Here is a 57,671-nt window from a genome sequence, read left to right as displayed (position 1 = left end):
TACTACTGGATCAATTATCCATTATGGTTAGCCTCTCTAGCCGTAGTCTGTCCTGACTTGTTGACGACTATCACAGGTCGTGAATTTTCCACGGTGGCTGCTATCGTGATCGAACTGATTTTTATATGGGTCATCGTTTGGATCAGTTTTTATCCGGTCAGTGACAGTGTGTGGATTTTGAATGGGGCAGCAGTGATCAAGATGCTGTTAGCAATCTTGATTGGTGGCTTAGGTCTCTATACGGCCCTTACCAAAGGTGTTGCGAATGAGTTCACTCTTTCTTCGATGGTGCCAAGCTTCAATTTGAATAGTTTGTCTTTTATCTCGGTAATCATTTTTAACTTATTAGGATTCGAAGTGATTTGTACATTTGCAAGTGACATGGAAAACCCTAAGAAGCAAATTCCTCAATCGATCATTGCCGGTGGACTGGTGATTGCCGCCATTTACATTTTTTCTGCTTTCGGGATCGGTGTAGCGATTCCTACGGATCAAATCAGTACCGGCAGTGGATTGATGGATAGTTTTAAATTATTGACAGGATCAACAGGCGGCTGGTTCATTATTTCGATGGCCTTTTTGTTCTTGCTGACATTGTTTGGCAACATGATTTCTTGGTCGTTAGGGGTCAATAATACTGCTTGCTATGCGGCCGAAAATGGCGATATGCCGAAAGTATTTGCCAAACGCAGCAAAAAAAATGGCATGCCTACTGGTGCGGCAATTATGAATGGTATCGTTGCTTCTATCGTCGTCGTCATCGCCCCAATTTTACCAAATCAAGATTTATTCTGGGCATTTTTCTCACTGAACCTAGTAATGTTCCTACTATCGTATGTCCCTGTGTTTCCTGCGTTTTATAAATTACGTAAAATTGATCCAGACACACCTCGACCTTTCAAGGTGAGCGGCAGCGATTTGTTCTTGAAGGTATTAGTCGCACTACCGATGATCATGATCGTGATCTCATTGATTTTCACAGCGCTTCCTTTGCAATTTGACGCTGAATCACTGAGTCAGCAATTACCAATCACGATTGGAGCAATTGTATTTGCCCTCGTTGGTGAAGCCATTATCTGGATCAAAAAAATCAAAAAAGAAGGAGTGCTGTATCATGGCGAAACGAATCGAAAAGACCACACCGAAACAAGACGGGTTTAGAATGCCCGGAGAGTTTGAACCACAAGAGAAAGTATGGATGATTTGGCCAGAGCGCCCGGATAACTGGCGTGATGGGGGCAAACCAGCTCAAGTAGCATTTGCTGAAGTCGCAAAAGCGATCAGCAAATTCACGCCAATGAATGTGGTCGTGTCGCAACAACAATATCAAAACTGCCGTCGTCAATTGCCTGCAGACATCACTGTCTATGAAATGTCCAATAACGATGCATGGATTCGTGACTGTGGTCCTAGCTTTGTCATCAACGACAAAGGCGAATTACGAGGCAATGACTGGGGATTTAATGCTTGGGGCGGATTAGTCGATGGCTTGTATTTTCCTTGGGATCAAGATGATTTAGTTGCTCAAAAGATCTGTGAGATCGAGCAAGTGGATTCTTATCGGACGGAAGGGTTTATTTTAGAAGGGGGATCCTTCCATGTCGATGGGGAAGGCACTGTGTTAACGACGGAGATGTGTTTGTTGAGTGATGGCCGGAACCCCCATATGACAAAAGCAGAAATCGAACAAAAATTATGCGACTACTTGAACTGTGAGAAGGTCCTTTGGTTAGCTGACGGGATCGATCCGGAAGAAACCAATGGACATGTGGATGACGTGGCATGTTTTGTACGTCCTGGAGAAGTGGCTTGTATCTATACTGAAGATAAAAACAGCCCATTTTATGAAGCGGCTCAAGCTGCATACAAGCGTTTGAATGAAATGACCGATGCCAAAGGCCGCAAATTAAAAGTTCATAAGCTTTGCTGCCCAGTAGAAAATGTCACGATCAATGGGGATTTCAAGATTGATTACGTAGAAGGAACCATGCCGCGAGAAGATGGCGACATTTGTATTGCTTCTTATATGAACTTTCTAATTACAAACAACGGTGTGATCGCTCCTCAATACGGAGACGAAAATGATGCGCGGGCACTTGAAGAAATAGCAGAGATTTTCCCAGATAAAGAAGTTGTGGGCGTAAATACAGTTGAGATCGTATACGGTGGCGGGAATATTCACTGTATCACGCAACAACAACCGCAAAGATAGGAGGAGACGTATGTCAAAAATTGTCATCGCTTTAGGCGGAAATGCTTTAGGCGACTCTGCGCACGAACAATTGACCAAAGCCCAAGTGGCAGCAAAATCGATTGCTGATCTAATCAGTGACGGCCATCACGTGGTGATTGCTCACGGGAATGGTCCTCAAGTTGGCAAAATTCGCTTAGCATTTGAGGAAACCAGCAAAACGCAAGAAGACGTCATGCCATTTCCTGAATGCACAGCTATGAGTCAAGGGTACATCGGTTACCATTTGCAACAAGCGATTGATGAAGAGCTTGTTTCTCGCGGATTGGCACATATTCCGGTCGTTTCCATGTTGACGCAAGTGGTGGTCGATCCAGCTGATCCAGCTTTTACGAATCCAACGAAACCAATCGGTGGCTACTATAGTGAAGCTAAGGCTCAGCAATTAATGACTGAAAGCGGCGACACTTATATAGAAGATGCAGGCCGAGGTTGGCGTCGGGTCGTTCCTTCTCCTAAACCAGTGGACATTTATGAAAAAATCAGTCTAAAAACATTAGTAGATGCAGGTCAAGTGGTGATTGCATGTGGCGGAGGCGGCATACCAGTGGTTTATGAAGGCACTCGCTATAAAGGAGTTGACGCGGTGATTGACAAAGACTTTGCTGCAGCCAAGATGGCGGTACTGATCGATGCGGATATCTTTATTATCTTAACCGCTGTTGACCAAGTCTTTGTCAACTATGGTCAACCAGATCAACGAGGATTGACAACAGCCACTGTCGCTGAAATGCAAACGTACATTGACCGAAATCAATTTGCACCTGGTAGTATGTTGCCAAAAGTGGAAGCAGCGATCGCATTTGCTGCTTCCAAGGATGGGCGTCAAGCAGTGATCGCTTCATTGGAAAAAGCGGCGGAAACTTTAGCTGGCAATAGTGGTACGACAATTCAGCTTTAAGTGAAGGAAAGACATTTGGTGAACACACCAAATGTCTTTTTTTTGCCTTAAAAACGAACATTAGATTCTTTTTGTCAGGATTAATGTACGGTTTTTATTGAAAAAAATCCGAATGAATGTAAAATAAAACCATTGATGCTTATTTTAATGAAAACTGCTAATGTCAAAGCAGCAGTCTGATGCAGTTTGTTAAAGGAGAAAACTTATGTCAATAACAAAATATTTTAAAGGTTCTATATTTCATACACCCACAGATGGCGTGCTGGAATACTTAGAGGATGTCCTCATTTGCGTGGATGCTGAAGGGATGATCAAAAGGGTGGTCACAACAGAACAATCAGACTATCCAGAAATGCTGGCAGCTGCCAAACAAGGAATGCTAGTTGAATTGCAGAAGGGACAGTATTTTTTACCGGGATTCGTCGACTTGCACGTTCATGCACCCCAATGGCCGCAAGCAGGAGTTGCATTGGATGAGCCGTTGAATGTATGGCTAGATGAGTGTACCTTCCCGTTGGAAGCAAAATACGCGGACTCAAGTTTTGCTTCAGAAGTGTACCAAGATTTAGTTGCGCAACTACTGGCTCGAGGAACAACGACGGTTCTTTATTTTGCGACCGTTCATTTGGAAGCAAGTTTACAATTAGCCAAGATTTGTGCTGAGAAGGGTCAACGAGGGCTAGTGGGGAAAGTAGTCATGGATGATCCCGACGCGAACCCAGATTTTTATCGAGATACCTCAACTGCTACGGCACTAGCAGAGACCGAAACCTTCATTAAAGAAGTCCAAAAGTTGGCAAAAACGACACGTCAAGGAGTCTATCCAGTAGTGACACCACGATTCGTCCCAAGCTGCACGGATGAAGGTCTGGCTGGGTTAGGACAACTCGCACAAAAATACGACGTCCATGTACAATCCCATTGCAGTGAAGGCCAATGGGAACACGATCACGTCTTGGAACGATTTGGTAAAACCGACACAGAAGTCTTGCGGGATTTTGGCTTACTGGGAGAAAAAGCTGTGATGGCTCATTGTAATTTTATCGATGAAAAAGATGGTGAGATCTTTGTGGAAACAGGGACTGCTGTTGCTCACTGCCCGATTTCCAATGCGTACTTTGCCAATGGTGTGATCCCTATCAATCGGCTTAAAGAACAAGGCGTAACGATTGGACTAGGCACAGATATCTCCGGCGGCTTTTCTCCAAGTTTGTATGACAATATCAAGCAAGCTGTTATGTCTTCCCGCATGTTAGAAGACGGTGTGGATGTTACATTGCCCCAAACGAATCGAGGTGTTGCGAATGCGCGTATCTCAGTCATCGACGCTTTTTCATTGGCGACAAAAGGAGGGGGCGAAGCGCTACGACTACCGATTGGTCTTATCAAGGAAGGCTACGCTTGCGACCTTCAAGTGATCGATACTTGTTATTCTGGTAATCCATTGCCAGCTTTTGGTGTACTGAACCAACCGAAAGAACAATTACAAAAGATTTTGTATCTAGCAACGGCTGAAAACATTCGTCAGGTCTGGGTGCAAGGAAAAAAAGTACATGAAAAATGAGGAGATTGATACTGTGGAAACCAGAAGTAATCGTTTAACGATCGGAATGAATGAAGATATACCTTTAGGACAAGCCATTGTTCTTGGCTTACAACACGTGTTGGCAATGGATGTGTATGTCCCACCCTTTATTATTGCAACTGCTGTTGCCATGAGCTCGTCGGATGCAGCCGGGCTGATCCAATCCACCTTTTTAGGTGCTGGGATTGCTTCGCTGATCCAAGTTCTCTTTTTCTTGAAATTGCCCGTCTGTCAAGGGCCGTCCTTTGTACCAGTAGGCGCAATCATTGGTATCTATTTTGGAGCGCAAGGTATGGATACTGTCTTAGGAGCTAGTATTGTCGGGGCATTGGCTGTTATTCTTTTAGGGATGACAGGGATCTATAAGTATATTGTCCGCAACTTTATTCCCACGATCGTCAGTGGCACGATTATCATGATCGTTGGACTGACATTGTTACCTACAGCTTTTACCAGCAACATTTATCCAGCTACTGAGACATTATCGGCTAATCAGAACATGTTTTTGGCTGCAGTGACAGCAGCAATTTTGATTTTATTCTCGATGTTAGGTGATTACTTCCCTCGTTTAGGTAAATATTTCCGGATTAGCTCGGTGATTATTGCCTTAATGATCGGGACGCTGATTGCTTGGTTCATGGGCGGCGTAGGCTTCCAGTCTGTTGCGGATGCTTCATTTTTCAGTTTGCCAAAACTTATTTTCGTCAATTATGGTCTTCATTTTGATGTTTCAGCTATTTTGACGATGCTGGTGATTTATATGGTATTACTAGCAGAAACAACAGGAACTTGGTATGCCGTCAGCTCTGTCACTGAGGAAGCTGTGACAGATGAACAAATCAATAAAGGTGTCATTGGTGAAGGAATCGGTTGCCTGGTGGCTGCTTTAGTAGGAACGACACCAGTGACGGGGTATTCAACAAATGCCGGTATCATTTCCATTACTGGGGTTGCCAGTAAAAAAGTCTTTGTGATGGCTTCCTGCTGGTTCATCCTCTTGTCATTTGTCGGCAAGTTATCAGCGTTGATCCATGCCGTACCTTCAGCGGTAATCGGTGGTGTCTTCGCAGTTGTCTGTGTGATCATTTTGCTTAGCGGCTTTCGAGTGATCAAGAATGAAGAGTTTTCTGAACGTGAACTCTATATTATTGGTGTTCCGCTAATCTTAGCGATCGGTCTTTTGTTCATGCCGGCTGAGATCAAACAAGAAACTCCGCAATTTCTACAATACTTATTGGATTCACCGATTGCGTTAAGTGCGATTGCTGCTATTGTGATGAATAAGTTGATTCCAGTGAAAAAAACGGTTTGATAAAGTGTCAGCGAAAGATGCTGCAGCAAGTGAACGCCTGCTCCAATCGATGCAACAAGCATTCATGGAAACGCGCTGTTCAGCTGCAGCTTTTTTTGTTACGACTGTGTGTAAATTCATCCAATTTGTAACAATTCACAAATAAAAAAGAGGGGATTCACTTTTATTGAAATAAAATAACTAATTTATATTTTTATGTTGATAATCGTTGTTGATTCAAAAGGAATTACGCGACGCTTACGAAACGTAAGGAACTCGACGCATTCGTAATCATCTGTAACGAGATTTTCACCTATGAAATATTCTCTGGTGTTAGACTAGTCTATGCGTTGGAGATTTCTCCTGCGATAGACTATAAACGCTACAAGATGAGGAGAATTATTTTATGAAGTCATTGAAAACTGTTTTGCTTAGTACAGCTGTCCTTGCAGGTCTGGGTGTGTTTCTAGGTGGACAAGATGCGTTTGCTGATGAAGAATACACGGTGCAATCTGGGGATACACTATCTACGATTGCCTATAACTATTTTGGCACCTCAGAAGCCGTTGATAAAATTGTTGAAGCAAACGGCATTACGAACAAAAACTTGATCTATGTTGGTGAAACACTGGTCTTACCAACAGACGATGCCAGCTATACAATTGAACGTTCTTCAGCAGCTGCAGAATCATCAGTCACTTATGAAGAACCAGCTTCACAACCTGCCAGCAGCCAACAAACAAGCCCAAGCTCATCTGCATCAAGCAGTTCTGCAGCAACAGGCTCAGAAGCTTCAGCTAAAGAATGGATCGCGAACAAAGAATCTGGCGGTTCTTATACAGCAACAAATGGCCAATACTATGGACGTTATCAGTTGACTAACTCTTACTTGAATGGGGACTATTCAGCGGCCAATCAAGAAAAAGTAGCCGATAATTATGTTGCTTCACGTTATGGTTCATGGTCTGCAGCAAAAGCATTCTGGGAAGCTAACGGTTGGTATTAATCAAGCCAAACATTCATACGTATCACAGACTCGCTTAGCGGGTCTGTTTTTTTATCTAAATCAACAGTTTGCTTATGAAAGAAACCCTCTAAGATATGGTACACTAAAGAAAAAATCAGTTTCAAACCGGAGGGATGGCAATGAATAATCAGATCCAACAACGAATCGATCGCCTGAAAAGTTACGGTCAGTCATTGGCAGGTGCTAATGTGGCCTATCGTGAGGATTGGGGGACGATTTATTTTGGTCTAATCGGCAAACAGTTTGGTATGATGAGTCCTGAAGCGAATGATGATGCGATCATTACGTTGAAAAATAAACCGGAAGTCAATGAAGAATTACGTGAACAATACCCTGAGGCGATTATTCCCGGATACTATGCCAATAAAACCCACTGGAATTCTATTCGTCTAGCAGCGGATGAGGTAACAGACGAACAAATTGAACAGTTGATTTTGACCTCTTATGAACTGGTTTATCAGAAATTGACGAAAAAACAAAAAGAAGAACTAACAACGCTTTAAAAAAAGCAACAAAAACACCAACGAGCCTCGTGCCTTGAAATCGGAAAGCGATTTAAGGAAACTTAGTGAGATTTGTTGGCGTTTTTTTATTTTAGAGAGGTATTTCGCTTGTTTAAGCCAGCCAGATAAATCGCGATACTCTCCAGAAAAACTTGACGTTCGTCGATTTGTTTGCGTTGTTGGATGCCTTCTGCCATCCCATTTAAATGATTCTCAACAACATAGCTGCGCATAGCAGAGACATGTGCCCGCAATTTTTCATCGCCAGTTACAATTTTTGCTCGTAATTGTTCTTCTTTTTGACGATCGAGTAAGTGTCCCAATAAGAGATGATGCAATGCCTGAACGGTTTGACGGCTTTGGGCAGGAGTGAAGCCGGCTTCGATCAATATAGTGATCATTTGCTCTAAATGCAGCAGTCGGCTAGGATAGGAAGGAATCGTATGAATCTCTAGTTCTGCACCACAGGGATATTGGAGATAGAGATCGTAGTAATTGGCCATAAAGGTTTGCAACTGTTCTTGCCAGCTACCCGCAGGGACATCCGGCAGATCATTTTCCATCGTTTCAGCCATCGCTTGCAACAGCTCTTGTTTATTCGTGAAATACCAATACAATGCCGGTGCTTGAACAGAAAGTACTTTTGCCAATTTGCGCATGGTTAACTGAGAAAGGTCAGATGTTTCCTTTAGGTAGGCAAAAGCCGCATGAATAATTGATTCTTTTGATAACTTTTGTTCCATAAAAAAATCATCCTTTGTTCGCTTGCAACATTTTTCTAAAAATGGTAAATTATTGTCCGGCTTTATTTTACAGTGTTAAATAATGCCTGTCAAACTGTAAAGGAGTGTGTTTTAAGATGGATCTTGTTTTACGCCATGTAAAGAAATACAAAGGCGCTGTCTTCATTGCGCTGGTTTCTGTAGCTGTCATGGTACTGGCTACGTTATGGCAGCCGAAGCTGCTGCAACAAGTATTGGAAGCAATCATTAAAGAAGACGACAATGAAATGAAATCGATTGGGGTCCAATTGATCGGTCTAGCCGTGTTTGGGCTGGTGGCTGGGGTCATCAATACTATTTTCTCTGCCAAAGTAGCGCAAGGAGTCAGTGCGGATATTCGTGAAGAAGCCTTTCGTAAAATCCAAACTTTCTCGTTTGGTAATATCGAGAAATTCTCAGCAGGAAATCTGGTGGTTCGACTGACCAATGACATCACCCAAATCCAAAATTTAGTGATGATCTCCTTGCAGTCGTTGTTTCGGATTCCTTTCTTATTTATTGGTGCCTTTATCTTAGCCATGACCACGATGCCTCAACTTTGGTGGGTAATCGTCGCATTGATCGTTGCAGTAGTGATCATTACTGGTCTTTCTTTTACACAGATGGGCAAACATTTCATGATCATTCAAAATTTGATCGACAAAATCAATAGTGCAGCAAAAGAAAACCTTTTAGGGATTCGTGTGGTGAAATCATTTGTTCAAGAAAAAAATCAATTGAACAGTTTCACGAAAGTCAGCGACGAACTAACAAAACACAACATCATCGTTGGTACGCTTTTCTCTGTGATGATTCCGTCCTTTATGCTGGCAGCCAACTTAGCGGTCGTAGGCGCGATCTTCTTTGTCAGCGACCTTGCAAAAGACGATCCGACATTGATCGGGGGAATCGCTTCTTTCATGAATTATTTGATGCAGATCATGATGGCGATCATTATCGGCGGTATGATGATGATGATGACTTCTCGGGCAGCGGTCTCTCTCAAACGATTGAAAGAAATTCTGGTTACCGAACCAGACTTGTCCTACAAAGATGTTCCACAGCAAGAATTAGCAGGCAGTGTGGCATTCGAGCACGTTTCTTTCCGTTATCCTGGGGATGAGAAAAATGCTTTGACAGACATCAGTTTTTCAATCGCTCCTGGAGAAATGATTGGGATCGTCGGGGCAACTGGTGCAGGGAAATCGACATTAGCTCAATTGATTCCGCGCTTGTTTGATCCAACAGAAGGAACCGTGCGAGTTGGAGGCGTCGATTTACGAGAAGTAAATGAGCAAAGCTTACGTCAAACCGTTTCCTTTGTTCTACAAAAAGCGATTCTTTTCTCCGGAACCATTGCCCAAAATCTGCGCCACGGCAAAAAGAACGCCACTGTCCCTGAAATGACCCATGCAACAGAAATCGCGCAGGCAAGTGAATTCATTCAAAAATTGACGAACCGTTTTGAAGCACCCGTAGCGGAACGAAGCAGTAATTTTTCTGGTGGTCAAAAGCAACGGCTGTCTATTTCACGAGGTGTCATCGGGGAACCAAAAATCTTGATTCTAGATGATAGTACGAGTGCATTGGATGCTCGTTCGGAAAAACTGGTTCGTGAAGCCTTTGAAAAAGAACTGCAAGCTACCACCACGATCATCATTGCACAGAAAATTGCTTCTGTTGTGAATGCGGACCGCATCCTGGTGTTGGATAAAGGTCGTCTGGTTGGAGTAGGTACCCATCAAGAGTTAGCTGCCAACAATCCAATTTATCAGGAAATTTTTGAGACTCAGAAAGGAGCTGAATAACCATGACGGATTTGATCAAAGCAAGCAAGTTTTTTTATCACTATTTAAAACGATACAAACTCTCTTTCTTTTTCATTTTCATTACCGTGATTGCAGCCACTTATCTGCAAGTCCAAGCACCGGTCTATGTGGGGCAAGCCTTTCAGGAATTAGCGAATTATGTTGGTGGATTGATGCAAGGCGTAGATGACAAGTCAAAATTCGTATCTGTCATCTGGAAGTTACTGCTGTTTTACGTATTGGCAAGTGGAGCAAACTTTATTTATAGTATCTTGTTCACGCAAGTGGTGGGGAAATCCACCAATCGAATGCGAATCGGGTTATTCAATAAATTGGAAAAATTGACGATCAAATTTTTTGATTCCCATCAAGATGGTGAAATTTTGAGTCGTTTTACCAGCGATTTGGATAACATTCAAAACAGCTTGAATCAAGCATTGCTGCAAGTATTGACCAATGTGGTATTGATGATCGGGATTTTGATCATGATGTTCCGACAAAATGTCACATTAGCTTGGGCGACGATTGCGTCTACACCAATTGCCATCCTGATTGCAGTCATTGTGATCCAAAAAGCTCGCAAATATGTCGATCTGCAGCAAGATGAAGTAGGAAAACTAAACGGGTACATTGATGAAAAAATCAGCGGCCAACGGATCATCATCACCAACGGTCTTCAAGAAGAAACGATTGATGGATTTTTGCAGCACAACCAAAGTGTTCGGGAAGCCACTTACAAAGGACAAGTTTACTCAGGATTGCTTTTCCCAATGATGCAAGGAATGTCGCTGGTCAACACGGCGATCGTGATTTTCTTTGGCGGTTGGTTAGCATTGAATGGGGATTTGGAACGTTCAGTTGCTCTAGGCCTTGTGGTGACTTTCGTTCAATATTCTCAACAATACTATCAACCGTTGATGCAGATTTCTTCTGGTTACAGCATGATTCAATTGGCAATCACTGGCGCCCGTCGTTTGAATGAGATGTTTGATGAACCGGATGAAGAAAAACCGGCAAATGGTGAAAAAATCACTGGTATCAAGCAAGAAGTGGCATTGAATCATGTTGATTTCGGTTATGATAGTGATCGTTTAATCCTTAAAGATGTCACCATCCATGTCAAAAAGGGTGAAATGGTGGCATTGGTAGGACCAACTGGTTCTGGAAAGACAACCATCATGAATCTTTTGAATCGCTTCTATGATGTGACGAATGGCTCAGTAACATTTGATGGTCAGGACATTCGACAGTTAGATTTAGATGCATTGCGGGAGCATGTGGGGATCGTGTTGCAAGATTCGGTACTGTTTTCTGGGACGATTCGGGAAAATATTGCTTTTGGTAAGCCGGATGCCAGTGAGGAAGCGATTATTGCAGCAGCAAAACAGGCCAACATCCATGAATTTATCATGACGTTAGAACAAGGGTATGATACACCAATCACGGAAGAAAACAATCTATTCAGTACCGGGCAAAAGCAGTTGATGAGTATCGCTCGCACGATTTTGACCAATCCATCTTTATTGATTTTGGATGAAGCTACCAGTAATGTTGATACGGTGACGGAAGCGAAGATTCAGCAAGCAATGGATGAAGCCATCAAAGGGCGGACCAGTTTTGTCATCGCCCATCGTCTAAAGACGATTTTGAATGCCGATCGAATCGTTGTCTTGCGGGAGGGGCAAGTCATCGAAGAAGGTAGCCATCAAGAATTATTGGCAGAAAACGGGTTTTATGCCGAACTTTACCACAATCAATTTGTTTTTGAATAGTTAACTGACGAGTTTAAACCAAAACCCAATGACTGCTACTTGGATCAAAGTAGCGGTCATTGGGTTTTATTTGGTGTAACGTGTTTTAAACGAGTTCACCTGGCCAAGCAGAAGTGCCGCCTAATACATTGATCGCCTTGAACCCTTGCTGGTCCATATAGTGACAGGCTTGCTCTGACCGAGCACCTGAGTGACAAATCACGTAGTAGTCAAGGTCTTTCTCCAAATTGGCAGTAGTGAAGTGAGATAACGGATTATTTTGCGCATTTGGTACATGGCCGCTGATAAATTCATCGACTTCTCTGACATCAATCAGGTGGAACTTCTGTTGTTTGCTTGCTTGATAAAATTCAGGCATTGTGATCGAGCGATACATGAATGATTTCCTCCGGTCTGACGGTTTGATAAAGCGCAAAAGCCCCGTCTAGATTTTTTGCCTCGTAGCCAGATTGTTTGAGAATCCGTTCGGCTAAATAGCTTCGCAGTCCGCTATGACAGCTGACGATATAAGAAGCAGTCGGATCAAGTTCAGTCAGTCGGTCTCGTAATTCATTCAGCGGAATATGCAGGGCGTTTTTGAAGCGGCCAGTCATTTCCGCTGTATTGCGGACATCTAGTAATTGTTTGCCGGCAGCTAATTCTGCAGAAAGTTCATGCCACTGGATTGATTCACTGATCCCTTCGATTAGATTCAATGCCGCATAGCCGATCAGGTTCACTGGATCTTTGGCGGAACCAAAAGGCGGTGCATAACTCAGTTCCAGTTCTGTTAAATCTGCCACCGTCAATCCACTTTTGATGGCTGTGGCTAATACATCCATTCGTTTATCGACGCCACTCTGTCCAACGGCCTGAGCACCATAGAGAGTACCTGTCTCTTTATTAAAAATCAATTTCAATAGCAGATCTTTAGCACCAGGGTAATAGCCAGCATGATCTTTTCCGCTGACATGAATCACAGCTGGCTGCAAGCCCGCAGATACTGCTGCTTTCTCGCTTAATCCGGTCATGGCTGCTGTAAGCCCAAAGACTCGCAGGATAGCAGTTCCAATATTGCCACGGTTTTTCCTTGGCAGACCAGCGATCACGTCTGCGACTTGCCGACCTTGCCGGTTAGCTGGTGAGGCTAAAGAAATCAACGCATCTTCTCCAGTTAGTTGTTGTTTCGTGACGATAGCATCTCCGACAGCGTAAATGTCTTTTTGCGACGTTTGGTAGTTTTCGTCTACAAGGATTCCTCCTCGAATACCAGTAGTGATCCCAGCTTCCGCTGCTAATCTTGATTCTGGTTGGACCCCGATAGACAATAATGTCAGGTCTGAGTCCAGTACAGTGTCATCTTCTAACCGAATTTTTTTCCCTTCTTCTTCAAAAGAAACTGCGGATTGGCCCGTAATGACCTTGATTCCCTTCGCTATCAATTCATTTTTGACATAGGCAGCCATTTCTTCATCCATCAAAGGTAAAACCTGCGATGCTTTCTCAACGACGGTGACCTCTAAGCCACGGTTTTTCAGACTTTCTGCCATTTCCAATCCAATAAAGCCGGCACCGACTACGACGGCTTGGCGGGTATGTTGATCGATTTTCTGCAAAATAGCATCCATATCCGGCACGTTTCGTAACTGACGGCAGTTTGTGGCACGGTCTAATCCTGGGATTTTTGGTATGATTGCTTTTGCTCCCGGAGCAAGAATCAACTTGTCATATGATTCTTCATAAGTCTCAGAATCTCGATGGATAGTCACCGTCTTTTGTTCTGGGTGAATAGCCAGTACTTCTTGATTTGGACGAACATCCAAACCAAAACGTGCCTTTAAGGACTCTGGTGTTTGCAGTAGTAATTGATCGCGAGTAGTAATTTCACCTGCGATAAAGTAAGGAAGGCCGCAGTTCGCAAAGGACACATAAGGACCTTTCTCTAGAACAATGATTTCAGCATCTTCCATTAAGCGACGTAATCGAGTTGCAGCAGACATGCCTCCGGCGACCCCACCGACAATCAGTACTTTCATTTTATTTTCCTCCTTGAATTGGTCCTTGCCATTGATTCATGCCACCGCGAATCGTTGTGGCATCATAGCCCATTTTAATCAATAATTTGGCAGCTTGTTTGCTGCGGACGCCTGATTGACAGATCACATATAACGGTTCTTTTTTTCCTGAATAGTGGGCGATTTTATTTAATGGGACATTGGCGGCATTTCGAATATGCCCACCCCGGTATTCAGAGGGCGTCCGGACATCAATAACTTTCGTTTTTGCAGTCAGTGCTGCGGAAAAATCACGAATAGAGATGGAAGGGACAGAACGAAACAATGAAAACATAGACATTCTCCTTTATATACGGTATGGGGGATATTAAACCCCGTTTTTCTATATTTGTCAATGATTTGATTTGATTAACATTGCGGATACGAAAAGAATGTTTGACCGTTATACCATTGTAGGGTATATTCTAATGGGAAAGGAGTGAGACGATGGATAAGACAAGAAGTGAACAAAAAAATGTGCTGAATCGTTTAAAACGTGCCGAAGGGCAGATTCGTGGGGTTCAAAAAATGATCGAAGAAGAGAAGGAATGTATCGATATCATCACTCAGTTAAGTGCGGTACGTTCAAGTATCGATCGTGTGATGGGCATGATTGTTGCAGAGAACTTGAAAGATTGTTTCGAGAATCCAGAAAAAGATCCTCAAGAACAAGCACAGAAGCTGGAACAAGCGATTCAGATGATCATCAAGAAATAGTAGCTCTATTCTTTAGGAAGAGACTGTTTTCATAGGGGACTGGCTGATGTAACCAGTAAGCTGAATCAGTAAATCTGGAACGCTATCATGACGATCAAAGAAATGATTTGATCTGTGAAGAGTAGTATTGAAAGGAAAATGCTGTTGTATGCAAGAATTACCCTCAAAAAATTAGGACATCAGCTGTAAGCAGTTCGATCTAAAGTCTCAGCTACGGTCGAAGAGTCGTAGCTAAGGTTAGTTGAATGCTTGGACTGATGTCCTAATCTATGAATTGCTTAGTAGTATTCACCGTGGCGATAGTCCCAGGAATTGAAGTGATCGGACAAAAACAGTTGGATTTTATCTACAGCTAAACCCTTCCGAATCAATACAGGCGCCGGGGTGATCGATCGCTGAGAGCCTTGATGAGGAATCAATTTGCCAGCAGAATCTACGAAAGAAACCATGACTCCTTGTTCGTAGCGGGTCTCTATCGTTTTATCTGGTTGGATCGAAGCGACATAGTCATTGCTTTCAATGATGAGGTCTGCTTCGTTAGCGATTTGTTCACCAATTCCTTCCACCAGACCACGATTGCCTTTACCAGAAGGATTTGCTGAGCTGGCAAACAATAGCTGTTGCTTTTCCTCCCAAAGAGCTTTAGCGATTTGTTCTCCAGGAACGCCGAATTTGATGACGAAACAACTCGTTTCCCTGGTATCCATCATCAATTCTTGCGATCCGTCAGGAATATATGCTTTTCCAGACTCTTTCCATGGTAAGATCGCGCCAAAAAGAACATCGTTGTCCCAACATTTTTGGTAAACTGCCGCAATTTCATCGTTCCATTCCGCTAATTCTTGTAATTGTTCCAATGAGCTGCATAATACAACTCCTGGCTTATTACGTTTGCGATTTTTGGCAGAAAACTTGCGTTCTAGTCCTTTCTTGTCAGAGACGGCAATAATATAGCCTACTTTAGTGGGGCAAACGATGACTTTGCCTTCTTGCTGGAGCAGTTGGATTGCTGCTTCGTTGGGTTCGCCAGACCAAGTGGTTTGTTTGTTTGTCTTCAAATGGTTCATCCTTCCTCATTTTGTTTATTTCGCCTAAAAATTCAGAAAATTCTGATTTAAAATCGTTAACCTTGATAATAAGGGAATCTCTAAAGAGAGTCAAGGGCAAAAAGATGGAAATGCAGCAGCATTCTGGATGATCATTTTCAGAGAAGGCTGAAAAAAATGCTTCTCTTTTCCAACGATTCTGTGAGAAAATGAACGTCAGAACGCAAGTCAAAAGGTTCCTGAACAACCAAGTTTTGAGCAAATTTTTCTTACCTGTACTTGATCTTATAAGAAAAAAAAGTTTCAGTCTTCTGAACAGAAATTTTGTCTCAACTCAGAGATGAGGGTATAGTAAAAGCACAAGTTCTCGGAAAAAATGACAGCTTCTATTCGGATGATCAAAGAAAAGAGGAAGACAATGAAGCAATTGATAACTTATAGTAAAATACTCTCTGCACTGGTGATTCTAGCGGTGAGCATCAACATGTTTTTAGGTCCTCATCATATTGCAGCTGGAGGGGTCAGTGGCATTGGAATCTTGATGGAATCTGCTTTGGGCTGGGACCGTGCGCTTGTGATCATGGTTCTGAACAGTGTGATGTTGGTTCTGGCCTATGTTATTTTGGGGAAAGCGCCTTTCTTCAAGGTGCTGTTCGGCAGCATAGTTTTTCCGTTAGCAATTGCCGTAGTGCCTGAATATATGTTGGCCAGTGATCGTCTGCTGTCTGTTATTTTTGGGAGTGCGATTTTTGCTGCTGGGGTTGCTATTTTATATAAAAATAATTCTTCTAGTGGCGGAACTACGATTCCGCCGCTGATCTTCCAGAAATATTTCCATATCAATCCTTCCATCGGGCTTTTAGCCACAGATGCGGTTGTGGTAACAATGAGTTTACTGGTTTTTGGGTTTGAAGAATTTTTGTTTGCGATTCTTTCGATTGTGATTACTTCGATCGTGATGAATTATATCGAAACCGGGATGGACCGCAAGAAGTCTGTGATGATCATGAGTGAGGAATATCTTGACGAGATTCAAGCGGCCATTGCAACGGCAATTTCTAGAGGGGCAACCTTGTTAGAAGCACAAGGTGTTCATCGAAGAAGTGAGAAACAAGTTTTATTGATCGTTGTCAACGATCAAGAATTTGCTGATATCAAACAATTGATTGAAAGCATTGATCCGCAGGCATTTGTAATTGCCAGCAATGTAGCTGAAGTTTTAGGACGAGGGTTTAGTTACCACCCGATTGAATGAGGCCTGTCCGCATCCGTTTGAAGCGCTGCACGATGTTGTAGGCTGGTTCTACTCTTTCATTTTTAACTGGCTTTTTAGTTACAAAGGCGTTAAACTGCTAATGGATCATTTTATCAAGAGTTTTTTAAGAGACGCTGAAACGAAATCTGCTGTTAACTTGTTTTGTCACTGCTGATTAAAATCACGTTTTAGAAGCAGCTTTGGTAAAATGAACTGGAAATTGTGCCTGAGAGATTTTTCGACGGCTTAGTAAGGATAGAAATAATGAAAGAAAGATACCCTAAAAGAACCATTGGTATGTTTGTGAGTGCTGTGCTGTTATTCATCGTTAGTGCCAGCCTATCACATAACGTAGCCGCTGGTCAGACGAACCAGTCTACAGAACAGACCAAACAGACCATTCCTAAAAAAGCAACGATCCCTACGAAAAAAAATGCAATTACTAAAAAGGAGAGATCAGGAACGTCTAAATCCTCAGAGGATTCTTCTTCGACAGAAGTAGCCGTCGCAGATTGGCGTCATCCATCTGAGAAGAAAGCCTATCCTGTTTTACAAGAAGGTGATTGGGTCGATGTCTCATTGGCAAACCAGCGGGTGAAGATCATGCGGAAGAATCGAGTGCTTTATACGATGGTTTGCTCTACCGGATCAGGAGGAGACCGAAGAACGCCTACAGGAACTTATTCCATTCAAGCTGAAAGAGGAGAAACTTTTTTTAATGAATCTTCTGGCGAGGGAGCGAACTATTGGGTATCTTGGAAAGATCATGGCGTCTACTTGTTTCATTCGGTGCCGATTGACGCTTCGGGAGATTACATTGAAGAAGAAGCAGAAGAACTAGGACAAAAAGCCAATTCTCATGGGTGTATCCGTTTGACTGTTGCAGATGCAAAATGGTTTTATGAACATGCCCTTTATGGCATGCAAGTTATCGTGCATTGAGCGAACAAGCAAATTCGTTAACGATTGAAAGGAGCTGCTTGATAGGTATGAATCCATTTTATGAAGAGGTGTATCGTTTCGTAAAGAAGATTCCGTATGGCAAAGTGGCTTCTTACAGCCAAATAGCTTGGGCTTTAGGTCGCTTGAATGGTGCACGAGCTGTAGGACGCGCCATGAAATATTGCCCAGAGTCATTACCAGCCCATCGGGTAGTACGAGCAGACGGCGAGATCGTGGGCTTTACCGCCGTAGAACGAAAGCAGCGGCTGCTAGCAGAAGGGATCGTCTTTAAAACAAACGGAAAAATCGATATGAAACAATGCAGCTGGCATGGAGAAAAGGAGTCATCCTGAAAAATGCCGCTGCATTTTTTGTGAAAATAGCTTCAAATTGATTGTTTTGTATATCTGGATCGGCCCTTTATAATAAAGGAGCAATGACATGTCGCTCGGGTTTGTCAAAGGAGGAAACAGCATGGGAAAGATGGTTTTTATCAATTTGCCTGTTCAAGATATCAAGCGAGCTACTAGTTTTTATGAAGCGTTGGGCTTTAGCAAGAATGAAGAATTTTCGAATGAAACATCAAGTGGAATGATGTGGAATGAGACGATTTGGGTGATGCTGTCAGAATATGCGTTTTATGAACAGTTTTTAAATGGTAGAAAGATTGCGGATACGCAAAAGACGAATGCTGCCTTGATCGCATTTAGCTTTGATACACCTGAAGGAGCTCGAGACTTTGCTAAAGCGGCTGAAGCCAATGGGGGACAGTCGTTTCAAGTAGAGATGGGGATTCCAGAGGAAGAAATGCTTGGTTTTGAAGTGCTTGATCCGGACGGAAATCAATTAGAATCTGTCTGGATGAAAGGGTACTAAAAAGCAAGATTCGTGGGTGTTCAAAAAAATGGACTTGCCTGATAACTTTTGAAATTGTTGTTAGCGGTTTTCTTTTTAGGAAGTCGAATTAAAAGAATAGGATCACAAGGAAACTGGCGCAAGCTAGTTTCTTTTTCTTTCGAATCGATTCAACTAAAATGTAGGTATACTCGCTTAGACCTAGTCCTACAAGAGGTCAAATATAGCTTTTATTGATTAAGTGTTTTTGTGACCGCTACCAGGGTTGATGCTTCTTTTTAGGAATAAGCGATGTATAGATGGAGAAGAGAGTTACAGCCAAAAGGAGGATGTGGGATGAAAAAAAGAATCACCAGAGAAGAAGTCAGTCAACAGCTGGTTTCAGATTTGTTTTTTGAAAAAGGACATTTAAAGTTAACGTTGTGGCAATCATTTTTGACACTGCTTGCGTGGATTGCTGTGATCGTACCATTCGTTTGGGTCGCTTTCCCGGTTTTCTTTCCGCAAACAGCCGCTCAAATACGATTTAGGACCTATGTGGAGGAAGCCACTATTTTTAGATTGTTAGCATTGTTTTTAGGAATTTCCTTCGTTCTTTTAGTTATTCTTTTTGTTCTGTTGACCGTGAGGAACAATCGGCGTTTTCGCCATACATTGCGGAAAGAAGTCTTGCATGATGAAAGAAAACTTGAACAGCGCAAAGAAGTGTTGGAAGAATTTTTTGATGACCGTTTTGGTCCTGAAGAGATGCGGCATTCTGTTTGTTATTATGAAGTGAAACCGGAACAAAATCTAACGGAAACAGAAATAGTAAAGTTGTATAAAGATAAGGGGGTCTCTCTATGATTGAACAAATCGATACGGGATACCCGATAGTGGATTTCTTCCTTTTTCTATTAGTGGCCATTTTATTTACTTATCCAATCTTAGGCGGCTTTGCTTGGTTCATTGGCGTCCTTTGTCATACGTATTTGTTTAAGCATCAACAGATTGAATGGATCCCCATTCCCGAAGAAGTAGAGCCAATGATCACGACCATGGTCCCTGCCCATAATGAAGAAGTGGTCATTAAAGATACCATTCATTACTTAATGAATAAACTGAATTATACCCGTTACGAAGTGTTAGTCACAGATGATGGCTCAACGGATCAAACACCAGAAATCCTTAAGCGTTTGCAGCAAACCTACCCTAATCTACGAGTGGTACGCATCCAAAAAAACCAAGGAAAAGCCCATGCCTTTAATATCGGGATCGGTTTTGCTAATGGAGAACTGATTTTGAGTAACGATGCAGATACTGTACCGGAACCCGATGCACTCTGGAAATATGTCAATTACTTTATTCGCCAAGATGCGGTAAATATTTCAGCGATCACTGCAAACATGGACGTTCAGAATCGGACGACGATTGTCAGTAAGTCACAAACTGTTGAATTTTCAAGTATCGTAGGTATTATCAAGCGGACGCAACAAGGCGTGCTAGGTGTTATCTATGCATACAGCGGTGCCAACACGATGTATCGAAAAAATGCTTTGATCGATGTGGGACTCTTCCGCCAAAATCGTGCCACCGAGGATATCAGTATTGCCTGGGATCACCAATTCCAAGGCTGGTTGTCCTTGTTTGCTCCGCGGATCATGTTTTTCATGGAAGTTCCTGAGACCATGAAGATGCTTTATCGCCAACGGAAACGTTGGGCAAAAGGCGGTACAGAAGTCTGGCTGACAAATTTCAAAAAAGTATTCACTCATCCATTTCAAAATATTGGTCGGTCCGTCATGTTTGTGGATCAAACATTGAGTATTATTTGGTCGATCTTCTTTTGGATCTCTTCAGCACTGTTCATCTTTTCTTTTCTTCGTTTTGCATTCGAAGGAAACATTGAACGAATGTATCATATGGTGACAATGGCCTTCCTATTCGTTTGTTTTGAAATGGTTGCTGGGATCATGCAGTTGTTGACTAGTTTATTGGTGGACGATGCTGGCAGAAAAATCAAGTATTTCATTTTTGCACCATTTTATATGCTGATTTATTGGATGGTCAATGCTTTAACGATCGTAACGACCTTCATACCAGCGGTCAAAACAATTTTGGGACACGGCAGCGGTGTTTGGGTCAGTCCCGAAAGACAAGGCAAAAAGAATTAGAAAAAGGCTGTGCCAAGAACTAAGAGAGTTCTTGGCACAGCCTTCCTGTTTTTAGTGAAAGATAGCCGTCAGTTTCTTAGCTGCGTAGACCGCGGCCTTTTTCAATTAATTTCCAACAGATACCGTACAAAACAATTATGAATAAAACTAGAATCAGAACAGAGACTAAAATCGGCACATCAGTTGTGCCCAAAAAGCCATAACGGAATCCAGAGATCATATAGACGATTGGATTCACTTTAGAAATAGCTTGCCAAATTGGTGGCAGCATCGAAATGGAATAGAAGACGCCTCCTAAATAAGTCAGTGGCTGTAGGACAAACGTTGGCACGATCGATACATCGTCAAATGATTGGGCAAAGATACCATTTAGCAAACCAGCTAGTGAGAAAAGAATTGCGGTCATCACTAATGTCAGAATAACCATTACCCAAGAAAAAACATGCAAAGGAACAAAAAAGAGAGAAATCACTGTGACCAGCATACCAACTAAAATACTTCTGCCCAAACCACCGAAAACAAATCCCCAAATAATCACATGAGTAGGTACGGGTGCAACTAAAAGTTCCTCAATATTCTTTTGAAACTTCTGAGAAAAGAAAGAAGACGAAACGTTCGCGTAAGAACTGGTGATCGTTGACATCATGATCAGCCCGGGAACGATAAATTCCATGTAGGAGAAGCCGCCCATTTCGCCAATACGGCCGCCAATCATTTTCCCAAAAATAATAAAGTACAACGAAGTCGTTATCACTGGTGGTACGAGTGTTTGGACCCAAATCCGTAAATAGCGGTTGGTTTCTTTGACCGCTAGACTTTTTAATGCTGTAAAATAAAGACTAAACATTTTTTTCCCCCGCTTCATGCTTTTCTTCGGTTAATTTCAAAAAGAGTTCCTCTAAACGATTCGATTTGTTGCGCATGGAAAGAACTTTGATTCCTTGCTTAGTAAATTGCTCAAACAAATCATTAACGCCTTGATTGCGCTCAATCTCGACTGCTAACGTTTGATCATCTTCAAAAGCACTTTTATAGCCGGAGATCACAGGTGGTTTCACATAGGTATCTAAGTCAAAGAGGAATGTCTCAAACTGTAATTTGGACAAAAGGGTCTTCATGCTGGTATCTTCGATCAATTCACCGGATTGAATGATTCCGATGTTGCGGCAGAGCATTTCTGCTTCCTCTAAATAGTGAGTGGTTAGAATAATCGTCGTACCATTTTTATTTAATTTTTGCAAGAAGGCCCACATTTCTCGGCGCAGTTCGATATCTACGCCAGCTGTTGGTTCATCGAGGATTAAGAGTCGCGGCTCGTGCATCAGAGCCCGTGCAATCATCAAACGGCGCTTCATTCCTCCCGAAAGCATTCTGGCCCGAACATCGCGTTTCTCCCATAAATTGGATTGCTTTAGGTATTTTTCGCTACGAGCGATCGCTTCTTTGCGAGGAACGCCGTAGTAGCCCGCTTGATTGACGACGATTTGCTGTACTGTTTCGAAAGGATTGAAATTGAATTCTTGTGGAACTAAGCCGATTTGTTGCTTGACTTGAACCAATTCTTTGTCCAAATCATAACCGAAAACTTTGACACTGCCAGAAGATTTGTTTACTAGTGAAGTAATGATCCCGATGGTTGTTGATTTGCCAGCACCGTTCGGCCCTAAAAGCGCATAGAAGTCACCTTCTTCAACTGTCAAGTTGATACCGCGTAATGCTTCGACGCCGGTCGCATAGACTTTTTTTAGATCTTTTATTTCAAGTGCATAGGTCATTGATTTGTTTTCTCCTTATCAATTGATGATTTGTTGTGGGGATTGGCAGCAGCTGCTGCCTATATGAATAAAACACGCTCGATTAGACACGCTTCTCTGAATAGAGGTTATGACACTTTCATAATACCCAAGAAACAAGTAGTCATTATACCACGGGAGAGACTCTCGTTTAAAGGGGGTATCGTTGGATCGGTCATGTGAGCTTTTTTGTTAGAAAGAAGTTGATTTCTTGTGCTTCCGTTAAGAATTATAACACCTGGAGCGCGGCTTTAGGTGATTTTTGTTTGTTAGTGTATGATGAAAATAAGAGGTTGAGAAAGCAACTAAATCTATGACAACTAATCATTAAAGGTGGTTTTTATGAAATTAAAGAGAAACACTCCCAAAAATAAAAAATCTCAAAAAGAGATTTTGCTGCAACAAGTGGATGAACCAGTGAAAGAATCGGCAGAACAAGAAGAGTTTCAGTCATTCTTTGCAGAAGTTTTAACCAAACTACCAAACAAAACGGCAGGGATCATTCGTCGATCTTTTGAGAAGTCAAAACATACGGCAGAAAAGATCCAAGCAAAAAGCCGTACCCAATTTGATGCCGTCTTCTCTGAATTTTTAATGGGTGTGGATGATGCTACGAAGAAGAAAGCGCATCGAATCATCCATGCCGCTTCTCTGACGGCGGCCATCATTGGTTGTTCACCTATTCCGTTTTCAGATGCGATACTCCTTGTACCTGTTCAAATGACGATGATGGCTAGACTACACAAGTTGTTTGGTCAATCGTGGGTCGAGGGAATCGCAAAAAGCATTTCTAAAGAATTAGTTGTTGTTAGTTTAGGTAGAAGCGCTGTGGGGAATATTATCAAGTTCGTACCGGGGGTCGGTACGATCGCCGGCGCGTCCATTAACGCGGGGGTAGCCAGTGCTATTACTGAATCTTTAGGTTGGGTTACTGTTAAGATGCTGAATGACGGCGAAGATATTTTTGAACAAGCCATGTCCTTTAAAGGCCAATATCACACCTTATTTAAAGCATTAAAAAAAACACGAAGCAAATCATCTTAAAATATATACCGCTCGCAAGAACGTTCGTATAGGATGAGTCCAGAAACATCAACAATAATTTTCTCAAGAGACCTTTGGCTATTCTCGAAGGTCTCTTTTGCTTGTGTAAGATAAAATAGGGGGATTTGTTTTTCCTGAAAAAGTATAAAAGCATCACATGGATAATTATCGTCAGTAAATGGCTAACCGAAAGCAGCGATAAAAAGGTCTTTATTAACAATAATTTTCCTGCATTTATAGGAGTTCCTGCCAAAACATTTCTAGTGACAATGTAAAAAAAAGTGAGTTCATTTTCCCGAATTGGGTTTCTCAAGATACAGATTAACTTTATAATTTTTAGTTAGTGGAGTTAAATTCTCATTAAAAATTGATGGCTGAAAGGAAGCACTTAAGTAGTAGGGAGGATCAATTACAGAATTAAGGTCAGAGAAGGCAGTCAGATGCCTTTTTTTATAACAGTAAAAAGTTGAGCGTTCTTCCTTTGTTGAGTCGCACTACATAGAACAGATGAAGAATGAGCGACTTATTCGACAAATGTTTAAAAATAGATTAAAAATTAATATATATATTTAATCGTTTTGTCAGTTTATATGAGTATGAAAGAAAGCAACTTATGAACGAACTTCTATTTAATGCAGGAGGAAGACATGATTATTCAGGATCTTTTTGAAAAGCGAACCCAATTAATGGTCAATTGCTTGCGTTATATTTATCAGTCAAATAGTTTTGTAACAATCGTTAATTTATCAGAAAGACTGAATGTGAATCGAAAAACAACGGATAGTATTCTTAATGAATTGCAAAAAATCAATCCGCAAGCAATCAAAATCAAAAAAGCATTAGGGTGCTCTTTTAGTGGCAATAAAAACATTTATTTTGATATACAACATGAAATTTATAATCAGTCAGTCATATATCAAGTGATCGAGAACTGTCTATTGTCAAAAAGAATTAAGATTGAAGAGTTTTGTGAATTGAATTACATAAGCCTTTCAAACCTAAGAAAAAAATTTCTTTGCATCAACCGTAGTCTGCAACGCTTTGAATTAAAGATAGGCACCAAAAATAGACGAATCGTGATTGAAGGGTCCGAAAGCCAAATTCGTTACTTTGGTCATTCCTTTTTTTGGACGATTTGTAAAGGCGGTCAGTGGCCCTACCCCGAATTGAATTATGCTCATATCAGAGAATTATTCGTTCAGCGAATCTTACCTAATTTTGATTTTCAACTGAAGCAATCGATCGTGGATAAATGGTGCTACTTGATTGCGATCAACATCCTCAGAGATAAAAAAGGCAACCGCTTGAAAATGGAGGAAATGCCTCAATGGTCGATCAATATGACTCAAGATCTATTTGAAAAAGAGTTTCAAAATATCAAAGATTCTTTCTTTCAGTATAGCTTTTTTAGAGATGAAAGCATTTATTTTCTATTTTTGATGATGCAAACTTCCACGCAGTTTTACGCTAAAAAGGCGACCTATAAGCAAATCATCGATTTTTGGGAAAGAGAAAAAGCAGAGGTGTATTTAGAAGCAGTCAGTCTCTCAGAAAAATTGACATTGCCGTTAAATGGCGGAAATGAGAAAAATGTCTTCGGCATTTTATTGGCGGTGCATTCTTTTTATGACGCTTTTGAAGGATTCCTGGAAGTAGGTTCCGATTCAGATATCATCCGCTATTACAGACACTACTACCCAGTGCTTGTGAATAAAATACGTACCATTTGTTTTGGCAGCACAACAGGGCAACTTACAGAAAAACAGGAGTTTCTGCTCTTACGATATGTTCTTGCCTACACGGCTCTGATCACACCTACTTTATTTGAGAAAAAGATCATTGTTTCTGTAGAAACAGATTTTCCTTTCTCATTTGAACAGTTCTTCATTATGCAGCTGAAAAAGATCTTCTCCGCTCTTTATAATATTGATTTTATTGCTGCGGAATCACTAGTTGAAGAGCCAGACATCATTATCTCAAACACCTACCAGAATCGTTCGGCAATCTACATGAGTGGAGCGATCGACAGTTTAGAGATTGAACGTCTGACAAAGAAAATCGAATCCATCAGAAGAGAACACATCTTGCAGGAGAATGTGATTGTTTTTTCGCAACAAGTAGTCAGTGCCGTTTTCGAAAATCATGAAAGCGCTAAGGATATTTCTGTGTAATAAAGATGTAGAAAATTATCGTTCCAAAAAAGCAACTAGCAGTTGGCAAGTAAAGAATAGAAGCAATCAAATAAATTTTGACCAGAAGCAATCAAAGAAAAATTCCTAAGGTTTTGCCTGCGGTGTGTATATATTTCTATGTATGCACCGCTGATCAATGGGGACATATACACAGTAAATGAAATTTCGATTAGAACAACTAATGAAAAATTACACAAAATATAAGCGTGATTTTATTATTTTCTATTTTTATTATGTTTATATAAATATGTTGGGTTTGTTTCTTAGATGATAACGCTGATTTTAAAGCAATTGAAATTGTTAATAGTCAAAATATTTTTTTATTCTTGTTTGTTAATAAAGTAACAATCAATAGTGCTAGAGCGCTGCTTTTTCAGTGGAAGAATCAAAGAACAATCAAACAAAAGAAAGAAAGTTGGGGGAAAAAAGTGAAAACAAGTGGATTAAAGAAATTGGTCATTGGCGCTGCAAGTTTATTATTGCTCAGTGCTTGTGGTAGTAACGGGGCGACAAAAGATAGTGAAACAGCAAAAAGTTCAGCATCATCAAGCGAAACAGAAGTGGCTTCAGGTGCATCTGAACAAGAATATACCGATCCTTCTGAACTAAAAGATCAATATGACATTGTCATTGTTGGTGCTGGTGGTGCCGGAATGGCAGCTGCTTTATCTGCCAAAGAAGCTGGGATGAATCCAGTCATCTTGGAAAAAATGCCGATCGCAGGCGGAAACACATTGAAATCTTCTGGTGGGATGAATGCTTCTGAAACAAAATTCCAAAAAGAACAAGGAATCGAAGACAGCAACCAACAGTTCTTTGATGACACACTAAAAGGTGGTAAAGGTACGAATGACCAAGAACTTTTACACTACTTAGTCGATAACTCAGCTTCAGCCATTGACTGGTTAGACGGCATGGGAATCACATTAGACAACATCAGCTACAGTGGTGGTGCAAGTGTCAAACGTATCCACCGTCCACATGACGGCTCTGCTGTCGGAACCTACTTGGTAGATGGACTATTGAGAAATATCCATGAAAAGGAAATTCCTTTGTTTGTGAATGCTGATGTGAAGAAAATCAACGAAAGAGACGGAAAAGTCACTGGCGTTTCTGTAAAAATCGGTGATGAAGAAAAAACGATCAATGGGAATGCAGTTGTCGTTACCACTGGTGGCTTTGGCTCAAACAAAGAAATGATTGAAAAATATCGTCCGGATTTAAAAGGCTATGTCAGCACAACATCTGAAGGCAGTACAGGTGACGGCATCAAGATGATTGAATCTCTTGGCGGTGCAACAGTCGATATGGATCAAATTCAAGTTCACCCAACAGTTGTTCAAGATACAGGGATGTTAGTCAGTGAAACAGTCCGTGGAGAAGGTGCGATTTTAGTCAACCAACAAGGTGAACGTTTCTACAACGAATTAGAAACCCGCGACAATGTTTCTGCGGCGATTACCGCTCTTCCAGAAAGCTATGCTTACTTGATCTTTGACGATGCATTAGCAGGTCGAGCAAAACAAGTTGATTTCTACAAAGAACAAGGTGTAGTCGTTGAAGCAGATACGATCGAAGCCTTAGCGAAGAAAATCGACATGGACGCTGATACATTGGCAAAAACACTAGATACATGGAATCAATCTGTTAAAGATAAAAAAGACGAAGCATTTGGTCGAGAAACAGCAATGGATTATGACTTAACAACTGGTCCTTACTATGCAATCAAAATCGCACCAGGAATCCACCACACAATGGGTGGTGTAAAAATCAATACCAATACACAAGTCTTGAAAAAAGACGGTTCTGTTATTGATGGTTTATACGCTGCTGGAGAAGTAACTGGTGGTATTCACGGACAAAACCGTATCGGCGGAAATGCAGTTGCTGATATCATGGTCTTTGGTCGTCAAGCAGGGGTCCAAGCTTCAGAATACGCTAAAAAATAAATAAACATTACTATTCATAATAGATAGTACGCAAAAAACGTCCAGCTCTTATTACAGCTGGACGTTTTTTTGATACTCTTGTTGCTAAAATTTAGCTGGATTGATGAGAAACAGTGAAAAAGCCTTTTGGATTCGGTTCGTAATAAGTGCTGCGCCAGACAATCAGTGTTTCCTCTATAGATGAAAACAAAGCGAGCAGGAATGTCACGACCCAAATATATCCTGATACGTCACCAAAAGTAAATGCCACGAAACACAGGAGAAACAAGGCAAGACCTGTTATCTTGTTGCTCAATGTGTGCAGCATCCCCCACTGAGCAAACTTAACTTTAGTCAAAATCAAATTAAGAAATCGAATGCTAGCGACTAAGACAATGCCATAAATGATCCAATCTGGATAGATCTTAGTTTTAATGTAAAGAAATAGGACAATGGACCAAAAAACAAAATCACCTAAACTATCTAGTTTTGAGCCCAAGGTCGTTTGCAATCGATAGTTTCGTGCAATAAATCCGTCTAAAACATCCGTCAATCCGCAAATGAGGTAGCAGACTGAAAACAAAGGCTGCTGATTGATCAATAGAAGACCAGCTAACGCGATCCGTGCAATGGACAAGAGATTGGGCAGGTAGTTGATGGTGATCCCTTCTTTCTTTTTTTGGCCCAAGAATAATCAAAAAACGACAAGCTAGCCCACTCATACCTTACGACAGGTTTTCACTGATTGGTTTACATTACCTGTTTTTTTCTGCCCCCGATAGCTTGAGAAACACTTGCTTATGATTGCGTATCAGCTTGTTAACCTACCACTGGAAACAAGCCAATGATGATTCCCATAATGACTAACTCGATTGCACCATTCAATAAATGCAGACCAATCAGTTTTTTGCTTTGTCCAGCATAGGCTGCATTTACGAAAGTTGCCACAGCAAATACGCCCAGCCATAGCAAAAAGGCCACTTGCAAGCTCGTCATCATCCAACCGTCATGGTCAAACTTATTGAACCAATAGGTGACTTGTCCTAGTGTAAATGCCAATAATAGTCCGCCAACAGCTGTCCCGCCAAAAGTAAAAACGACATCGCCGGCAGACATATGATGACTTTCTTTATTTAGCATGCCAGATTCTTTTGCCCAAAAGCGCCCCCAAGCATGGATTGGATTATAAAGTAAGCTCCCGCTGATCATAAAAGCAAGTGTTGCCAAAAGAATAGCAATAAGATTGAAATGTGTAAGCATATAGGTACTCCTTTTTTTAATTATTGTAATCTTCTTTGCCTTTGTTGCCTAGCTGGATAAGCAGTATTAAGCAAATATCAATAAGTTGTAGAAGTTTTCTTACGGCAACCTTTCAATTTTGTTATTTTGGATTGGGACCTAAGGCCGATTTCCCCTGTTTTTATTTTGCTAAGATAGAAAGAGAGACGAAAGGAGAATATGATGAAAAAAATCGTACGAGCAATCTTATCCATTGGTTTGTTTTTCTTACTTCTGTGCGGGGGAATCATGTTGTACACTAACCGAGCATCGGGAGAGGTGGCAGGAATTTTAGATCAATTGAATCCACTTGTTCCAAAAAGCGAAATGTATGTAAAAACGCAAGCGCCTGAATCGGTCAACGGCTATGGCACTGCTCATTACAAACAAGTAGCTGCCACGGCAGATGGCCAGACTCGAATGATAGAATTTGAAGGCTTACAAGTGTTGAAGACAGAGCGCTTTTTGAAATTGACGAATAAAGGGGCACATGTTGAGACGTATGAAGAAATTGCCAAAGAAGACGTGCCGTCAGCAGCACTGAAAGAGATCGATGGATAGCACGAGAATGACGAATAACAGAAATAAGTTTAGCAGCAAGGCAAAAAATTTTTTGCGAAGGTCTGCTGGAAAATGAGGATGAGTTAAGATACCAGCCCAACATTTATCTGTGAAAAGGATACTTGTTGGGCCGTTTTATTCGTAAAACAGCGTGTCAAAGACCGAGTTATGCACATATTAACAGTTTTATCCACAATATATAGGGGGAACTTGTTTTCGCCTACGACATCTTGAGGTCGTATTGTCTTTGTGGATTGAGAAAGGGTTTATCCTCTTAACGAAAACATTCCTTTTATTTATAATAGTCCGCTTTGCACATGCTTATGCAGCCATTGTGAGAGTTGCTCGAACAAAAATCGGGAAACGAGATAAGTCAGCAGCACTGCAAGAAAGTAGCCAAGTAAATCAACTTGCAAGTGAGCGATCTTTTCAAAGGAAAAGAGTGCCCAATGACTTTCAAGAGGTTCATTGATACTCCTATACCAGATGAATCTTAGCGGGAAGCCAAAAGCATATTCGTACAAGGGACCAAATTGTTGGCTAGATACTGGACCGAAAAAAACACTAAAAAGCGGCAGACTAAAACTGAATAATAGGATTTTATTTTGCCTTTTCATTCTGACACCTCCCCACAGATCGTACTTTTCCATTATTACAGTAATTGTTATAGAAAAGAAGCAACCTTTTGTTTACAATGAAAGGGAAATGAAGGATGTAAACCAATGGTTTCCCCCTGTAAACCTATAGTTTCTCCTTATATTTCAAGAAAAGCGATAAAGTGAAAACAAATAAGAGAGGAGTGTTTTTATGAAGAAATTAGTTATTTTAGTAGCCTGTTTTTTAGGTTTTTTGGGGGTGTCTGTCACAGCTGCAGCGGATGAAAAGAATACAGATGAGCTTGTTTATGAAATGACCGCTGGCGTCGGTTCTCAAGAGATATCTTATATTGATGAAGCGGGTGATGAAGTCGTACTATCTGTTGAATATATTCAACCCTTTGCACGAATTGCTCAAGGAACTTATAAAGTGTCTAAGACAGTCAAAGGAAGTTGGACTGCTTCTTATAATGTAAAGATCAACTCAAAAGAACAGATCACAGCGGCGACAAATTTGAGCATCAAAGCATTGAAAGGAAGTATTCTTTCGAGTTCATTAACCCATACGACTACTAAGGCTACTTGCAGCTTTAAACAAAAAGCTGGAACGATTACAACAAATGCAAGCGTGACCGCAACCATTTCTAATGGTAAACTAGTTGTAAAGTAATAGGTGTAGGAGATGAAATTAGTGGCCTTAGCGGAACAACTAAAATTATATCGTGAGAAAAGCGGATTGTCGCAAGCTTCCGTAGCAGAAGAATTAAAGATTTCTCGTCAGTCGATCTCTAAGTGGGAGAATGGGCGTGGCTATCCAGATATTGATAATTTAGTTTTACTAAGCAAACTTTATCAAGTATCGATTGATGAATTGCTGCAGGAAAATGAACAATTGAAAGAACAAATTCAAAAGAATAATGTGGAAATTGAAGATAAAAAGAAGAAGTTGAGTTTTATCACCCAACAAATGTCTTCTGATAAAGATGAAGGATTGATTTTGCTGCTTTTAGCCGGCGTATCCTCATTCATCTTTCCTTTAGGCATCCTCCTAAGCGGTTTTGCCATTTGGCGCAACAAGAAGACAAATTCTTTTTATCGACTTGTTTATATTGTCTGTGCAATCGCTTTGCTGTTAAATCTTTATGATGGGTATGTCCATGTTGCAAATGTCATGAACTGGGGGACAACGACTATCGAACAAGTGGACTAGTTGCCTGCAATTATAGCAATAGCTAAGGCCCTAGTGAAAAAATTGAGTTCTGCTTTGTATAAGAAGATTCAAGCGAAAAAAGATATCCCGCCTAAGAGTAGCTAGCCAATACTCGCGATAAAATCGTGAAGACGGGCTAACTATTTCTCATTGTTGGGATATCTTTTATTTGAGTGAGTATTCGTTCACTTATTTAATCTTAGTAAAAATAAAAAACATCTGATTGATCGTTGAATCATCGCTCTTTTGTTACAAGATTCGACTGGAGTACAACGGGACATCGTCACCGATGGGATATCCGTTTGTCGAAGATCTTATGGCATAGACTCTATTTCTTTTTGCTTTGAAAAAGCAAATAAAAGATGATAGCAATCGTTGAAAGAGCTAGTCCTAAAAGATTGTACATCAAATCAGACATGGGTTCATAATGATGATGATCAAAAACATTTAGTAAAAAAAACAAAAATGGTATCAAAAGAAAGAGTAGTACAACGACATTCTTTCGCCATGTAATAAATATCGATCCGATAATAAGAAACAATAAAACAGGAATCCAAAAAATCAATCCACCAATTACCTCTATATCCCTTCACCTCCATCTAATTCAGTAGAATACTTCTTTCATCTGAAAAAATTCCAAGAAAACAAAGAAATCTCTATGAAGAGGCAGTGAGGAAAAAATAACGTTTTTAAAGTAAGTCTTTTTTGCTCATGCTGATTGCTAAGTGATTACTCGTCGAAAATAGTTGTTTGATGGATGGTATCTTCCTGATGGCATCTTCCTAAAGAGGAAAAGTATCTTAAAATCGAATGATTGTTTTAGCCATCGATTCGGTAGCGAGCCTGGATCGTCTCTGCCTTGGTGATGATATAAAACCCATTGTCTTGGGACCACTCTACATAAATAAGATTTTTGAAAGAAGAATAGCCTTGTTTCTGTAATTCTTCTCGTAGCCAAGTTTCGCTCAAATGATGGGATTGCAGTACAGGATATTGAATATTTCCTTGGTCAACCAGCATGATTGCCAATGTTTGCTCATCCTCTGAATGTGTTAAAACACTGATTTGCCCCGCGTTTTCCAGTACAACATACTTGGCATTTGCAAGGGAGAAACATTGTTGTTGCCGTAACATGGTTCGCAACTGCTCCATTTCGATATGATTGCGGGTAATCTCTTGTATATTGAGCTGACCATTGTGAATCAAGACTGCCGGTTCGCCTTTCAACCAGCGATTGATTGTCTCATTTTTTTTAACAAATTCTTCAATAAAGTAAATCAACAGTGCCCACAAAGCGATAGCGAAAAGGACATGGAAGACCGAAACGTTGTCATCGTAGATCGACTCTTCTAAAATTCCGCCTAAAACGAGAGTATAAATCAAGTCGAAAGGTGTGATTTCCGACAGTGTCTTTTTCCCTAACAGTCTTGCCACCAACAATAAGCCAAATAACCCAAAGAATAATTTTAGAATAATCGTAAAAACCATCTGCTCACCTCCTGTATGTTAGCACTACTATATCATTTTCTCATTTTAATCTCATTGTTCTGCACTTCTTTCATATTTTGTTTCCATTCATCATGGCTCAAATTTATTCATTTTTATCAACAGAAATTCAATTATTTGGTTTTTTTCATCTGATATCTATAATAAAAGCAAGGTGCAATCGCTTTCTATTGCACCTTTGCTGGGATTTTAGGAAAAAGCAAATAGGAGGAGAGAAAAATGAAAAAAAGGTTGATTTTTCTATATAGTATATTGAGCTTTGCGTTGCTTGTTGGTTGTTCCAGTAATAATGAGAGTAGTGAATCAGGAGATTTTGCTAGTTCAGATGAGCAGACATTGACTGTCTGGGCTTGGGATACGAATTTCAATATTCCAATTATGGAAAAAGCAGGGGAGTACTACCGTAAGGATGGGCATGATGAGATTAAAGTGAATGTCATCGAAATGTCGAATGAGGACACAAAGCAAAAAATGGTTTCTGGATTCACGTCGGGGGTATCAGAAGGATTGCCTGATATCGTTTTGATGGATGATTATGATGTACAAAGTTATCTTACGAATTATGAAGGGAAATTTGCGGAGTTATCTGATACCATCGACTTTGCTGATTTTGCCGAATACAAAGTAGAGAATGCTACCTATAAGGAGGGAATCTATGCAGTCCCATTTGATTCTGGTTCTGCCGGATTATATTATCGCACCGATTATTTAAGTGAGGCAGGCTACAGTGAAGAAGATATGAAAGATTTGACTTGGTCCCAATTTGTCACTATCGGTGAAGATGTGAAAGAAAAGACCGGTAAATGGTTTGTCGCATTCATTCCCAACCGTGGGACCCATTATCTGCAGATGGCGATGCAGTCTGCCGGACTGTGGTATTTCGATGAAGAGGGCAAAATTTTCTTGAAAGACAATCCAGCGATCCGCGAAATGATGCCGATCCTAAAAGAGATTGACCAGAAAGAGTTAGCAAAACCGGTAGATTATTTTGCTCCTGAGGGAATCGGAGCAGTTACGAGTGGTGAAGTCGCGGCGGTTAATTCTGCCATTTGGTTTTCAGCAACGATTCGTTCCGCGGAGGATCAAAAAGGCAAGTGGGCTTATACACATCTGCCACAATTAGAGACAGTTGATGGGGCGACCCCCTATTCAAACCTAGGCGGATCAAGCTGGTTAGTTTTGAACGATTCGCCAAATAAAGAACTGGCAATGGATTTCTTGAAGACAGAATTTGCAGGCAATGATGAATTTTATCAAGAGATATTGGTCGAGAATGGGGCAGTGGGAACGTATTTACCATCTCAAAAAGGGGATGCGTATCAATACAAAGACCCATTTTTCAATGATGCGCCCATCTATAAAGATTTTTCGAGTTGGATGGCTGAAATCCCTGGTGTCGACTATGGCAACAATACGCAAGCAGCGGTTGATGCTCTTCGAGGAGTTATGCAGAGTTATTTTGATGATGCATTGAGTTTGGACGAAATGCTAGAAGAAGCCGAAAATAATTATACAATGCAAGTCGGCGAGTAGCCGATTTGCATTAGCAGGGAGTGAATAAGATGGATCCTTCGAGAAAAAGGCGAGAAGTATGGAAATTTATTAGTTTTGCAATGATCTTAAGCAGTATTTTCATGATCTATCCAATTCTTTATTCAATTTATTTATCTCTTCATACGATGCAAGGATTGCAATCCGTTTTTGTTGGTTTAGGCAATTACGTTCGGATGTTTCAAGATACCATTTTCCACAAAGCATTATTCAACAATTTTGTTTTCTTGATTTTTCAAGTGCCAATCATGGTGTTTTTAGGACTTTTACTAGCTTTTGTGTTGAATACACCAAAACTAGTTGGACGAACTTTTTTTAAGCTTGCCTTATTTCTGCCAAGTGTCACCTCTCTGGTTTCTTATGCGGTTTTGTTTAAGATGATGTTCCAGATCGGTGGGATCATTAATCGGGGCTTGCTGGCAATTGGAATTATCCAACAACCGTTAGACTGGTTAAATAGCCCTTTTTGGGCGAAAGTGACGGTGATCATTGCCTTATGCTGGCGCTGGACAGGGTATAACATGATTTTTTATTTAGCAGGATTACAAAATATTTCAGATGATACGTTGGAGGCTGCGGATATAGATGGCGCAAACAGCTTTCAGAAGTTCTTTAGGATCATTATTCCTCAATTGAAGCCAGTGATTGTTTTTACCACAATCACATCGACGATCGGAACGATTCAGCTCTTTGATGAAGTGGTGAATTTAACAGGCGGTGGCCCTTCAAATGCGACATTGACTGCAGCACAACTGATCTACAATCATTCATTTGTCTATACCTCAAATTTTGGTTATTCAGCAACATTGTCGTGGGCGTTGGTAGTGCTCATTGCGGTCTTATCCTATGCGCAGTTCAAATTAGCAAAAGACGACCGACAATAAGCAGAAAGGAGCAGCGATGAAGCGAAATGTGAATACACTGATAAAATATCTTTTTTTGATCGTAGCGGCATTCGTCTCTATCTTTCCTTTCTATTGGATGATCGCGGGAGCGACGAATACATCGAATCAGATTGCTGCTGGAAAACTCACACTAGGAAATCAGCTGATCACGAACCTTCAGCAACTATTTTCTAACTATAATGTTTCCTTGATCATGTGGAATTCGATCAAGATTTCTGTAATTACTGTTCTATTTAGTTTACTGATCACATCATTGGCGGCATTTGGTTTTGAGAAATTTCGAACCCGCAGCAGTGAAATGATTTACTCGCTTTTTTTACTGTGCATGATGATTCCACTGGCTGCATTAGTCATCCCATTGTTTAAGATGATGTCAGGCCTGCATCTTGTAAATCAGCATATCGCCGTTATTTTGCCGCTAGTCAATAATCTCTTCCTGATTTTTTTCTTTCGTCAAAATTTCAAGTCCTTTCCCGATGGCATTTTAGATGCCAGCAGGATCGAAGGAGCAAGTGAGTATACGATTTTCTTTCGGATCGTTTTTCCAATGATGCGCTCAACTTATGCAGCAGCGGCTATCTATGCTTTTATGAACTCATGGAATAGCTATTTGCTCCCGCTGATCTTTTTGCAGACAGAAGATCGTCAAACGATGACGTTGCTGATATCGAACTTATCATCGGCTTCTTATGTTGCGAACTATGGCGTGCAGATGACAGCAATTGTCATTGCAACGATCCCTACATTAGTCCTTTTTCTCTTTATGCAACGAGGGTTTGTCAAAGGAATGACGGGATCTTTAAAGCTTTAACGACACAAAAAATACCTGATTATTTAGCCGAACCGAGAGTCTACTCGGATCGGTTGAATAGTCAGGCATGTTTTTCAAGCTACAAAGCAGCCTAAAGTAAATGTCGCAGGCAGATAAGGGTCATCGTTTGTCTTTAGCGGCGGATTTTTTGTCTTTTTTTGGTACAGAAGCAAGGGCTTTTTTGAAAATTTCCTCTTTTTCTTGCTTATAACTATGCTGACGCTCGGCATAAACTTTTTCTTTCGATTTCGTTTTCATTTTAAGTCACCTCTTCCTTTTTTTTACTATAGCATAATTTCACAAAGAATTAAAACGGTTTCTCTTTTGTTTTTAAAGCTTTAACGCTTTTTAAAATAGTATTTGTGAAGAAAAAAGGACTAGATTGCAAATAAATGTCGAGTAGATGGCAGGATTATTGAAGAAAATTGGCCTACCTTGTTTATTTGATAGGAGCTACTCTAGTTTCCAAAAAAACAGTCGGGTTCATTCGTTTTGATAGCGTTCTATATTTTTTTCATTTAAAATAGAATTGTATTTGTATCGTTTGTATAGGTAAAACGTGGGTTTAGAAAGAAAATTTTTCGGTGCCAAGGAATAAACCTACATTAAATAAATGTTACAGACAGAAAAAAGATGTTAAAAATCAATCGATTTTGATAGAATGAAAAGGAGGGGGTGTTTCATTGGAATCTCGAAAAGCAATCCGTAAGCGTTTAGTGAAACAAAAACGATCACTTTTTATTCAAAAAAGTATAGGGGTTACAACGGTGTTAGCTTCTACATCAGGTGTATTCACAACTTTGGTCAACGCACCAGAGGCCAACGCTACAGGAGTAAATGAAACAGAAGTAGCAAAGTCAACTAAATCAACTGCAACGACAACTCTTGCTCGATCGTCAGAAACAACGATCAATCGACAATTTAAAACGACCGCTTCACTGAATGTGCGTTCAGACGCTTCAACCAGTGCGAGAATTATCAACGGTGTGGGGAACAATACCACGATCAAAGCTGTTGCTCAAAAATCAGGAACTTCCGTCAATGGGAACACAACGTGGTACAAGTTGTCATCTGGGGGCTGGATCTCTGGCGCTTATGTAACAACCGCCAGCAACAGCAACTCTTCCAACAACAGTACTAGCGGAGAAACAGCTGTCAATAAGACCGTCAAAACAACAGCAGCACTGAATGTACGGTCTAGTGCATCAACCAGTGCGAGTGTCGTTCGGGGATTGAGCAGCAATGCCACGGTCATTGTGGTTGCTCAAAAATCAGGAACTTCCGTGAATGGTACAACAACATGGTACAAATTGTCTAATGGTGGCTGGATTACCGCAGCTTATGTTCAGGCTGTGTCTAGCGGTTCAACGACAAGCAATCCTGGAAACACATCAACTACAGAACAAGCAATCAGCAAAAATGTCAAGACCACCGCTTCATTGAATGTACGTTCCAGTGCATCAACAAGTGGTAGTGTTGTGGGAAGTCTGAGCAATAGCACGACCGTTAAAGTTGTCGCTCAAAAATCAGGTTCATCCGTCAACGGCAATAAGACATGGTACAAATTATCTACAGGTGGTTGGATCACGGCAGCTTATGTCAAAGATGCGAGCAATACGAGCAGTCCATCAACCGGTGGATCAAGCAGCAATAATTCTAATTCATCAAATAATTCTGCCGAACAAGCAATCAGTAAAAATCTACAGACTACGACTGGGATGAATGTTCGTTCGAACGCTTCAACTACTGCCAGTATTGTCAGCAGTTTGAGCAGCAACGCTGTAGTGAAAGCAGTGGCGCAGAAAAAAGGGACTTCTGTCAATGGTAATACGACGTGGTATAAGTTATCTAGCGGTGGCTGGATCACGGCAGCTTACGTAAAAGAAGTCAGTGGAAATACCACAACAAATCCTGGCAATTCTGGCAACAATACTATCGGTACGAATATTAACGGTGCTGCTATTGTAGCTGAAGCCCGTAAATATATCGGGACACCCTACCAATGGGGAGGGAAAGGGCCAGATGTCTTTGACTGTTCCGGTTTCACTCGTTATGTCTTTTTACAAGTAACAGGGAAAAATATTGGCGATTGGACCGTTCCGCAAGAAAGTGCCGGTACGATCATCCCTGTATCTCAAGCCCAAGCAGGAGATCTTCTATTCTGGGGTGAAAAAGGCAATACGTATCATGTTGCAATTGCAACTGGTAACGGCAGCTTCATTCATGCACCAAGCACTGGGTACACGGTTACCGAAGCAAGTTCAGGTTTTTCAACAGCCAGCTTTGCGCTTCGTGTAAAATAAGAAGAACAATGACGACAAAACTACCTGCAACATGTTTGTTGGAGGTAGTTTTTTTAAGATCGTTTGCATCTTTTTGCATTGTTTAGCAATTTTTTGCATTGTATTTTTTAGTGGAAAGGAATGACAGAGAGATGTTTGTGGAACAGCGCCTAGCTAAAATCCAAGAAGTGCTAGCAGTTGAGCAAAGTGCTTCGATTGAACGATTGTCCAAGTTGTTATCCGTATCAAAAGATACGATTCGTCGTGATCTGATTCAATTAGAAAAACGGCAAGTACTTAAACGAACCCACGGAGGGGCGGTTTCGACGAACCCTGCAGCCGTGATTTATGATTATCAAACTCGCGCCGGGCAATTTTATGACATAAAAGCAAAAATTGCTAAAGCAGCTATTCATTGGATCAAACAGCCAGCTGCGATTATTTTTGATGCATCGACAACTGTAGAAGCGGTGATCAATGAACTGTCAGATTATCCTCTTCAAGCGATTACTAATTCATTGACTCATGCCCAACGATTGGCAGCGCTAAAACAGAGTACGATTACGGTTTTGCCTGGAAGATTAGACAAAGAACAATTATTTTTATATGGTGCGGATACTGTTGCCAAACTTGCCCAATTTCAGGCAGATTACACACTGTTAGGAGTATTTGCCCTTTCTACAGAAGGCGTATTTATCCATACGGAAGAAGAAGGCATGGTCAAGCGTCAGATGGTGAAACAAGGAGAGTATGTCATTGCAGTAGCTGACCATACAAAGTTAGCAACGACTGGTTTTTTTAAAGTCTGTGATCTGCCGGAGATCGATCTTTTAATCACCGATCAACAACCAGACATCGAGTTACAAGCAGCACTTGCCGCAGCGAATGTGACCATTTATGTAACAGAGTAAATCAGAAGGAGTCTTAATCATGAAAAAAGCGATTGAATTAGCCATTTTACCAGAACCACCTATTTTTGAAGAGGTCGCTCCAGTTTTTTTAAGTGATGCGACCATGAGTCAGCGCAAACTAAGTGTCTTAGAGCGAATGGCTGCTGAAGAGTTTGACACGTTGGTGATCTATGCAGACAAAGAACATGGCAGCAACTTTGAATATCTGTCAGGATTCCTGCCAAGATTCGAGGAAGGACTATTGGTTCTAGATAAAACTGGCGCCGCAACACTCATTTTGGGAAATGAAAATTTAAAGCTGCAGGCTCATTCCCGCATAGCGGCAGAGCTAGTCCATTACCCGCAGTTTTCGCTGCCGAATCAGCCTATGACAGGAGAAAAATCACTATCCTCTGTTTTTTCTTCTTTAAGGTTTAAAGAGAAGAAAAAAATTGGCATCATTGGGTGGAAGATGTTCACGACGCATCACGAAGATCCAGCCACACTCTTTGATGTTCCTTATTTTATCGTAGATGCAGTCAAACGGGCAGTCACAAGGACATGTCATGTGGTAAATGCTGCTTATTTGCTGATTGGTGAAAAAGGAAGCCGTAGTCACAACAATGCCAATGAGATCGCTCATTATGAATATGGGGCTAACCTTTCTTCTCGTTGTATTTTGAGTGCGATGAATGCGATTGAAGTTGGCAAAAAAGAAGCCGAAATTGGGGCATATTTGTTGGCAGAGGGACAAATGCCTTCTGTGGTGCCAATCGCTGCTAGCGGTAAACGATTTGAATTTGCCAATCTTTATCCAACGCACAAACGAATTGCTTTGGGTGATCCTTTCTCAATGACGATTGGTTATAAAGGAGGACTCTCCAGTCGCACGGGATTTGTCGTTTCAGAAGCAAGTCAATTGCCGGCTGAACAACAAGATTACCTTGAACGTGTCGTGAAACCGTATTACCAGGCGATCACCACTTGGTTGGAAGCAATTCGAATCAACCAAACGGGTGGCGAGATGTATCGATTGATTGAAGAAGTTCTGCCAAAAAAGAGTTATCACTGGCACTTGAATCCTGGACATCTGGTTTCGGATGATGAGTGGATGTCTTCACCAATCTACGCGGACTCTCTTACACCTTTAGAAAGCGGCATGATGTTCCAAGTAGATATCATTCCATCTGTTCCTGAGTATACTGGTGTCAGTGCGGAAGAATGTATTGCATTAGCTGATCAAGAACTGCGACAAGAATTAAAAGCCGATTATCCAGAACTGTGGGAACGTATCACGAAACGCAAAGAATATCTCGAAAACTACTTGAACATCCAACTATCTCCCGATGTTCTACTTTTATCAAACACAGTCGCTTATTTGCGTCCATTTTATTTAGCGAAGAATCAAGCATTACGAATCAAAAAATCACACTAATTGGATTCATCCTTAGGCGAATTTGAGGATGAAGATAGTCGAATGAAAGTCATAGCTAAAGTTAGGAGGCACAAATGAATACGAGAGAAATCAAATTAATCGTAAGCGACATTGATGGAACGATTTTAGATGATACCCATCAGATTGACCCAAACTTACAACAGGTGCTGCAACGATTAAAAGAAAGTAAAATTCCTTTTGTCTTAGCGTCTGCACGATCACCAAAAGGGATGCAGCACTTAGCTGAAGCGTTAGGAATCAGCGAGTATCCTTTGGCTTGTTACAATGGCGCGTTAGTTCTGGCAAACGGAAATCTTTCTGCTCCGCCTATCTCAAGTCATGAAGTTGCCATCAAAGAAGTTGTGCGAATCATCAGCGAGACAAGAACACACTTCTCACAAGTTTCTATCAATCTTTATTCAGATACAGTTTGGTATGTGGATCGTCTTGATGAATGGGTAAAAAAAGAAGCCGCAATCACGCAGGAGGTAGCGCAGGAGGCAGATTTATTGGCCTTAGTACAGTCCTTGCAAATACCCGTTCATAAATTACTTTTGATCGGTACGTCTGCTGAGATCCAAAAAGTAAAAGGTTACTGGGAAAAGCAATCTTTGAAGACGAGTGCTCTTTACCTTTCAAAAGATAATTACCTAGAAGTCACGCATCGAGAAGTTTCAAAAGAAAAAGCATTGATGGAACTGGCTTCTTATTACAACGTGCCTCTAGCGCAAACGTTGGCAATAGGAGATAACTTCAATGATTTACCTATGATACTAAAAGCTGGAGTAGGGGTCGCAATGGCCAATGCACCACGAAGAGTCAGGGAACAGGCGGATGCCGTTACACTTTCAAATAAAGACAGTGGAGTTGCAGCTGCTCTTCAGAAATTTGTCTTATCGATCACTTCCTGAAGGCCAGCAGATGGTAATATCGGGAATCGCTTAAAGAAAACAAATCGTGTTACAAAATACACAAACGTATCTTTTGACACGATTTTGGCCTCTATTTTACACTCAAAGTTATAACGTTTGTTATAATCTATCGTTTATAAGGAGGACAAATGAATAAGAAGCTCGTAAAAACATTATCTAGTTTTGCGGAGACGTTGGGGTTGTCGGTAGATCCAAAAATGGGTGTGATTTACGGTACGTATCGTTCGTATAAAGTTATATTGACACAATTGAATAATAATAGTTATTCTTTCGCAGCAACTTTTTCGATCAGCAAAAACCAAGAACTACCTAGCTCAGAGCAAGTGAGACAAGTAGTGACTGATTCCAAAGACATATTGGACTGCTCTGTACAAGGTTACCAAGTCACTTATACATTCCGAGGGGCAATGACTGTTGCCAAAACCAAAGAAAAATTGGTTGCTGGTCTAGATACAGTCACTGATTTTCTTAAAGAAAATCACTATCAAACAGTCTGTCAGTTTTGCGGAACATCGGAAGCGCCGATAGATACCTACAGCATAGGTGGGCTGCCAGTGATCGCTTGCAGTGCTTGTTTCAAAAAGCAAAATGAAGCGATGCTTGCTAGCCTGCATGAGCAGAATCAGAAGAAAGAAAACTGGCTGGCTGGGATAGTTGGTGCATTTATAGGTTCACTGATTGGGGTCGGTGTCATTATTTTACTTGGCCAATTAGGTTATGTAGCGGCATTATCAGGTATTGCAATGGCTGTCTGTGCTTTAAAAGGGTATGAACTTCTTGGCGGAAAGCTGAGCAACAAAGGCATCATCGGTAGTGTTTTGATTATGGTCATCATGGTTTATCTAGGCAATCGGATTGATTGGTCTATCAGTGTAGCCAATTATTATACCAATGTTGATTATTTCTATGCATTTCGGATATTGCCTGACTTGCTAAGAGAAGGTTATTTGGAAGCTAGTCAATACTATGGGAACCTAGCTCTTGTCTATCTGTTTACTGCAATTGGTGCGATCCCTACGATTCTTAGTGTGATAAGAGATCGTAAGAATAGTAGAGAAAGCTACAAAATGGAAGCTTGATAATTGTTTGACTGTGATACGTAAGGAGCTGATAGGATGCTCTTGCGTATCACAGTTTTTTCTTGTTTGAAAGAGAACATAAAGGTTGTAGATTAATTATTTATGAAAAAAAGAATTTTTTTTTAATCTTTTTTGAAAAAAACGAGCGAAAAACTCTTGCAATTATCATAATTATTGATTAAAATCAAATTAAACTTCAGAAAATTCTGAAAATTATGAACTTAAGGGGAAGAGGAAAATGAAAAAGTGGGCCTTTGGATTGGTAGCAGTGTGTGGTGTCTTATTAGCCGGATGTACGACAGGAGGCACGAGTAACACAGGAGAAAGTACTTCCTCGAATGGAACAGCAGCAGCGGAACAGATCTTCAATGTTGTCGTCCAGCAAGAAATGCCTAGTGCAGATCTTTCTCTTGCAACTGATACGATCAGCTTCAGTGCATTGAATAATGTCTATGAAGGATTGTATCGTTTGGATGCTGACAGTAAGCCGCAACCTGCTGGAGCTGCTGAACTCGCAGAAGTGAGTGAAGATGGATTGATCTACCGATTGAAATTGCGAGAAGATGCTAAGTGGTCGAATGGTGATCCTGTAACAGCTGCGGATTATGTTTACGGCTGGCAACGGACAGTAAAAGCCGAAACAGGTTCAGAATACGCTTATTTGTTTGCCCCAGTCAAGAATGCTGAATCGATCACTGCAGGAAAAACAGATCCTAGCGAGTTAGGGATCAAAGCAGTCAGTGAGTACGAATTAGAGATTACTTTAGAAAAAGCAACCCCCTATTTTGATTATTTACTCGCTTTCCCATCTTTCTTCCCGCAAAATCAAGGAATTGTGGAAGAAAAAGGCGATCAATATGCAACGACCAGTGATAATTCTGTGTACAATGGCCCATTTGTTTTGACAGGATTTGATGGACCGGGTACAGATACGGAATGGTCCTACGAAAAGAATGATCAGTATTGGGACCAAGAAAATGTTAAATTACAAACCATCAATGTCAGTGTTGTCAAAGAATCTGCGACATCGTTGAATCTATTCCAAGATGGTCAAGCAGACGATGTGATCTTAACAGGAGAATTGGCGCAGCAAATGGCAAATGATGAAGCTTTTGTTTCAGAGCCTTTGGCCCGGACCTCTTATATCGAATTGAATCAGCGAGAAGAAAATTCTCCATTCCGTAATGAAGATTTGCGAAAAGCAATTTCTTATGCAATCGATCGTGATGCACTTGTATCCTCCATTCTGGGTGACGGATCTCTAGCTTCGACAGGATTGATTCCAGAAGGTATGACTTTCAGCCCGACGGATAACAAAGATTTTGTTGAAGATGCTGGCAGTGTGATCGAATACAATGAAGACAAAGCGAAAGAACACTGGGAAAAAGCCAAAGCAGCTTTAGGAATCGATTCATTAGATTTTGAAATCTTGGCTTCTGATACCGACTCGACTAAAAAAGCGATCGAGTATGTCCAAAGTGCAATCGAAAGTACATTGGATGGTGTGAAAGTCAGCTTGAGTCCGGTACCTTTTTCTGTTCGGCTAGATCGTTCCAACAACGGTGACTTTGATGTTGTAATGGGCGGATGGGGGGCCGACTATGCAGATGCCAGCAGCTTTACAGATCTGTTTGTTACTGGAAATTCCTATAACCGTGGTCGTTGGAGTAATCCAGATTATGATGCAGCAGTGAATGCCGCTGCTTCAACCCATGCGGGAGATCCTGAAGCTCGTTGGCAAGATCTACTAGAAGCAGAAAAAATCATTATGGCAGAACAAGGTGTCATTCCTGTTTACCAAAACGTGGAAGCCCATTTGCGGGCGCCAAAAGTCAAAGGAGTCGTTTCTCATGGTGCAGGTGCGCAATATGATTACAAATGGGCTTCTATTGAAGAGTGAGTAGCATTGAATTAAGCAGTTAATCGGCAAGAAGTAAAAAATCCTCTTATCGTCAAACATTTTTGGCAAGTGTGCGTCAGAGTGAAAAACGATGGGAGGAATTTTTTAGATTATCAGAAAATCTTTGTAGCTACTTACACAAAGTTAGTGGGAACAACGATAAAACAGAGAATAAAAAAACACAGAAAAAACCTTGGAGATGAATAAAATCAAATCCAAGGTTCCTTTTTCGAAAGTGTTTTTCACAAAGAAAACAGTAAAAAATTATTCGCTGACTTTCACGTCACCTGTAACAGATGCGCCTTCTTTATCAAGTGTTGCTGAATCTTGAATTTCTTTAGAAGCGAACGTGATGTTTCCTTCAACTTTAGTGCCGTTCAATACGAAGCCTTTTGCATTTACTTCGATGTCGCCTTTCACTACACCGTTAACGATGTTGAAGTTTTCTGAGTTAACAACTAATTTAGGAACAGTTACAGTGTATTCAGCAGTTACTGTACGGTTTTCATCTTGAGAGTACAATGCAAATTTACGGTAGATATCATTTGCAGCGTCCCCTTTGTCATGGAATTCGCCGTCAACTGTCAAATCTTTGTCGAAAGTCATGTTGTCTGTAACAGCAACGATCCAGTTACCGTCTGCGCTCAATGCTTTTTCAATGACTGAAGTTTGGTCACTTACTGAAGCTGTTGAAACAACATCATCTGTTGATGCAGTTGTTGCAGTTGAAGCAGCAGTTGATGAACTTGCAGTTGTATTGTTATCAGAACTACATGCAGCTAGAAGAGTTCCTCCCATTAGCAATGAAGCAGCGATTAAAGTGATTTTTGTTTTTTTCATGTTACCTTCTCCTTTGTATGCCCATAGTTTTCTTAAAAACAAAATGATTATACCATAGAGGGGTTTAGTTTGTGAAACAAAAAACATAAATGAGGAGAAATTTAATAAATATCAAGCAATTCTTACTGAAAATATCATAATCCAGTTTCAAGAAAGAAAAATTTATGAGAAAGGCAGCTTTAATGGAAATTATCTTTACAGGAATGAGAAGGACATCTATGAATCAATTTACGTTTCAGCGAGTCATTGGGGATTTTCTCTACTAACTTTTAAATAATTTTAAATAGAACTAGAATAAAAAGAAGGCTAAAAATTTCCTTAAAGTTTCCAGAGACAAGTTTGATAAAATAAAAGAATTGTTCGGTGCATGTTTCTGCAAGAGGCAAGTATCGATTGGCGTTGAATCTTGTACTTGAAACAATAGCCTAGATAGCACTGTCTTAGAATTCGCTATTTTACATGTTCTTATGTACGCAAAAGCGTCGCGTGTTCTACAAATATTCTACAAAGCGCAAAGGATATGTGAAAGGAATAAGGTGGTAAAAGAGCTAGAGACAGGATTAGAAAAGTTGTTGCCAAGGAAAACTTAAGGTTTTACGAGTATCGAAAAAGAAAAGCGGCATTATCATTGCTATTTTTCTTCTGGCATGGTATTCTATAAAAGTAAAGTTCTGATATGTTAATACTTGTTTATCTTTTGATACACACTTCAATTACACATCATTTTCTATTACAAAAATAAACACACACGATGTGTAATATGGAGGTATACGTTTATGAATAACGGTACAGTAAAATGGTTTAATGCAGATAAAGGTTTTGGATTTATTACAGGTGAAGATGGCAATGATGTATTTGCACACTTTTCAGCTATCCAAGGCGACGGCTTCAAAACTTTAGATGAAGGTCAAGCAGTGACTTTCGACGTTGAAGAAGGCCAACGTGGCTTACAAGCAACAAACATCGTTAAAGCATAATAACAACTTTTAAAAGAAGACCGGCAATGGTCTTCTTTTTTTGCTTTAAAGTAAAAAATTCATTTCCGGAAATTACTTTCTTGACCTGGTGATCTCCAAGGAAAAATGAAGGAATGAGTCAATGAATCTCAAAAAAAGACTGCGTCTGTATACTAGACGCAGTCTTTTTTGTTGGCGATGGCCTTTGCTTTTTGATCTCTAGATGAAACGTGACAAAAATTCTAATCAATTTCTGGCAAACTGACTATTGTAGAGTTGGGCGTATAATGAAGGTTTTGCTAACAGTTCCTCATGTTTGCCTTGCTCAATGATTTGTCCTGCTTCCATCACAAGGATCAAATCAGCATTCTTGATCGTGGAGAGGCGATGGGCAATGACAAAGCTTGTTCGATTTTTCGTCAATGTGTCCATTGCTGTTTGGATCATTTGTTCGGTTCGGGTATCAACACTGGAAGTCGCTTCGTCCAGAATCAAAATAGCTGGATCTGCCAAAATTGCACGAGCAATCGTCAAAAGTTGTTGCTGACCTTGTGATAGTTCGGTTTCGGATCCTATGATCGTCTCGTAGCCCTTCGGCAGTGTCCGAATAAAATGATCGCATTGTGCTGCTTTTGCGGCGGCAATGATTGCCTCTTTCGTTGCATCTTTTTTGCCGTAAGCAATATTCTCTGCAATCGTTCCTTCAAACAACCATGTGTCTTGTAAAACCATCCCAAATTTTTTGCGAATGTCTGTGGCTGAAAAATCCGTCATATTGTAGCGATCGATCCGGATCTTGCCTCCATTCAGTGGATAGAAGCGCATCAGCAAGTTGATCAAAGTTGTCTTGCCGGCCCCAGTAGGCCCCACGATGGCTACTGTCTGTCTAGGTGCAACTTGTAGGTTCACATGTTGCATCAATAATTTATCTGGAGAATAACCGAAAGAAACATCTTCAAAATCGATTCTCCCCGACAATTCTTCTGGGACTGCAAGAGGGTGTTGGGTTTCTTTTTCTTCTGGATAATCCAAAATCTCAAAGATCCGTTCCAATGACGCTAATGCACTTTGTAACGTATTAATAATATAAGAAGCTTGTGTGATCGGTTCGGAAACTTGATTGGTATATTGCAAGTAGGCTTGGATCAACCCGATGGATAACTGTCCATTGATTACCATCATTCCACCAATCACAGCACTTACGACAAACCCGATTTGGTTGATAAAGCGAATGAACGGATTGATCGCATAGCTAGCAAATTGTGCTTTACGAAAAGCATGAAATTGCTTTTCACTTAATTCGTGCATTTCTGAAGCGACAGCAGATTGCTGATTGTAGGATTTGATCAATAAATGGGCAGTATAAAACTCTTCTGCCCGGCTACCGACTGCTCCCAATGTTGTCTGATTTTCTGAAAAGTAAACCAAATTTCGCTGAGCCAGTCGATGGGTAGCGAAAGCACTTATCAGTAGGATAATGATAATCCCTACAGTTAATAATGGACTGAGCCAAAACATCACACCAAGACCAAATAAGATACTGAGAGTGGCTGTAATGAGTTGCATCAATCCGACTTGAAGGACTTCAGAGACTTTATCCAGGTCTAGAATTGCTCGGCTTAAAATATCGCCTGTCTGATGCGTATCGTAAAATCGTACCGGCAACCGATTAAACTTGTGCGTCAATTCTTTTCTGAGGGTTAAGGTCAATGTTTCGCTGACACTTGCCATTGTGTATTCTTGTAAAAATGAAAATAGACTAATCATCAGCCAGGAGATCCCTAGAAGGAGCAGTGGCCATTTGATGACTTGCAAGAATTCACTTGGTTGCCAGCCTCCTTGCTGAAGCAAAGTGATGAGATTATCCAATCCTTGACCCAACAGTAATGGTGCGATTGTCATAAGTGTCGCGTAGCAGAGAGCAGAAATCAAAATCAGTCCGAAGCGGCTTTTTTGCTGGAATAATAATTGTAAGAGCCGCATGCTCGTATGTTTTAAATTTTTTGGTGCATCAGTTATTTTTTTGCTCATTTTTTTCTCCTCCTATTCCTTGCGAAGCCGCAAATTCTTGATAGGTGCTACAGGTTTCCATCAGTTCTGAATGGGTCCCTTTTCCGACGATTTTTCCTTCATCAAGAACGATGATTTGATCAGCATCCATGACAGTTGCAACACGCTGAGCCACGATTACTACGGCTGAATCACGGACATAAGATTTTAATGCTCGCCGTAAATTTGCATCTGTTTGATAGTCAAGCGCCGAAAAACTGTCATCAAAAAAGTAAATGTGAGCGGGCTTCACTAATGCGCGCGCTATACTCAAGCGTTGTTTTTGGCCGCCAGAAAAATTGCTGCCCTTTTGAGCAACGTGACTGTCGATCCCATCGGGTAGACTTTTGATAAACGACTCTGCTTGCGCGATTTTGACGGCCTGTGCTACTTGTTGCGGATCGGGATTGACAATCCCGAAAGTCAATGTGTCCCAGATCGATCCACTGATCAACAATGCTTTTTGAGGAACATAGCTGATAAATGATCGTAGTGCGACCTGTGAGACTTCTCGAATATCACGATCATATAATGTGATTGAGCCGTTAGAAACGTCTTTTAACCGCAAAAGTGCTTTGGCGATCGTACTTTTTCCTGATCCGGTGCCGCCAACAATCGCAGTGGTCTGTCCGCGATGGATCTCAAAATCAATATCTTCCAGTACGGGTTCCTCTGCCCCAGCATAGGTGAAGGAGACATGATGAAAGGCAGCTACTAATGAGCTTTCTTTTGGCAAGATTGGCTGTGGACCGTCTGTCATCGTTTCTTCTTCAGACAAAACTTCTTCAATCCGCTGCAAGGATGTCAATCCTTTTGGGATCATGACGATCACCATTGCTGCCATGGTCAAAAACCAAAGGCTCAAAACGGTATATTCGATGATCGCAGTGATACTGCCGATGGGCAGGTTTCCTGAGAGACTTTGGAAACCGCCGAATCCCAAAATGCTTAGAATGGACAGCCCCATGAAAAAGTGTACGGCTGGATTCAAAACAGCGAATAAACGATTGGCTTGGATCATCACTTTTGCGTACCCTTCAAAGGTTTGGTCTGTCCGCTTTTTTTCGAAACTAGCTTTGTCAAAGGCGCGAATCACCCGTACGCCTGTATAGGTTTCACGCAAAATCCGCATCATAGTATCTACTTTTTTCTGCGTTTTCTTTGCCAAAGGGATTGCTTGATAAATGACGAAAAGTGCGACGATCGAGAAACAAGCAATCGCTGCAATAGGGATCCACACCATTCGCCAAGATACACTACCTGTTAAAATAATCGAAGCCAAAATGATCAGTGGAGCGGGAAGAATCGTTTGTAAAGCCATCATCAAGATTTGTTGAATGTTATTGATGTCATTCGTTGTTCTTGCAAGCAAGGTTGGTGTACCATATTTTTCAAAACTAGAGATCGCAAGCTCCTGTATTTTGTTGAATAGTTTGATCCGAAGATGATGTCCGAATTTCCCTGCTAGATGGGCAGAAAAATAACTAGCACTGACAGCAATCACACCAGTTCCTAGTGCAACAGCCAGCATCCAGCCCCCATAGCGGATGATAGCTGATTGATCTTGTTTTAAAATGCCATCATCAATGATCTTGGCTACAAAATAGGGAAGAAAAAGTGTCCCGAAAGAATGGATCAGCATAAATAAAAAAGTACCTAGAAATAGGCGTTTTTCGGTGAAAAAAAATTGTTTTAATTGTTTCATAAAAATTCCCTCCAATTACGTCGTTCTGTGCTAGAATAAACTGTAACGTAACGTAACAGTCAATAGGAGGGAGGCATTTTTTTTGAAAAAATTTTTGACCATCAGTGAACTTGCGGCTTATGGCGGTGTTAGTCGTCGTACACTGCTTTATTATGATCAAATCGGGCTGTTCAAACCTAAACAGATCGGTGAAAACGGGTATCGTTATTACGGATTTGAACAGTGTGCGGAATTAGATGTGATTTTGGTCTTGCGAGCATTGGATATGTCCTTAGAGGAAATCCAAACATTTCTAAGAAACCGCAATCCTGAGACGATGCAAAAAGAGTTGATCATCCGTCGTAAAGAAGTAGATCAGAAAATAACGGAACTAGAGGAACATAAAGCCGTTTTGGATCGGTTCATTTCGCGATTTGAAAAAGTACAGACAGCCGATTTTACCAATATGACTTATAGTTATCGGTCAGAAGTATATTTTGCTGTTTCTGAAGAAATCAATGAGTATGATGAGACTTCGGTCTTTCAGGCTTTTTCACGTTTTTATCCTTATTTAGATTACAAGGATTTATTTAGTGGCTACCCCATCGGTTATTTAGTAGAAGGATCTGCATTCGATCAAGAGTCGATCCATGAAGCGCCTTACCGTGCATTAGTGATGATTCCCAAAGAACGACTGCCTCTTTACTCGGATCAAGCAATTATTTGTAGACCAGCAGGAAATTATGTGTCGGGATTCGTCAGAGGGGAGATCCATCATTTAAAAGATTTTACAAAACGATTCAAAGCCTATCTGGAATCAGCTAATTTACAGATAGATGGAGATATCTGGGAACTGATGTGGCAAGATGATGTATCCACGGATCAAAAAGAACAGCAGATTTTTGAAGTGATGTTGCCTGTTAAGGAAAGAATACCAAGCTAAATCTACACAAGAATGGAGAGAGGAAGTCTGTTGACGACATTTTTGCCAAAATGTGTTATACTGATTGAATACGAGAAATATTTTTGTACCAACGTTATCTTGTTTTTAGGAAATTTATTCAAAACTGGCGTAACTTCAGAGTTACAAGGATGCAGTAGAGATTAGGGATTGCATCGTTTAAATGAGAAATAAATAATAGTAGTAATAGTCTGCTTCAACTTTCAAAGAATAAATATTGCATCGTTAGATAGCCTTCCCGTCTTATGACAGGAAGGCTATCGTTCATTTTATGGGAAGTGTCAGCGCATTATCTGGACTCTTATCTTCCAATAGCGAGTCAACATATTGTTTTAGAAAATAAGAATATGTTGCCAGCAGCTGGTATTCTTCAGAATGTCGAATCGTTTCTTTTTCTTCTTGCGAATAAACGTCGTCACCAGTAAATAACGCTGCATTCATCTTTGCAATAAATGTATATAATGTGTTGATTTGTTCTTCTGTCAATTCAGTAACAGATGCGAGCTGTTGGCGCACCATTTTAGTTGTATCTTGTTGAAAGATGGTTGCTTGATAGTTGCTATACTGCAAAAGGTGAGGATCTTTCCGCTTGTTCTTAGCAGCCCATTGGTCCAAATCAATCACCTTTTTTTCGTAGTTGATCGTTTTATCAGTAAGTGTTACGACCCCATAGCCAAGTTCTTGTGTGGAATAAGAGCCGGTGACAATTTCCTGAATACCAGAGGGTCCTTCTGTAATATCTTGGATATGGATGTGTCCAGAAAAAATCGCTGGTACCTGATAAGCAGTTAGTAATTGCTGCAATTGCGCCGAGTTATCTAAAATATAACCTTCTTTCAACAATGAATTATGTTCCAGAAGATTATGGTGCATGAAGAGAAGCGGTGTCTGCTGCTGTTGTTTAGCTGCTTCTAGTTGATCCTTCAGCCATTCTAAGGTGCTTTCTTTCAAGCGGCCATTCGTAGTTGGCTGGTTCCAATTCACTTGTTCTTCATAAATACATGAATCAAGTAATACTAAGCGATACTGATCATTGAGATTGATGCTATAGCTTAATGAGGTCCGATCAACACTGTCAGCTTTCTCGTAGCCTTCGGAAAAAATATCTTTGAAATCTTGCGGGCTGATTTGATCGGCATAAAATTCCTTATCCCCATCAAAAATTCTGGCCCAACCATTGTAAATCTCATGATTGCCGGGCAAACTCAGTACCATGATCGAAGCTTCTTGTAATGGTGCCAATAACTCGGCAAGAGATTCTGCACTTGCTTTCTCTCCATTCAATGTCATGTCCCCTGTCAAGATCACTCCTGTTGGCCGTTTTTCTAGGGCTTCAGCAACAAAAGCTTCCAAACTTTCTGCCTGATAGCGCATTTCTTTACCAGCGGCACCTTCAGCAAACTGGTTGAAGGCTATACTATTATCGTGAAGTGCTGACGACAGGAAATGAACATCGCTTAGCAGCCAAAATTCGCTTTCTGAATCTTGCTGCAACACACTGTTCGCTTTTTTGGTCGTCCAAAGAGCAAGCAAAAGTAAGCCGCAAACCAAAATGCTACTGATCCAGATAATTATTTTTCTTTTGGAAATGATGCTTCCTCCTTTCGAGCGGTATTCTTCCTATTATAGGAAGAGAAAACTTGCTTGTCACTTAGAAAGGATCAAGTATTTTGCTTACACGGTATCTTCTTTAATGAAAAAAGAAACGGATAAAGAGAGGGCCAAAAGAGAGAAAAAAGGGGATTCACACTGTAAAAAAGCAAATTTTTTGGTTTTTTCAGGAGTTTTTGGACTACCTGAAAAATAAAAAAGCGCTTTTTTATCGATTTCTTTTTTTGAAAAACATTTTAAAAATGCTGTTTTATCAAGCTTTATAGCTAGCATAGAAGAATATTTCTGATGAGAATTGTCTTTGAAACATTTTTGTAACATTTCTTTTATCTGTATGTCATATGCTTATGTTAGAATTCATTTGTCGTTAAATCGAACTTTAAATTTTCTTATATTAAGTAAATTTTTTATTAAGACAACTAATTTACACAAAAAGCGCTAGTCGGAGGAAAAACGAGTGAAGAAAAGTTTGTTATCAGCATTAATGGTGTGTTCTCTAACATTAACAGCAGTTGCAGGACCAGGATTAGTATCAGCAGATTCCATTGATGATCAAATCGAACAACAAAATCAAAAAATCGATTCCCTAAAAGGACAACAAGCAGATGCTCAATCACAAATCGATTCTCTAGAAGCAGAAATTGATTCAGTGAGTGCAAAAGTCAGTGACTTAGAAGCTAAACAAGTTGCACTAGGTAAAGAAGCAGAAAAATTACAAGATAAAATTGCCACTTTAAAATTACGTATCGCAAAACGTGAAGAAGCCATCAAAAAACAAGCACGCGATGTGCAAGTAAATGGTCAAAGCACAAACTTTATCGATGCAGTTCTAGAAGCAGATTCTTTGACGGATGTTATTGGTCGAGTACAAGCCATGACAACAATCGTAAATGCCAACAATGATCTAGTTGAGCAGCAAAAACGCGACAAAGAAGATGTTGAACAAAAAGTAAAAGAAAATGAAAGCAAAATTCAAGAAGTAGCAGCAACTCAAGCTGAGCTGCAAAATCAAAAAGATGCATTGGCTACAAAACAAGCAGACTTGAATGTGTTGAAAGCTAATTTAGCTGCTGAACAAGCAACAGCTGAAAAAGACAAAGATGCGTTGAACAAGAAAAAACAAGAAGCGGAAGCTGAAAAAGCACGTGTCTTGAAAGCTCAACAAGAAGCAGCGGCTGCTAAAAAAGCAGAAGAAGCAAAACAGGCAGCAGCATTGAAAGAAGCACAAGAAAAAGCAGCTGTTACAGAAGATGTTCAAACAAGTACAACGAAGACAGAAAGTTCTTCAGATACTTTTGTTGTTGAAACAGCAACTGCTGGATCATCAAGCAGCTCAAGTTCATCAAGTAATAGTTCAAATTCATCAAACAGTTCTTCATCAAATACAAATAACAGCAATAATTCTACAGTCAATACCGGTGGTAGTGGTAAAGACCACTCATCATCAGGTAACATGTATGCAGTAGGACAATGTACATGGTATGTTAAAAATCGCGCACCATGGGTTGGTACTTACTGGGGAAATGGTGCCCAATGGGGTGCCTCAGCAGCAGCTGATGGATACACAGTGAATGGAACACCAGCCGCTGGAGCAGTTGTTGTCTTTGCCGCAGGCCAATCCGTTGGCGGAGAGTGGACAGCAGATGGTACGTATGGACACGTAGCCTATGTAGAATCTTATGATCCTGCAAGCAACACCATTACGATCTCTCAAGGTGGAATGGGCTTCCCTTCACCTACAGGACCAAACACAGCAACAATGAATGCATCTGGTTATACTTACATTCATCGTTAATCAATAGATTTAACCACTAATGATTCGTCATTAGTGGTTTTTTTGTATCTGCAAATAGCGGACGCTGCTCCAACTATTCCAACTGACAGTTGGGCTTCAATGCTCTACTGTTGTGAAAATTTATGTAAAAAAGCCTTCCGCGCTTGAATAAAACAATTGAATTGGAGCAACTGACACGAGCTTCCAGGGTTGACGACCGCTGCAATTTCAATTATTGGACAAATGTTGTGACGAAATTATTCCGTCTAGTTCTCATCCCATGGGAAATCTTTGCATCTACGTTTTTAAGATCATAGAAGAAGACAAGTAAGATTATCACAAAGGGATGCGGATCAACGAAGAAGAGTCGGAGGTTGAAGGGACAAGTCAAAAAGGCTTAGGGTAAATAAAGTGAAACTTCATTTATCCTAAGCCTGGGCAGATGCATTTGCTCAAATAGACAAAAAGGTACTTTTTTCTAAAAAAACTTAGTTGTTAAGTGCTGGATCTGGCAGTAGTTTGATTCTGGGCTTTATTCAAGAATCAATGGTTTTCGGATTAGAAAAAGGCACTAAGTTCTTTTTTATAAGTAACCAGCATACTTTCCATGCTACGGGACAGCAGTGTATACAATATTCGCTTGTCTTGTGTTGTATAGAATTGTTCGTTTGAAACGTCATAAAGAATGACATGATCAAATTCTCTTCCTTTAGCGATGTCAATCGAATAAACAGGAAAGGGGAGTTGATTTGTCTGTCCTTTGAGATATTCTTCCAAAAAAGCAGCCTCCTTATGGCTCTTTGTCAGTATCGTATATTGCCTTCCGTTTTTTATGAAAGGTGTGATAGTTGCCAGCCATTCCAACTCGTTTTCAAAACGAATAAATCGGGGAGGCTCTCCGGCCGGGCGAACAGGCATGATCGACATAGTTGTATGGTTGGCAAGCTTTGCAAACAATTTAGTAATTTCACCACTGGAACGGTAGCTAGTTCGTAAGTCATAGCGTGTGACTGATTGATTGTTAGCCTCAAAGATTTCTTGAATCTCTCTAAAATCAATCGCAGAATTAAAAATTGCTTGATTTTCATCCCCAACCATGGTGAAGGCTGCTCGGGGAAATAGTGTCAATAACAGCGTACACTGAGCGGGTGTATAATCTTGGATTTCATCGATCAGCAAAAAAGCCAGCGAGGCTACAGGAAGTTTCTCGATAAATAGGTGTCGGTTGAATAAACGAATTACTGCTTCATCTAACGTGATAGTAGAATGTTTCAGATAAGGCTGTTGGGTGAACGCCGTATAATAGTGTTCTAAAAATTGATCCTCATCGATCCAGCTATTCTGTTTCAATTGTTCATCAACGACTTGATACCTCGTTCGCAATAATTGTTCAGTATACTTTTGAATACTGGAGGGAGAGTCGTCTTCGATCAAATGACCAAAGTATCGTTGCTGCTGCTGTTCAGAAAGTGCTAATACTTGATCTTGCAAGTGGTTCTTTTTGGCATTTCTGATCAATTGTGACTCCCACTCATTTATTAATCGTTTCTTGGTTGCTTGCAATCGCTCGATCATAGGGAGTTGTGGTGTAGATTGATAGATTGACTGAATCTTTTCTTTGGCTATAACGACTTTACCCTTTCGAAGGATTGAGTGAAACGAAGGTTCGATCAGGGCTGTCTTGCTGGCTGATTCTTGCAGAAAGGCCACAAACTCATTGCTGCGGAGCGTTTCTGTTTGAAAAGAAGTAGGTTCTTGTAAACGGAAAAAATAGGCTTCCTCATTTTCTAAAGGAACTGTATTTGCTTCTTGCAGCAAATACGAGCAAAATTGACGAATCGTCTGATTTAAAGGATTCTTTTCACCTAATGAAGGCAAGACATCTGAGATATAGTGGATAAAATCTTGATTGGGTGAAAGGATCAGTACATTGTCAGATGTGATCTGACTACGGTATTGATACAATAAATAAGCGACCCGTTGCATAATAACTGAGGTTTTTCCACTACCGGCTACTCCATTGACCAATAAGGTTTGACTTGATTGGTCACGAATGACTGCATTCTGCTCTCTTTGGATGGATGTTGTGATGTCGCGCATTTTTTTGCCGTCGTTCTTTTCTAGTGCGGTCAATAAGACATCATCTTGGATCGCGACAGAAGTATCGAAAAAGCGGATCAGTTTATCATGAGCGACAATTAATTGCCGTCTATTTTTAATAGATACAGCAATTTCATGTTCATTGACTTGGTAAGAAGAATCCCCTAACGTATTGTTATAAAAAAGCTCAGCGATTGGAGAGCGCCAATCATAGACTAAGTTATGACTATCTTCAACTGCAAAGCCGTTGATGCCAATATAAAAGGATTCAGCGGATTCACCATCAAGAAAGTCAACGACTATTTTCCCGAAATAGGGTGACTGGAGCAAACGTTCTACGGCTGCCAGTTCTTTTTCGGCTGTTTGCAAACTCAGATTCATTTGGTCAATTTCACGATTTTTGCTCTCAATGGCAGCATAAGTTTCCAGACTGTCTGACAAGTTATCAAAATTGAGTCGAATATCCGTGCCAATTGTTTGGAGGTCTTGCAAATGGCTTGCGTAGCCTTTATCCAGAAAAGAGCGTAGGGCTTTTTTTCGAGTGACCAATTTTTGATAAACAAAAGATAAATGACGTTTCTCTAATATGCGTTGCTTTTCCATCTGTTTTCACATCCATTTCCCAGAGTATGTTTCATTATACGAGGTGGCGGCAAAAATACTAGTCTGTTTTTTACTCGTTTTTTCCTGTATAATAACTATAGGGAAAAGAATTGCTGATAGAATTATTAATCAGCAATTCTTTTTTGTTTTTAAAAATAATAAAGGCTAACTCCATACTTAGCTAACGGGAGACTGTAGTTTTCAGCAAAGTAAATTGACTTTTGGTCTATTCGCCTACTGTTCTTTGATTCATGTTCAAAAAAACAAACTCTTTCTGCTTGTATTTCTATGTGTAACAAC

General features: G+C 40.6%; 52 protein-coding genes (1 of these 52 running past the window's edge). 34 read left to right on the top strand and 18 right to left on the bottom strand.

What is annotated here, in order from left to right; genetic code table 11:
- The 7 genes from EGX73_RS01735 to EGX73_RS01705 all read left to right on the top strand — a co-directional run.
- Positions 1–1,161, top strand: the 3' portion of a protein-coding gene (locus EGX73_RS01735; RefSeq protein WP_003125628.1) for an APC family permease. The gene continues 258 nt to the left of window position 1, outside the view; the window shows 1,161 of its 1,419 coding nt (coding positions 259–1,419); its start codon lies off the left edge, out of view; it ends in the stop codon at positions 1,159–1,161.
- A complete protein-coding gene (gene aguA, locus EGX73_RS01730) occupies positions 1,115–2,212 on the top strand; it encodes an agmatine deiminase (protein ID WP_123866666.1) in 1,098 nt (365 codons plus the stop codon). The genes EGX73_RS01735 and aguA overlap by 47 nt, the downstream gene beginning before the upstream one ends.
- A 10-nt stretch (positions 2,213–2,222) precedes the next feature.
- Complete coding sequence (gene arcC, locus EGX73_RS01725; RefSeq protein WP_003125631.1) at positions 2,223–3,152, top strand: carbamate kinase; 930 nt, start codon at positions 2,223–2,225, stop codon at positions 3,150–3,152.
- A 205-nt stretch (positions 3,153–3,357) separates the two neighbouring features.
- On the top strand, positions 3,358–4,716 hold the full coding sequence (gene guaD / locus EGX73_RS01720) for a guanine deaminase (protein ID WP_003125632.1): 1,359 nt from the start codon (positions 3,358–3,360) through the stop codon (positions 4,714–4,716).
- 46 nt (positions 4,717–4,762) lie between these two features.
- Positions 4,763–6,049: a uracil-xanthine permease family protein gene (locus EGX73_RS01715; RefSeq protein ID WP_172956421.1), complete on the top strand. Its 1,287-nt coding sequence runs from the start codon at positions 4,763–4,765 to the stop codon at positions 6,047–6,049.
- A gap of 385 nt (positions 6,050–6,434) precedes the next feature.
- Positions 6,435–7,034, top strand: a complete 600-nt coding sequence (locus EGX73_RS01710; RefSeq protein ID WP_005470564.1) for a LysM peptidoglycan-binding domain-containing protein — start codon at positions 6,435–6,437, stop codon at positions 7,032–7,034.
- 140 nt (positions 7,035–7,174) lie between these two features.
- Complete coding sequence (locus tag EGX73_RS01705) at positions 7,175–7,558, top strand: MmcQ/YjbR family DNA-binding protein (RefSeq protein WP_003125636.1); 384 nt, start codon at positions 7,175–7,177, stop codon at positions 7,556–7,558.
- A gap of 86 nt (positions 7,559–7,644) precedes the next feature.
- Here the strand turns inward: EGX73_RS01705 and EGX73_RS01700 are convergent, their stop codons facing one another.
- Positions 7,645–8,301 carry a TetR/AcrR family transcriptional regulator C-terminal domain-containing protein gene (locus EGX73_RS01700; RefSeq protein ID WP_003125637.1) on the bottom strand — a complete coding sequence of 219 codons (657 nt, stop codon included), beginning with the start codon at positions 8,299–8,301 and terminating at the stop codon, positions 7,645–7,647.
- 116 nt (positions 8,302–8,417) lie between these two features.
- Between EGX73_RS01700 and EGX73_RS01695 the strand changes: the two genes are divergently transcribed.
- Together EGX73_RS01695 and EGX73_RS01690 are read left to right on the top strand one after the other, a co-directional pair.
- The gene (locus EGX73_RS01695; RefSeq protein WP_005470568.1) at positions 8,418–10,127 is read left to right on the top strand and encodes an ABC transporter ATP-binding protein; all 1,710 of its coding nucleotides are present in this window, start codon (positions 8,418–8,420) and stop codon (positions 10,125–10,127) included.
- Between the two features lie 2 nt (positions 10,128–10,129).
- Positions 10,130–11,899, top strand: coding sequence for an ABC transporter ATP-binding protein (locus EGX73_RS01690; protein WP_003125639.1), 1,770 nt, complete (start codon positions 10,130–10,132; stop codon positions 11,897–11,899).
- A gap of 85 nt (positions 11,900–11,984) precedes the next feature.
- Here EGX73_RS01690 and EGX73_RS01685 read toward each other — a convergent pair whose 3' ends face one another.
- Genes EGX73_RS01685 through EGX73_RS01675 form a run of 3 tightly spaced genes read right to left on the bottom strand, consistent with a single transcriptional unit; the run spans position 11,985 to position 14,227 of the window.
- On the bottom strand, positions 11,985–12,275 hold the full coding sequence (locus tag EGX73_RS01685) for a rhodanese-like domain-containing protein (protein ID WP_003125640.1): 291 nt from the start codon (positions 12,273–12,275) through the stop codon (positions 11,985–11,987).
- Positions 12,250–13,914 carry an FAD-dependent oxidoreductase gene (locus tag EGX73_RS01680; RefSeq protein WP_021150312.1) on the bottom strand — a complete coding sequence of 555 codons (1,665 nt, stop codon included), beginning with the start codon at positions 13,912–13,914 and terminating at the stop codon, positions 12,250–12,252. The genes EGX73_RS01685 and EGX73_RS01680 overlap by 26 nt, the downstream gene beginning before the upstream one ends.
- 1 nt (position 13,915) lies before the next feature.
- A complete protein-coding gene (locus EGX73_RS01675; protein ID WP_003125644.1) occupies positions 13,916–14,227 on the bottom strand; it encodes a rhodanese-like domain-containing protein in 312 nt (103 codons plus the stop codon).
- A gap of 152 nt (positions 14,228–14,379) precedes the next feature.
- On the opposite strand from EGX73_RS01675, the gene EGX73_RS01670 reads away from it, so the two are divergent.
- Positions 14,380–14,649: a metal-sensitive transcriptional regulator gene (locus EGX73_RS01670; protein ID WP_021150309.1), complete on the top strand. Its 270-nt coding sequence runs from the start codon at positions 14,380–14,382 to the stop codon at positions 14,647–14,649.
- A gap of 278 nt (positions 14,650–14,927) precedes the next feature.
- On the opposite strand, the gene EGX73_RS01665 is transcribed toward EGX73_RS01670, so the two are convergent.
- Positions 14,928–15,716 (bottom strand): L-threonylcarbamoyladenylate synthase, encoded by a 789-nt coding sequence (locus EGX73_RS01665; protein WP_003125646.1) that lies wholly within the window; start codon positions 15,714–15,716, stop codon positions 14,928–14,930.
- Between the two features lie 397 nt (positions 15,717–16,113).
- Between EGX73_RS01665 and EGX73_RS01660 the strand changes: the two genes are divergently transcribed.
- The 6 genes from EGX73_RS01660 (at position 16,114) to EGX73_RS01635 (ending at position 20,900) form a co-directional block, all read left to right on the top strand.
- The gene (locus tag EGX73_RS01660; protein ID WP_123866665.1) at positions 16,114–16,950 is read left to right on the top strand and encodes a YitT family protein; all 837 of its coding nucleotides are present in this window, start codon (positions 16,114–16,116) and stop codon (positions 16,948–16,950) included.
- 264 nt (positions 16,951–17,214) lie between these two features.
- The gene (locus EGX73_RS01655; protein WP_050762645.1) at positions 17,215–17,892 is read left to right on the top strand and encodes a L,D-transpeptidase; all 678 of its coding nucleotides are present in this window, start codon (positions 17,215–17,217) and stop codon (positions 17,890–17,892) included.
- A 47-nt stretch (positions 17,893–17,939) separates the two neighbouring features.
- Complete coding sequence (locus EGX73_RS01650; RefSeq protein WP_003125650.1) at positions 17,940–18,245, top strand: MGMT family protein; 306 nt, start codon at positions 17,940–17,942, stop codon at positions 18,243–18,245.
- A 121-nt stretch (positions 18,246–18,366) separates the two neighbouring features.
- Entirely contained in the window at positions 18,367–18,768 is a 402-nt protein-coding gene (locus tag EGX73_RS01645; protein ID WP_003125651.1) for a VOC family protein, read from the top strand.
- 315 nt (positions 18,769–19,083) lie between these two features.
- Positions 19,084–19,593 carry a hypothetical protein gene (locus EGX73_RS01640; protein WP_005470580.1) on the top strand — a complete coding sequence of 170 codons (510 nt, stop codon included), beginning with the start codon at positions 19,084–19,086 and terminating at the stop codon, positions 19,591–19,593.
- Complete coding sequence (locus EGX73_RS01635) at positions 19,590–20,900, top strand: glycosyltransferase (RefSeq protein ID WP_003125654.1); 1,311 nt, start codon at positions 19,590–19,592, stop codon at positions 20,898–20,900. Before EGX73_RS01640 ends, EGX73_RS01635 begins: the two co-directional genes overlap by 4 nt.
- Before the next feature lie 76 nt (positions 20,901–20,976).
- Here the strand turns inward: EGX73_RS01635 and EGX73_RS01630 are convergent, their stop codons facing one another.
- Positions 20,977–21,747 carry an ABC transporter permease gene (locus EGX73_RS01630; RefSeq protein ID WP_003125655.1) on the bottom strand — a complete coding sequence of 257 codons (771 nt, stop codon included), beginning with the start codon at positions 21,745–21,747 and terminating at the stop codon, positions 20,977–20,979.
- Positions 21,740–22,675: an ABC transporter ATP-binding protein gene (locus EGX73_RS01625; RefSeq protein WP_003125657.1), complete on the bottom strand. Its 936-nt coding sequence runs from the start codon at positions 22,673–22,675 to the stop codon at positions 21,740–21,742. The genes EGX73_RS01630 and EGX73_RS01625 overlap by 8 nt, the downstream gene beginning before the upstream one ends.
- 360 nt (positions 22,676–23,035) lie before the next feature.
- Between EGX73_RS01625 and EGX73_RS01620 the strand changes: the two genes are divergently transcribed.
- The 3 genes from EGX73_RS01620 (at position 23,036) to EGX73_RS01610 (ending at position 27,878) form a co-directional block, all read left to right on the top strand.
- A complete protein-coding gene (locus EGX73_RS01620; protein ID WP_034704047.1) occupies positions 23,036–23,737 on the top strand; it encodes a YcjF family protein in 702 nt (233 codons plus the stop codon).
- A 647-nt stretch (positions 23,738–24,384) separates the two neighbouring features.
- A complete protein-coding gene (locus EGX73_RS01615) occupies positions 24,385–25,908 on the top strand; it encodes a helix-turn-helix domain-containing protein (protein ID WP_227173286.1) in 1,524 nt (507 codons plus the stop codon).
- A 449-nt stretch (positions 25,909–26,357) separates the two neighbouring features.
- Positions 26,358–27,878, top strand: coding sequence for a flavocytochrome c (locus EGX73_RS01610; RefSeq protein WP_123866664.1), 1,521 nt, complete (start codon positions 26,358–26,360; stop codon positions 27,876–27,878).
- Positions 27,879–27,969: 91 nt separating this feature from the next.
- Here the strand turns inward: EGX73_RS01610 and EGX73_RS01605 are convergent, their stop codons facing one another.
- Both EGX73_RS01605 and EGX73_RS01600 read right to left on the bottom strand, forming a co-directional pair.
- Positions 27,970–28,545, bottom strand: a complete 576-nt coding sequence (locus EGX73_RS01605; RefSeq protein ID WP_050762646.1) for a CDP-alcohol phosphatidyltransferase family protein — start codon at positions 28,543–28,545, stop codon at positions 27,970–27,972.
- 131 nt (positions 28,546–28,676) lie between these two features.
- Positions 28,677–29,117: a DUF1761 domain-containing protein gene (locus tag EGX73_RS01600; RefSeq protein ID WP_003125662.1), complete on the bottom strand. Its 441-nt coding sequence runs from the start codon at positions 29,115–29,117 to the stop codon at positions 28,677–28,679.
- A 201-nt stretch (positions 29,118–29,318) separates the two neighbouring features.
- Between EGX73_RS01600 and EGX73_RS01595 the strand changes: the two genes are divergently transcribed.
- Complete coding sequence (locus EGX73_RS01595) at positions 29,319–29,696, top strand: YxeA family protein (RefSeq protein WP_003125663.1); 378 nt, start codon at positions 29,319–29,321, stop codon at positions 29,694–29,696.
- Positions 29,697–29,992: 296 nt separating this feature from the next.
- Here EGX73_RS01595 and EGX73_RS01590 read toward each other — a convergent pair whose 3' ends face one another.
- Positions 29,993–30,313 (bottom strand): hypothetical protein, encoded by a 321-nt coding sequence (locus EGX73_RS01590; RefSeq protein ID WP_003125664.1) that lies wholly within the window; start codon positions 30,311–30,313, stop codon positions 29,993–29,995.
- A gap of 190 nt (positions 30,314–30,503) precedes the next feature.
- Between EGX73_RS01590 and EGX73_RS01585 the strand changes: the two genes are divergently transcribed.
- Both EGX73_RS01585 and EGX73_RS01580 read left to right on the top strand, forming a co-directional pair.
- Positions 30,504–30,962 (top strand): DUF5626 family protein, encoded by a 459-nt coding sequence (locus tag EGX73_RS01585; RefSeq protein WP_003125665.1) that lies wholly within the window; start codon positions 30,504–30,506, stop codon positions 30,960–30,962.
- A 21-nt stretch (positions 30,963–30,983) separates the two neighbouring features.
- A complete protein-coding gene (locus tag EGX73_RS01580; protein ID WP_003125666.1) occupies positions 30,984–31,502 on the top strand; it encodes a helix-turn-helix domain-containing protein in 519 nt (172 codons plus the stop codon).
- A gap of 819 nt (positions 31,503–32,321) precedes the next feature.
- Here EGX73_RS01580 and EGX73_RS01570 read toward each other — a convergent pair.
- The gene (locus EGX73_RS01570; protein WP_003125669.1) at positions 32,322–32,990 is read right to left on the bottom strand and encodes a DUF421 domain-containing protein; all 669 of its coding nucleotides are present in this window, start codon (positions 32,988–32,990) and stop codon (positions 32,322–32,324) included.
- A gap of 237 nt (positions 32,991–33,227) precedes the next feature.
- Here EGX73_RS01570 and EGX73_RS01565 point away from each other — a divergent pair, with 237 nt between their 5' ends.
- From EGX73_RS01565 to EGX73_RS01555, 3 genes are read left to right on the top strand one after another with little or no spacing between them, the layout of a single operon-like run.
- Positions 33,228–34,541: an ABC transporter substrate-binding protein gene (locus EGX73_RS01565; protein WP_005470601.1), complete on the top strand. Its 1,314-nt coding sequence runs from the start codon at positions 33,228–33,230 to the stop codon at positions 34,539–34,541.
- A 29-nt stretch (positions 34,542–34,570) separates the two neighbouring features.
- Positions 34,571–35,443, top strand: a complete 873-nt coding sequence (locus tag EGX73_RS01560; RefSeq protein ID WP_005470603.1) for a carbohydrate ABC transporter permease — start codon at positions 34,571–34,573, stop codon at positions 35,441–35,443.
- 16 nt (positions 35,444–35,459) lie between these two features.
- The gene (locus tag EGX73_RS01555; protein WP_003125672.1) at positions 35,460–36,275 is read left to right on the top strand and encodes a carbohydrate ABC transporter permease; all 816 of its coding nucleotides are present in this window, start codon (positions 35,460–35,462) and stop codon (positions 36,273–36,275) included.
- Between the two features lie 120 nt (positions 36,276–36,395).
- Here EGX73_RS01555 and EGX73_RS15885 read toward each other — a convergent pair whose 3' ends face one another.
- On the bottom strand, positions 36,396–36,533 hold the full coding sequence (locus EGX73_RS15885; RefSeq protein WP_021150289.1) for a hypothetical protein: 138 nt from the start codon (positions 36,531–36,533) through the stop codon (positions 36,396–36,398).
- Between the two features lie 425 nt (positions 36,534–36,958).
- Here EGX73_RS15885 and EGX73_RS01550 point away from each other — a divergent pair, with 425 nt between their 5' ends.
- The 6 genes from EGX73_RS01550 (at position 36,959) to EGX73_RS01525 (ending at position 44,793) form a co-directional block, all read left to right on the top strand.
- The gene (locus EGX73_RS01550) at positions 36,959–38,578 is read left to right on the top strand and encodes an SH3 domain-containing protein (protein WP_003125674.1); all 1,620 of its coding nucleotides are present in this window, start codon (positions 36,959–36,961) and stop codon (positions 38,576–38,578) included.
- Positions 38,579–38,709: 131 nt separating this feature from the next.
- Positions 38,710–39,468, top strand: a complete 759-nt coding sequence (locus EGX73_RS01545) for a DeoR/GlpR family DNA-binding transcription regulator (RefSeq protein WP_003125675.1) — start codon at positions 38,710–38,712, stop codon at positions 39,466–39,468.
- A 19-nt stretch (positions 39,469–39,487) separates the two neighbouring features.
- Positions 39,488–40,882: a Xaa-Pro peptidase family protein gene (locus EGX73_RS01540; protein WP_123866663.1), complete on the top strand. Its 1,395-nt coding sequence runs from the start codon at positions 39,488–39,490 to the stop codon at positions 40,880–40,882.
- 74 nt (positions 40,883–40,956) lie between these two features.
- Positions 40,957–41,793: a Cof-type HAD-IIB family hydrolase gene (locus EGX73_RS01535; RefSeq protein WP_003125677.1), complete on the top strand. Its 837-nt coding sequence runs from the start codon at positions 40,957–40,959 to the stop codon at positions 41,791–41,793.
- 149 nt (positions 41,794–41,942) lie between these two features.
- Entirely contained in the window at positions 41,943–42,893 is a 951-nt protein-coding gene (locus EGX73_RS01530) for a hypothetical protein (RefSeq protein ID WP_123866662.1), read from the top strand.
- 238 nt (positions 42,894–43,131) lie between these two features.
- Entirely contained in the window at positions 43,132–44,793 is a 1,662-nt protein-coding gene (locus tag EGX73_RS01525) for a peptide ABC transporter substrate-binding protein (protein ID WP_003125679.1), read from the top strand.
- 264 nt (positions 44,794–45,057) lie between these two features.
- On the opposite strand, the gene EGX73_RS01520 is transcribed toward EGX73_RS01525, so the two are convergent.
- On the bottom strand, positions 45,058–45,633 hold the full coding sequence (locus EGX73_RS01520) for a polymer-forming cytoskeletal protein (protein WP_005470607.1): 576 nt from the start codon (positions 45,631–45,633) through the stop codon (positions 45,058–45,060).
- Positions 45,634–46,409: 776 nt separating this feature from the next.
- On the opposite strand from EGX73_RS01520, the gene EGX73_RS01515 reads away from it, so the two are divergent.
- On the top strand, positions 46,410–46,610 hold the full coding sequence (locus EGX73_RS01515; RefSeq protein ID WP_003125681.1) for a cold-shock protein: 201 nt from the start codon (positions 46,410–46,412) through the stop codon (positions 46,608–46,610).
- 225 nt (positions 46,611–46,835) lie between these two features.
- Here EGX73_RS01515 and EGX73_RS01510 read toward each other — a convergent pair whose 3' ends face one another.
- Both EGX73_RS01510 and EGX73_RS01505 read right to left on the bottom strand, forming a co-directional pair.
- Complete coding sequence (locus EGX73_RS01510; RefSeq protein WP_003125683.1) at positions 46,836–48,620, bottom strand: ABC transporter ATP-binding protein; 1,785 nt, start codon at positions 48,618–48,620, stop codon at positions 46,836–46,838.
- Positions 48,601–50,343: an ABC transporter ATP-binding protein gene (locus EGX73_RS01505; protein WP_123866661.1), complete on the bottom strand. Its 1,743-nt coding sequence runs from the start codon at positions 50,341–50,343 to the stop codon at positions 48,601–48,603. Before EGX73_RS01505 ends, EGX73_RS01510 begins: the two co-directional genes overlap by 20 nt.
- An 82-nt stretch (positions 50,344–50,425) precedes the next feature.
- On the opposite strand from EGX73_RS01505, the gene EGX73_RS01500 reads away from it, so the two are divergent.
- Entirely contained in the window at positions 50,426–51,265 is an 840-nt protein-coding gene (locus EGX73_RS01500; RefSeq protein WP_003125686.1) for a MerR family transcriptional regulator, read from the top strand.
- Positions 51,266–51,547: 282 nt separating this feature from the next.
- Here EGX73_RS01500 and EGX73_RS01495 read toward each other — a convergent pair whose 3' ends face one another.
- Complete coding sequence (locus EGX73_RS01495) at positions 51,548–52,834, bottom strand: metallophosphoesterase (RefSeq protein ID WP_042620360.1); 1,287 nt, start codon at positions 52,832–52,834, stop codon at positions 51,548–51,550.
- A 123-nt stretch (positions 52,835–52,957) separates the two neighbouring features.
- On the bottom strand, positions 52,958–53,215 hold the full coding sequence (locus EGX73_RS01490) for a hypothetical protein (protein WP_003125689.1): 258 nt from the start codon (positions 53,213–53,215) through the stop codon (positions 52,958–52,960).
- A gap of 136 nt (positions 53,216–53,351) precedes the next feature.
- Between EGX73_RS01490 and EGX73_RS01485 the strand changes: the two genes are divergently transcribed.
- On the top strand, positions 53,352–54,689 hold the full coding sequence (locus EGX73_RS01485; RefSeq protein WP_227760635.1) for a CHAP domain-containing protein: 1,338 nt from the start codon (positions 53,352–53,354) through the stop codon (positions 54,687–54,689).
- 537 nt (positions 54,690–55,226) lie between these two features.
- Here the strand turns inward: EGX73_RS01485 and EGX73_RS01480 are convergent.
- Positions 55,227–57,371 (bottom strand): UvrD-helicase domain-containing protein, encoded by a 2,145-nt coding sequence (locus tag EGX73_RS01480; RefSeq protein WP_123866660.1) that lies wholly within the window; start codon positions 57,369–57,371, stop codon positions 55,227–55,229.
- Positions 57,372–57,671 lie beyond the last annotated feature (300 nt).

Source organism: Enterococcus sp. FDAARGOS_553 (genome assembly GCF_003812305.1).
Lineage (GTDB): Bacteria > Bacillota > Bacilli > Lactobacillales > Enterococcaceae > Enterococcus_D > Enterococcus_D gallinarum.
The sequence above is the reverse complement of the archived record's forward strand: the minus strand, read 5'-3'. Positions and strand labels throughout refer to the sequence as shown.

Bases quoted from the DNA above. Each gene is read 5' to 3' on its own strand.
- EGX73_RS01555 (WP_003125672.1), top strand. From the start codon at position 35,460: ATGAAGCGAAATGTGAATACACTGATAAAATATCTTTTTTTGATCGTA.
- EGX73_RS01635 (WP_003125654.1), top strand. From the start codon at position 19,590: ATGATTGAACAAATCGATACGGGATACCCGATAGTGGATTTCTTCCTT.
- EGX73_RS01525 (WP_003125679.1), top strand. From the start codon at position 43,132: ATGAAAAAGTGGGCCTTTGGATTGGTAGCAGTGTGTGGTGTCTTATTA.
- EGX73_RS01480 (WP_123866660.1), bottom strand. From the start codon at position 57,371: ATGGAAAAGCAACGCATATTAGAGAAACGTCATTTATCTTTTGTTTAT.
- EGX73_RS01700 (WP_003125637.1), bottom strand. From the start codon at position 8,301: ATGGAACAAAAGTTATCAAAAGAATCAATTATTCATGCGGCTTTTGCC.
- EGX73_RS01625 (WP_003125657.1), bottom strand. From the start codon at position 22,675: ATGACCTATGCACTTGAAATAAAAGATCTAAAAAAAGTCTATGCGACC.
- EGX73_RS01620 (WP_034704047.1), top strand. From the start codon at position 23,036: ATGAAATTAAAGAGAAACACTCCCAAAAATAAAAAATCTCAAAAAGAG.
- EGX73_RS01650 (WP_003125650.1), top strand. From the start codon at position 17,940: ATGAATCCATTTTATGAAGAGGTGTATCGTTTCGTAAAGAAGATTCCG.
- EGX73_RS01600 (WP_003125662.1), bottom strand. From the start codon at position 29,117: ATGCTTACACATTTCAATCTTATTGCTATTCTTTTGGCAACACTTGCT.
- EGX73_RS01560 (WP_005470603.1), top strand. From the start codon at position 34,571: ATGGATCCTTCGAGAAAAAGGCGAGAAGTATGGAAATTTATTAGTTTT.
- EGX73_RS01540 (WP_123866663.1), top strand. From the start codon at position 39,488: ATGAAAAAAGCGATTGAATTAGCCATTTTACCAGAACCACCTATTTTT.
- EGX73_RS01665 (WP_003125646.1), bottom strand. From the start codon at position 15,716: ATGAACCATTTGAAGACAAACAAACAAACCACTTGGTCTGGCGAACCC.
- guaD (WP_003125632.1), top strand. From the start codon at position 3,358: ATGTCAATAACAAAATATTTTAAAGGTTCTATATTTCATACACCCACA.
- EGX73_RS01490 (WP_003125689.1), bottom strand. From the start codon at position 53,215: ATGTTACAAAAATGTTTCAAAGACAATTCTCATCAGAAATATTCTTCT.
- EGX73_RS01515 (WP_003125681.1), top strand. From the start codon at position 46,410: ATGAATAACGGTACAGTAAAATGGTTTAATGCAGATAAAGGTTTTGGA.
- arcC (WP_003125631.1), top strand. From the start codon at position 2,223: ATGTCAAAAATTGTCATCGCTTTAGGCGGAAATGCTTTAGGCGACTCT.
- EGX73_RS15885 (WP_021150289.1), bottom strand. From the start codon at position 36,533: ATGAAAACGAAATCGAAAGAAAAAGTTTATGCCGAGCGTCAGCATAGT.
- EGX73_RS01535 (WP_003125677.1), top strand. From the start codon at position 40,957: ATGAATACGAGAGAAATCAAATTAATCGTAAGCGACATTGATGGAACG.
- EGX73_RS01655 (WP_050762645.1), top strand. From the start codon at position 17,215: ATGAAAGAAAGATACCCTAAAAGAACCATTGGTATGTTTGTGAGTGCT.
- EGX73_RS01685 (WP_003125640.1), bottom strand. From the start codon at position 12,275: ATGTATCGCTCGATCACAATGCCTGAATTTTATCAAGCAAGCAAACAA.
- EGX73_RS01630 (WP_003125655.1), bottom strand. From the start codon at position 21,747: ATGTTTAGTCTTTATTTTACAGCATTAAAAAGTCTAGCGGTCAAAGAA.
- EGX73_RS01545 (WP_003125675.1), top strand. From the start codon at position 38,710: ATGTTTGTGGAACAGCGCCTAGCTAAAATCCAAGAAGTGCTAGCAGTT.
- EGX73_RS01645 (WP_003125651.1), top strand. From the start codon at position 18,367: ATGGGAAAGATGGTTTTTATCAATTTGCCTGTTCAAGATATCAAGCGA.
- EGX73_RS01520 (WP_005470607.1), bottom strand. From the start codon at position 45,633: ATGAAAAAAACAAAAATCACTTTAATCGCTGCTTCATTGCTAATGGGA.
- EGX73_RS01570 (WP_003125669.1), bottom strand. From the start codon at position 32,990: ATGGTTTTTACGATTATTCTAAAATTATTCTTTGGGTTATTTGGCTTA.
- EGX73_RS01530 (WP_123866662.1), top strand. From the start codon at position 41,943: ATGAATAAGAAGCTCGTAAAAACATTATCTAGTTTTGCGGAGACGTTG.
- EGX73_RS01690 (WP_003125639.1), top strand. From the start codon at position 10,130: ATGACGGATTTGATCAAAGCAAGCAAGTTTTTTTATCACTATTTAAAA.
- EGX73_RS01675 (WP_003125644.1), bottom strand. From the start codon at position 14,227: ATGTTTTCATTGTTTCGTTCTGTCCCTTCCATCTCTATTCGTGATTTT.
- EGX73_RS01505 (WP_123866661.1), bottom strand. From the start codon at position 50,343: ATGAAACAATTAAAACAATTTTTTTTCACCGAAAAACGCCTATTTCTA.
- EGX73_RS01705 (WP_003125636.1), top strand. From the start codon at position 7,175: ATGAATAATCAGATCCAACAACGAATCGATCGCCTGAAAAGTTACGGT.
- EGX73_RS01670 (WP_021150309.1), top strand. From the start codon at position 14,380: ATGGATAAGACAAGAAGTGAACAAAAAAATGTGCTGAATCGTTTAAAA.
- EGX73_RS01595 (WP_003125663.1), top strand. From the start codon at position 29,319: ATGAAAAAAATCGTACGAGCAATCTTATCCATTGGTTTGTTTTTCTTA.
- EGX73_RS01510 (WP_003125683.1), bottom strand. From the start codon at position 48,620: ATGAGCAAAAAAATAACTGATGCACCAAAAAATTTAAAACATACGAGC.
- EGX73_RS01615 (WP_227173286.1), top strand. From the start codon at position 24,385: ATGATTATTCAGGATCTTTTTGAAAAGCGAACCCAATTAATGGTCAAT.
- aguA (WP_123866666.1), top strand. From the start codon at position 1,115: ATGGCGAAACGAATCGAAAAGACCACACCGAAACAAGACGGGTTTAGA.
- EGX73_RS01660 (WP_123866665.1), top strand. From the start codon at position 16,114: ATGAAGCAATTGATAACTTATAGTAAAATACTCTCTGCACTGGTGATT.
- EGX73_RS01585 (WP_003125665.1), top strand. From the start codon at position 30,504: ATGAAGAAATTAGTTATTTTAGTAGCCTGTTTTTTAGGTTTTTTGGGG.
- EGX73_RS01680 (WP_021150312.1), bottom strand. From the start codon at position 13,914: ATGAAAGTACTGATTGTCGGTGGGGTCGCCGGAGGCATGTCTGCTGCA.
- EGX73_RS01590 (WP_003125664.1), bottom strand. From the start codon at position 30,313: ATGAAAAGGCAAAATAAAATCCTATTATTCAGTTTTAGTCTGCCGCTT.
- EGX73_RS01565 (WP_005470601.1), top strand. From the start codon at position 33,228: ATGAAAAAAAGGTTGATTTTTCTATATAGTATATTGAGCTTTGCGTTG.
- EGX73_RS01710 (WP_005470564.1), top strand. From the start codon at position 6,435: ATGAAGTCATTGAAAACTGTTTTGCTTAGTACAGCTGTCCTTGCAGGT.
- EGX73_RS01695 (WP_005470568.1), top strand. From the start codon at position 8,418: ATGGATCTTGTTTTACGCCATGTAAAGAAATACAAAGGCGCTGTCTTC.
- EGX73_RS01715 (WP_172956421.1), top strand. From the start codon at position 4,763: ATGAATGAAGATATACCTTTAGGACAAGCCATTGTTCTTGGCTTACAA.
- EGX73_RS01640 (WP_005470580.1), top strand. From the start codon at position 19,084: ATGAAAAAAAGAATCACCAGAGAAGAAGTCAGTCAACAGCTGGTTTCA.